Annotated in this window: 30 protein-coding genes and 2 pseudogenes; 5 read left to right on the forward strand and 27 right to left on the reverse strand. The window is 66.0% G+C overall.

Features of this window, described 5'->3' with window-relative positions; genetic code table 11:
- Nucleotides 1–96: 96 nt before the first annotated feature.
- The 7 genes and pseudogenes from H7I57_RS32595 to H7I57_RS32625 all read right to left on the reverse strand — a co-directional run.
- Nucleotides 97–429: pseudogene (locus tag H7I57_RS32595) on the reverse strand (ATP-binding protein); the annotation flags it as partial.
- 2 nt (nucleotides 430–431) lie between these two features.
- Nucleotides 432–1,673 (reverse strand): IS21 family transposase, encoded by a 1,242-nt coding sequence (gene istA, locus H7I57_RS32600; RefSeq protein ID WP_048472051.1) that lies wholly within the window; start codon nucleotides 1,671–1,673, stop codon nucleotides 432–434.
- Nucleotides 1,674–2,006: 333 nt separating this feature from the next.
- Nucleotides 2,007–2,150: an SHOCT domain-containing protein gene (locus H7I57_RS33935; RefSeq protein ID WP_082169029.1), complete on the reverse strand. Its 144-nt coding sequence runs from the start codon at nucleotides 2,148–2,150 to the stop codon at nucleotides 2,007–2,009.
- Between the two features lie 394 nt (nucleotides 2,151–2,544).
- Nucleotides 2,545–2,784 (reverse strand): hypothetical protein, encoded by a 240-nt coding sequence (locus H7I57_RS32610; protein WP_131722677.1) that lies wholly within the window; start codon nucleotides 2,782–2,784, stop codon nucleotides 2,545–2,547.
- Between the two features lie 543 nt (nucleotides 2,785–3,327).
- A complete protein-coding gene (locus tag H7I57_RS32615) occupies nucleotides 3,328–4,401 on the reverse strand; it encodes a type II glyceraldehyde-3-phosphate dehydrogenase (RefSeq protein WP_048472049.1) in 1,074 nt (357 codons plus the stop codon).
- Between the two features lie 204 nt (nucleotides 4,402–4,605).
- Complete coding sequence (locus tag H7I57_RS32620) at nucleotides 4,606–5,268, reverse strand: methyltransferase family protein (RefSeq protein ID WP_048472048.1); 663 nt, start codon at nucleotides 5,266–5,268, stop codon at nucleotides 4,606–4,608.
- Nucleotides 5,269–5,483: 215 nt separating this feature from the next.
- On the reverse strand, nucleotides 5,484–6,596 hold the full coding sequence (locus H7I57_RS32625) for a beta-propeller fold lactonase family protein (protein ID WP_048472047.1): 1,113 nt from the start codon (nucleotides 6,594–6,596) through the stop codon (nucleotides 5,484–5,486).
- A 547-nt stretch (nucleotides 6,597–7,143) separates the two neighbouring features.
- On the opposite strand from H7I57_RS32625, the gene H7I57_RS32630 reads away from it, so the two are divergent.
- Nucleotides 7,144–10,380, forward strand: a complete 3,237-nt coding sequence (locus H7I57_RS32630) for a beta-phosphoglucomutase family hydrolase (RefSeq protein ID WP_053083026.1) — start codon at nucleotides 7,144–7,146, stop codon at nucleotides 10,378–10,380.
- A 3-nt stretch (nucleotides 10,381–10,383) separates the two neighbouring features.
- Complete coding sequence (locus tag H7I57_RS32635) at nucleotides 10,384–12,024, forward strand: ABC1 kinase family protein (protein WP_048471398.1); 1,641 nt, start codon at nucleotides 10,384–10,386, stop codon at nucleotides 12,022–12,024.
- Nucleotides 12,025–12,148: 124 nt separating this feature from the next.
- On the opposite strand, the gene H7I57_RS32640 is transcribed toward H7I57_RS32635, so the two are convergent.
- The 3 genes from H7I57_RS32640 to H7I57_RS32650 all read right to left on the reverse strand — a co-directional run bounded on the left by H7I57_RS32640 (nucleotide 12,149) and on the right by H7I57_RS32650 (nucleotide 15,001).
- Entirely contained in the window at nucleotides 12,149–14,272 is a 2,124-nt protein-coding gene (locus H7I57_RS32640; protein ID WP_234714101.1) for an NUDIX domain-containing protein, read from the reverse strand.
- A gap of 66 nt (nucleotides 14,273–14,338) precedes the next feature.
- Entirely contained in the window at nucleotides 14,339–14,539 is a 201-nt protein-coding gene (locus H7I57_RS32645) for a hypothetical protein (RefSeq protein WP_041789281.1), read from the reverse strand.
- A 72-nt stretch (nucleotides 14,540–14,611) separates the two neighbouring features.
- Nucleotides 14,612–15,001: a hemophore-related protein gene (locus tag H7I57_RS32650; RefSeq protein ID WP_234714102.1), complete on the reverse strand. Its 390-nt coding sequence runs from the start codon at nucleotides 14,999–15,001 to the stop codon at nucleotides 14,612–14,614.
- 1,049 nt (nucleotides 15,002–16,050) lie between these two features.
- Between H7I57_RS32650 and H7I57_RS32655 the strand changes: the two genes are divergently transcribed.
- Nucleotides 16,051–16,284, forward strand: coding sequence for a VOC family protein (locus tag H7I57_RS32655; protein WP_234714103.1), 234 nt, complete (start codon nucleotides 16,051–16,053; stop codon nucleotides 16,282–16,284).
- 141 nt (nucleotides 16,285–16,425) lie between these two features.
- On the opposite strand, the gene H7I57_RS32660 is transcribed toward H7I57_RS32655, so the two are convergent.
- From H7I57_RS32660 to H7I57_RS32740, 17 genes and pseudogenes are all read right to left on the reverse strand, one after another.
- Nucleotides 16,426–17,832 (reverse strand): APC family permease, encoded by a 1,407-nt coding sequence (locus tag H7I57_RS32660; RefSeq protein WP_013470214.1) that lies wholly within the window; start codon nucleotides 17,830–17,832, stop codon nucleotides 16,426–16,428.
- A gap of 145 nt (nucleotides 17,833–17,977) precedes the next feature.
- Nucleotides 17,978–19,276, reverse strand: a complete 1,299-nt coding sequence (locus H7I57_RS32665; protein ID WP_013470213.1) for a class I SAM-dependent methyltransferase — start codon at nucleotides 19,274–19,276, stop codon at nucleotides 17,978–17,980.
- A 115-nt stretch (nucleotides 19,277–19,391) separates the two neighbouring features.
- Nucleotides 19,392–19,886 (reverse strand): YflT domain-containing protein, encoded by a 495-nt coding sequence (locus H7I57_RS32670; RefSeq protein ID WP_013470212.1) that lies wholly within the window; start codon nucleotides 19,884–19,886, stop codon nucleotides 19,392–19,394.
- Between the two features lie 85 nt (nucleotides 19,887–19,971).
- Complete coding sequence (locus tag H7I57_RS32675; RefSeq protein ID WP_013470211.1) at nucleotides 19,972–22,386, reverse strand: phosphoketolase family protein; 2,415 nt, start codon at nucleotides 22,384–22,386, stop codon at nucleotides 19,972–19,974.
- A 103-nt stretch (nucleotides 22,387–22,489) separates the two neighbouring features.
- The gene (locus H7I57_RS32680) at nucleotides 22,490–24,964 is read right to left on the reverse strand and encodes a heavy metal translocating P-type ATPase (RefSeq protein ID WP_013470210.1); all 2,475 of its coding nucleotides are present in this window, start codon (nucleotides 24,962–24,964) and stop codon (nucleotides 22,490–22,492) included.
- A 16-nt stretch (nucleotides 24,965–24,980) separates the two neighbouring features.
- Nucleotides 24,981–26,438, reverse strand: a complete 1,458-nt coding sequence (locus H7I57_RS32685) for an MFS transporter (protein WP_048471399.1) — start codon at nucleotides 26,436–26,438, stop codon at nucleotides 24,981–24,983.
- A 416-nt stretch (nucleotides 26,439–26,854) separates the two neighbouring features.
- Nucleotides 26,855–29,269, reverse strand: coding sequence for a lysylphosphatidylglycerol synthase domain-containing protein (locus H7I57_RS32690; protein WP_013470206.1), 2,415 nt, complete (start codon nucleotides 29,267–29,269; stop codon nucleotides 26,855–26,857).
- An 84-nt stretch (nucleotides 29,270–29,353) separates the two neighbouring features.
- Nucleotides 29,354–29,986 carry a phosphatase PAP2 family protein gene (locus H7I57_RS32695; RefSeq protein WP_013470205.1) on the reverse strand — a complete coding sequence of 211 codons (633 nt, stop codon included), beginning with the start codon at nucleotides 29,984–29,986 and terminating at the stop codon, nucleotides 29,354–29,356.
- Between the two features lie 225 nt (nucleotides 29,987–30,211).
- A complete protein-coding gene (locus H7I57_RS32700) occupies nucleotides 30,212–31,051 on the reverse strand; it encodes a sulfurtransferase (RefSeq protein ID WP_013470204.1) in 840 nt (279 codons plus the stop codon).
- A gap of 465 nt (nucleotides 31,052–31,516) precedes the next feature.
- The gene (locus H7I57_RS32705; protein ID WP_041789276.1) at nucleotides 31,517–31,780 is read right to left on the reverse strand and encodes an SHOCT domain-containing protein; all 264 of its coding nucleotides are present in this window, start codon (nucleotides 31,778–31,780) and stop codon (nucleotides 31,517–31,519) included.
- Between the two features lie 711 nt (nucleotides 31,781–32,491).
- Nucleotides 32,492–33,307: a DUF305 domain-containing protein gene (locus H7I57_RS32710; protein WP_013470202.1), complete on the reverse strand. Its 816-nt coding sequence runs from the start codon at nucleotides 33,305–33,307 to the stop codon at nucleotides 32,492–32,494.
- A 51-nt stretch (nucleotides 33,308–33,358) separates the two neighbouring features.
- Nucleotides 33,359–33,901 (reverse strand): annotated as a pseudogene (locus H7I57_RS32715) (ATPase P); the annotation flags it as partial.
- A gap of 508 nt (nucleotides 33,902–34,409) precedes the next feature.
- On the reverse strand, nucleotides 34,410–36,947 hold the full coding sequence (locus tag H7I57_RS32720) for a heavy metal translocating P-type ATPase (protein WP_264028497.1): 2,538 nt from the start codon (nucleotides 36,945–36,947) through the stop codon (nucleotides 34,410–34,412).
- A gap of 48 nt (nucleotides 36,948–36,995) precedes the next feature.
- On the reverse strand, nucleotides 36,996–37,322 hold the full coding sequence (locus tag H7I57_RS32725; protein ID WP_158023730.1) for a hypothetical protein: 327 nt from the start codon (nucleotides 37,320–37,322) through the stop codon (nucleotides 36,996–36,998).
- 235 nt (nucleotides 37,323–37,557) lie between these two features.
- Nucleotides 37,558–38,763 (reverse strand): IS4-like element ISMfl1 family transposase, encoded by a 1,206-nt coding sequence (locus tag H7I57_RS32730; RefSeq protein ID WP_011891513.1) that lies wholly within the window; start codon nucleotides 38,761–38,763, stop codon nucleotides 37,558–37,560.
- 527 nt (nucleotides 38,764–39,290) lie between these two features.
- Complete coding sequence (locus tag H7I57_RS32735; protein WP_048471405.1) at nucleotides 39,291–39,815, reverse strand: pyridoxamine 5'-phosphate oxidase family protein; 525 nt, start codon at nucleotides 39,813–39,815, stop codon at nucleotides 39,291–39,293.
- Between the two features lie 1,081 nt (nucleotides 39,816–40,896).
- A complete protein-coding gene (locus H7I57_RS32740; RefSeq protein ID WP_048471403.1) occupies nucleotides 40,897–41,460 on the reverse strand; it encodes a DUF1942 domain-containing protein in 564 nt (187 codons plus the stop codon).
- Between the two features lie 363 nt (nucleotides 41,461–41,823).
- On the opposite strand from H7I57_RS32740, the gene H7I57_RS32745 reads away from it, so the two are divergent.
- Both H7I57_RS32745 and H7I57_RS32750 read left to right on the forward strand, forming a co-directional pair.
- Nucleotides 41,824–42,033: a heavy-metal-associated domain-containing protein gene (locus H7I57_RS32745; protein WP_048471962.1), complete on the forward strand. Its 210-nt coding sequence runs from the start codon at nucleotides 41,824–41,826 to the stop codon at nucleotides 42,031–42,033.
- A gap of 98 nt (nucleotides 42,034–42,131) precedes the next feature.
- Nucleotides 42,132–42,386, forward strand: coding sequence for a hypothetical protein (locus H7I57_RS32750; protein WP_082169012.1), 255 nt, complete (start codon nucleotides 42,132–42,134; stop codon nucleotides 42,384–42,386).
- Nucleotides 42,387–42,434: the final 48 nt, after the last annotated feature.

A 42,434-nucleotide genomic window follows, 5' to 3' on the forward strand; every position in this document is an offset into this window, starting at 1 on the left:
AACACCCGCCGATAAACCGGCAACAACGATGACTTGCCCAGCATCAACCCCCTTGTTGCATACATAGATTCGAGCGTGTTGCTACCCGTTGATAACGGGTGGCCCGAGGAGGACGACGTTGGAGGCCTTGGCGAGGAACGCGCCGGTACCGAGGTGGGCGATCATGTCCCGGTTCAGCGTTGGTTGGTGATCGAAGTTGAAGTCCTCCAACGACTTCCGCGTCGGAAAGCCGGCGGATCGGATGCGGGTCGCCGCGCCGGAGGCTTCGCGGGCCGAGACCTCCCGGGACAAAACGGCCGCCAGATACTCTTCGTGAGTCCAGCCGGCGTCGCGGGCTTGCTCGGCCAGCCGGGCGGCGGAGTCGCGGATGCGGGGTGCCTTGAGTGCTTGGGCGTAGTGCAGGACGGCCTTCATGGGATCTTCGGCCATGCTCATGCCACCTCGCCGTCGGAAGTGACTGCAGCAGTGGTGAAGTCGACACCGAACGCTCGGTCGTAGTCGGCGAGGTCCCGCACCAGCTGATCCCCTGGCGCCGGCGGTGATCCGGTCTGGAACTGGTGTCGCAGCGCTGAGGCGGTCGCGACGTGGGTGGGGTCGGTGAGGGTTTGGCGCGTCGCCCAGCAGCGGTCGTGGGCCGCCAGTAGGCGCCCTGCCCGTCTCACGGTCACCGCGGTGAGGGTGGTGTGTACCTCGACGAGTTGGCCGATCGCAGTCGGGTCGACGGAGTAGTCGTTGCCGGCCACCCGGACGTAGTAGTCGCGTCCCAGTCGCACCGAGGTCACCGTCTCAACGGTCGGCGCCACCGGTGGCAGGGGCAGCATCTGGGCTCGATCGGCGTCCAGGAAGTCGATGGGACGACCGTCGAGGACCCGCACCCGTCGCGCGTTGGCGACTGGAAGCCACTGAGCTAGTTGATCATTGAAGTCAGCGGGTGAGGCGAAGCTCCGTCCGGACAGGAACGAGGTCTCCAGATAGCGGTTGGCTCGCTCCACCATGCCCTTCGATTCGGGGTCATAGGGTTTGAGTTGCACCAGTCGCGACCCCAGGGTGCCCATCAAGGCAGTGACCGGTTCGGTCAACCGGCCGCGGCGTCCGATCCCGGCTTCGTTGTCCCACCACAACTCGTGCGGAGCCGCGGTGAAATTCTGGGAGAGCAGCTGCCACATTCCGGCCACCAGATCCATGGTCTGGCGCGAGGGCAGCATCACCGCGGCGATGAACCGCGAGAACGCGGCCACCATCACCAACACCGGCAACATCGCTTCCTGACCGAACCCGACCGGAATCTTCGGGGCCGGGAACCACAGGTCGCACTGCATCGCCCGCCCCGGCGGATGCTCGAGACGATCCACCGGATCGGCGGGCAGGTACTCCGGGCGGATCGCCCGGACCCGCTCCCGGAACCAGGAGATCGAACCCGTCCACCCGACCCGCTCGGCGAGCACCGTCGCCGGCATCCGGGGGTACGCCGTCAACAGGGCCCGGATGCGCGGCTCCACCTCGCTGATCGCCGACGGCGGCGAAGCCCGCTCGTACTTCGGCGGACCATCATTGGCCAGCGCACTGGCCACCGTGTCTCGCGCGATGCTCAGCTTCCGTGCGATAGCCCGCTGCGACAACCCTTCGCTGAGGTGAAGATGCCGGATCAAGGCCCAGTCTTCCAAGGAGATCACCCATCCAATCTGATTGGGTGGCCTACTTTTCAACCGTCGCGACTGGCCGGATTTTCAACCGTCGTCAACAGATGCCCGGTTGTCTGCGCCGGGGGCTACGGCCAGTTTCTGACTTCCGCGCAGATCGATGCGGGACCTACGGCCCTGCATCGGAGTTCGTTGGACTCTGGTGTCTGCGGTCGGGTCACGACGATGCTCGGGAAGCGTCGCCACCACGCGTCGCTGTCATGCAACTGCCGCGGTGTCAACGGCTATGTCCTGAACCGGGTTACGGTCTGGAGCTCGGCCCCACGCGGGATCTGTTCATCGCCCCTGACCGCCGCGCACCGCGCCTCACGCAGACATCGGCGGCGTACCGGAGTTCAAGGTGTTCAGCCGCCGCGCATACTCCTCGTCGTCGATCTCACCACGGGCATACCGCTCGGCGAGTCCCTGCTGCGGGGTCGGCGGATGCTGTGGGCGCAGGGCCCGGTGCAGCCAAGGCCGCCTGCTGCTCCGGCGTCAACCCTTCGTACTGCGCTTTGACCGCGCCGATTTGCTCCTGCAATCGACTCTGTTTGGCTTGCAAGTCGGCCCGCACGGCGCCGGCATGCTCAGCGGGCCCCATGTCGACCCGTTGGGGCATGTCGGGCCGGGTGGGAGCGAAGAGAGCGGATGTCGCAATCCCGAACTGTCGTACAGCGCTTACCGCTGCCTCCGTAGCTCGGCCCGCTTCGAGGCGCACCTCGATCTCATCGCAGCGCCGCGCCCAGTTTGACCATCGCGAGCATTTCCATTGGGACCCGCCGGGGCCGGACGCAGCGGCCGGCAACAAAGTGAGCGGCGGGCCGGGCGAGTAACCGCTGTGTGGGCTCCGCGCTGGGCCGCGGGGTCAGTGGCCGGTCGTGCCGTCCTGCGAGTGCGACCGGTCTTCGGTGCTCGGGTGCTGGTGACCGGAAGGCGCCCCGCCATGACCGCCATGACCGCCATGACCGCCAGCGTGCATGAACACCATCGCGGCCACGGCGCCGATCCCCAGCAGTACCGACACCGAAACCCCGGCGAACACCAATCCGACCACGATCGCAATCACGGCCGCAGCGACAAGCAGCTGCTTTTGTTGACGAGTCATGGTTACCTTCTTCCGTGTGCCGCCATGCTGCACCCGGCGACAACGCCCGCGATAGATGTACTAAGCCACTTAGTATTAGGTCGAAAGTCCCCCTTGGGCCCTTAGAACGGTGGATGCACGGCGACAGCGCAGGGCACTGGGAGGCCAACACGAAGCCGAGTTCTGTCATCGGTGTCGAGACCGCACAACCTGCAACTACTACTATGATGCATAGTAGTAGTAAGGAAGGTTAGCAGGGCGGAATGTGAGTAAAGCAGCACGAAGCGGTCCTCGGTGTCCTCGAACGTCGTCGGGCCCGTACGCCCCCGCCCCGCAGCCGGCCGCCGAGCAGCAGGTCTCCAGCGCTCTCTTGAATCAATCAGCAACACAGCGCTCGGAAGACGGAGCGTCGGTCAATTGATTTGTCGCACACGAGCCGCTCTACTTGCAGCGCGGCAGATTAGCGTGACCGACTCGGAGCATTTGAGTCACCCAATGTGTCGTGGAACGACCAATCTGACCCGTCCCGGTGAGTCCGGAGGCTGCTTTTGAAGCCTCAGCGGCCTATGCCGGCGGCGTCTTTCCTTGCGCGTGACGCGGGTGTGCGAGGAAGTCTTGTCGGACACCCAGGGTTTCATCGGTACGGCGGATGGATACGGTGGCGTCGGTGACCATTCCGGACAGGGCGCGGATCGCGTCGATGTTTTCCGGGATGACGATCGCTTGGTTGTCGACGGTGTAGGTGTAGAAGAGTTCAGTGCCGTCGACGGTGAGGATGTCTTCCCACAAGCCGACCTCGTACATGTCACCGCGGGGCCGGCCGATATCCCTCATCAATTCGATGGTGCTGTTGGGCGCCACGATGCCATCCGCCTGGCGGATCAATGCGATCCGTGGCACCGCCCGCAGCGCGTCGAGTATTTCGTCCCGAGCGGCGCGGCGCGCCAACTGCACGGTCCAGAAGTGCAGGTGGTTCTGCGTGTGCGAGCCCTTGGCCGCCATGGTGACGACGTCCAGGTCGGGGTCCACCGTCTGAGCGTCCGGACCTTGATGGCTCGGGATGCGGCTCTCCGGGAGAATGGTGTTCATGATCCCGGAGTGATCGGATTCCCACGGGTCGGTGGCTCGGCGAATGAGAACGCCCCGGGCTTTCACCAGCAGGCCTGCGTCTTTCAACGCGGTCAGGGTCCGCACGGTCGCGGTGGTGTTGCACGACACCACTCGGGTGGTCTCGCGACCCACAGCGGTGGTGTAGTTGGCGTGGGCGACGAACGAATGACCGGTCATCGCGTGGTTTTCGCCGCCCTGGAAGACGGCCTTGACCCGGTGCTGGCGGTAGAGGTCGAGGTTGGCGGCACCGATCTTGGCCGGTGTGCAGTCCACGACCACGTCCACCGCCTCGAGGAGGTCGGGCAGCGCGCCCGCCACCGGTATCCCCGCCGCCCTCATCTGGCCTGCGTGTGCTGCCGTCGCAGCGTAGACGGGCATATCCAACCCGACGGCGGTCTTGATCCGGTAATCCGCGATCACGTCGCTGACCCCAACCATTTCCATGTCGGGCTGGGCCTGTACCGCATCGGCGACGCGTTTGCCAATGACTCCGTACCCGTTCACAGCGACGCGAACCTTCTTGGGCATATCGGCATCCTTTCTTTGATCATTTACATCTTTGATTTGCACCGGTTCCGCCGATCGGCGGTGTTTCACCGTGGGCGACCAGCCCGCACGAGATGGGCGCCGAATGAGCCGGCCGTCCGCCAGCCTGCCCGCAGCAGCGGGCAGCTCCAGGTTTTCGCCGGGCCCGGTCGGCCACCCCTACTGGCCAATCAATCGCGACGGTCATCACCGTCGAATAAGGGACGTGCGGGCCGGTTTACGCGTAAGCGAGCGGATATGGGGTACAAATGCGGGAGTTCGCGCCGCATAATCGCTCCACTGCTGGCCGAATCGTTCTGCCACCGCGTGTTCTTCGCCGCGAGCCAGTCGCGCGTAAACGTACACCAGCACGGGGAACATGATCAGGGTGGGGATCGTCGGCCACTGCAGCAAGAAGCCGATCATCACGAGCAGAAAGCCGTATTGCGGATGCCGTACCCAGGCATACGGTCCGGTGGTCGCGAGGCGATCGGCCTGGGACGCCTCGTGCAGACGCCGCCAGCCCGCTGCGATGAGCCAGAAGCCCGCGCCGATTGCCACATAGCTGGCGAGATGGAAGGGGCTTAGATGTGGGTCGCCGGTCCAACCGACGCGGTCATTCCACAGGTGCCCGCCGGCGTGGGTGTCGCGCAGCAGCGGGAACCGGGACCCAAGCCAGCTCCCAAGCAGATACACGGTTAACGGGATGCCATACATCTCGGTGAACAGCGCCACCAAGAAGGCGGTGTATGCACCCATCGCCCGCCAATCACGATTTGTTCGTGGGTGAAAGAAACTCAATCCAAATGCCGCGAATAGCAAGGTGTTCACGATTACTAACGGCCACAAGCCGTAGGCTGCATCTGCCATCACGCACCTTCTGTGATTGTTCTAGCTGTGACGTTTCAACCTTGCATCGGCCAGCTGCGCGAGCCGATGGGACAACGTCCGCGATGGGGTGTCCATTAGGCACAATCTCGGACTAACCAAAGACCTTCACGTGTCCAAAACCGTCAAAGGCGCTGCGTCCGCTCATGCCCTCATTGGTTACTCATGCCCTCCTTGGTTACTCATGCCCTCCTTGGTTAATGGTGCGCAGTGTGGTCTTGGACGCTCGGGGATTGTGCGGGGATGTCCAGCGTGGCGGTCGTTGTGCCGGATGCGGCCGGAGGGCGCGACGTGTAGCTGACCCCGCTGGGACCGGTGCCGACAGCGATTGTCGCCACAATCGACCGGCTGGGCAGGTCGATGACGGAGACCGTGTTGTCGTAGGTGTTTGTGACCCATGCCCGCGTTCCGGAAGTGTCGATGACTACTCCGTGTGGCCCCGAGCCGGTGCCGACAGTGCCGCGAATGGTCATTGCTGCGGTATCGATCACCGACAGCGCATGTCCGGGCTTTTCTGCAGTGCCCTGATCGGCCGACAACACAGTTGCCTCGTCCGGTGTCAGGTACACCTGGGCTGGAGCGGCTGACACCTGTGCGGTGCCAACTACCTTGCGGGCGGTCAGATCCACTTTCACCACTGCTGGAGGGTCGGTGATGCCGGCGTAGGCGTACCGTCCATCGGCGGTGACTGCCACCTGCGCCGGGCCGGGGCCCACCGGGACAGAGCCCAAGAACCGATCGTTGGCAGGGTCGATGAGATCGACCGTCCCAGCCATCGTGTTGGCCACCACGATCAGCGAGCCACCGGCGGCGGGCCGTAGTCCGTGAGGCATCCCGCCCAGGTCGATCCGGCCCGTCGCCTCGAGCCCCCGAGCCTGGTACACCGACACAGTGCCATCCCCGGAGTTGGAGACATAAACTTTGCCGTTCGGTGCCTCGATCACATGGGCCGGAGCTGATCCTGTGGCTGCGACCGCGGCGACCGTGTATGTGGCTGCGTCGATGGCCATCACCGTGTTGCCCTCGCTGACGGCGTACACGGTTGCCCCCGCGCGGCCGATTTGAACATTGTGCGGTCCTTTGATGCCGGTCACGGTCATCGCCACGGTGTTTGTGGCCGCATCCACGACGGTCAGGCTTTCACCGCCCTCGTCGGCCACCCACACCGACCCGGAGACGGCTCTGCTCGTCCCTACTGGCGCTGTCGTCGTCTGTGGCTGCTTCGGCGACACCGTCGTTGCGCCGGAACAGCCCGCCAGCGCTGCAGCGAGCGTGACAACTGCGGCAGCGGCAACAAGCCGAATGTTCATGGCATGTAGTCCTTTCGGCTCGATGTGCTCGATCTCCTGATGTTCGATGTCACTGTGCCACCAGCGAGACGACGTTCAAGTGCGTCGGACGTGTCCTCGGCGCCGAGCGCCGCGTCGATCTTGTCGGCGATAAGCTCCGTGTCGCTAAGGGCGTAGTGCATTACGTCGCCAACGTTGCACCCCTCGGGCGAGCAGCCCAATGGGACAACGTCGGCTGTCGGCCCACCTAAAGGCCCAAATCCGACTGACGAAAGTCCCTGAACTTGTCGGTCCGCCGCCAACCAGCAAATCGGGCACCTACGCTCATGCGCACCTGGCCAGTACTGTTGGCGCTAGTAGATGGCGCACGCCACGATCAAGGACCGATAACGACGATGGCTGTCTTTCCCGAGGACCGGCCTCAACCGGCTGCCGAGATCCTCCTCCAGCCGCATCCGGCAGGACCCCGATTGGGCCCTGCGTCGGCGCACGTTTGGCCCGGGGACCGCCGGTTCACCGCGACCCGCTGCGGGGTGGCCGGGTCCGGCAGTCCCGGTCGGTGTTGCTGATGCACCTCGACCACCTGCCGGTGCCTGCCGGGCGTACCCGCAACGGCTACGGCGCGGCGATCTTCGACATGGACGGGGTGATCACCGACACCGCAACCGTGCACGCGGCGGCGTGGAAGAAGCTGTTCGACACGGTCCTTCCCGCCATCGGGAGTGACCGCCAACCGCCCTTCGACGCGGATCGCGACTACCGCACCTACGTCGACGGGCGCACCCGCGAAGGCGGTGTAAGCGCATTGCTGGCCTCGCGCGGTCTCAAGGTGCCGGTCGGCAGCACCGATGATGGCCCGGAGCAACTGACCGTGTACGGACTCGGCGCACTCAAACAGCAGATCTTCGAGGACCTGCTTGCCCAGGCAGGGGTGTCGGTGTTTCCCGACGCGAGAAAACTGCTCGTCGAACTGCAGGCACGCAATGTGCCCGCCGCGCTGGTGACCTCCAGCCGCAACAGTCAGGCGGTTCTCGACGCGGGCGGGGTGACGCATTTCTTCTCGGTGCGTGTCGATGGCATCGACGCGATGCGGCTGTCGCTGCCCGGCAAACCCGACCCGGCGATGTTCATCGAGGCGGCCCGCCGGCTATCCGTGCCGCCGTGCGATGCGATCGTGTTCGAAGATGCCACCGCCGGTGTCAGCGCCGCCGCAGACGGAGGTTTTGGTCTGGTGGTGGGGGTCGACCGCACCGGAGCCGGATCAGCGCTGGCCGACGCGGGAGCGGACGTGGTGGTAACCGATCTCACCCAGATACCGCCGACCCGGCCCGGCCGAGGCCACACAAACCGGGCATGGTGCGGAGGCGCGACGGTCCCCACCCAGGCCGGGTGGCAGCTGGTCTACGACCACTTCGACCCAGCACAGGAAGGGACACGGGAGGCTCTGTGCACGCTCGGCAACGGCTATTGGGCTACCCGCGGCGCCGTTCCCGGCAGCACCGCCGACAACGTCCATTACCCCGGTACTTACCTCGCGGGGGTCTACAACCGGCTCACCACCGATCTGAAGGGAGCCACCGTCGAGACTGAACACCTCGTCAACGCCCCGGACTGGACGCATCTAACGGTACGGTTCGCGGGCGGGGGGCCGTTGCGTCCAGGATCGCCGGACATGGTCAGCCACGATCAGACACTCGACATCCACGCCGGCGTACTGACACGTACCAACCGCTACCGCGACGCGGCCGGCCGCACTGTGCGAATCACGTCACGACAGATACAGTCCCTGACCCATCCACACCTGGCCGCACTCGAAGTCATGCTCGAATCCGAAAACTGGTCCGGGGACATGATTGTCGAGTCCGGGATCAACGCCGCCGTCGCCAACCGCAATGTGCCCGCCGACCACGAGCTGGCCCACCACCATCTCATCCCCACAGCCACAACAGAAGTCGACCGCGAAACGGTGCTTGCCGACGTTGCGACAAGCCAGTCTCACATCAGCATCGCCACCGTCGCGCGCACCCGTGTCCGCGGCGTTGACGCAGTGATCAACCGCGAGCCTGTGCTTGCGCCCGCCTACGCAGGACACACCTTGACTGTGCGCCTCGAGCCGGGCACACACGTGGCGATAGAGAAAGTCGCGGCGGTGGCGACCTCTCGGGACCGGGCCATCTCGACCGCCGCCGCAGACGCATGCAACCGCATCGGCTGGGCTCCCGAATTCGGCGAACTGTTCGAGGTCCACGCGCAGGCGTGGGAGCAGATGTGGCAGCGATTCGGGATCGATATGGCCGCGAGCCCGCAGCAGTCACTGGCATTGAATCTGCACATTTTCCATGTGCTGCAAACCATTTCGGCCGCAGAACCAGACCTCGATGCCGGCCTGCCGGCCCGAGGCCTGCACGGCGAGGGCTACCGGGGCCACATCTTCTGGGACGAACTATTCGTCTATCCGATGCTGACCCTGCGCCAACCCGAACTGACCCGGTCCTTGTTGCTGTACCGCCATCGCCGCCTGGACGCCGCCCGCGCCGCGGCCCGCGCCGCAGGCCTGGCCGGGGCGATGTTCCCATGGCAGTCCGGCAGCGAGGGCCGCGAAGAAACACCCACACAGCTGCTCAATGTCCGCAACGGACAATGGGTACCGGACAACTCGCACCGTCAGCGTCACGTCGGGCTGGCCGTCGCCTACTGCGTGTGGCAGTACCATCAGGCCGCCGGCGATATCGGATTTCTCGCCGACTACGGGGCGGAGATCCTGGTCGAGGTGGCGCGGCTGTTTGCCAGCTTGGCGGCACACGACCCGGCCGATGACCGCTTCGACATCGTCGGGGTGATGGGACCCGACGAATATCACGACGGCTACCCCGACACACCCGGGCAGGGACTGCGCAACAACGCCTACACCAATGTCCTGGCCGCCTGGGTGCTTGCCCGCGCGCAGGAGACGGTGGCGCTGTTGGCACACCGTGACTGTGAGCAACTCTGGCGTCGCCTCCAGCTACAGCCCGAGGAGCCGGCCCATTGGCGCCGAGTCAGCAGCAGGCTGCGCGTTCCCTTCCACGACGGCGTCATCAGCCAGTTCGAAGGCTACGGCGAGCTGTCCGAATTCGACTGGGGTCGCTACCGCAGCCGCTACGGCAACATCGGACGCTTGGATCTGATCCTGCAAGCCGAGGGCGACACCACCAACCGCTACAAGCTCTCCAAGCAGGCCGATGTGCTGATGTTGTTCTACCTGTTTTCGGCCGAGGAACTGCGCGCCGTATTCGCCGAACTCGGCTACGAGCTGCCGCCGGAGCTGATCGTTCGCACGGTTCGCTACTACCTGGCCCGCACCAGCCACGGGTCCACGTTGAGCAGGCTGACCCACGGGTGGGTGTCGGCGCGCACCGACCGGCGACAATCGTGGTCGCTGTTCACCGAGGCGCTGCAGGCCGATCTGGCCGACACCCAAGGAGGCACCACCCGCGAAGGCGTCCACACCGGCGCCATGGCCGGCACCGCCGACATGGTGATCCGCTGCTATGGCGGCGTGGAGACCCGAGGCGATGTGCTCTGGCTACACCCGGTGTTGCCCGCCGAACTCACCGCGGCGTCGTTTCGGCTGCGCTACCGCGGTCAGCCGATCAGCGTCGATCTGACTCAGCAGCGGGCACGACTGCATCTGCCGCCGTGTTCGGCCGCCCCGGTCCAACTCTGCGTCGAGGGCATCGAAAAAACGCTGAACGCGGGCGACGTCTGGGAAGTGCCGTTATCGTCTGCGGCGTCGGAGCCCTCCCCCACTGAGCTGAAGATGTAGGCCATGGCCCACGGTGAGCGGTACCGACAGATCGCAGAAACCCTGGCGCGCCATGGTTTTGGATTCTTCATCGGCGTGACGGGTCTGCAACGATGGGTGCCGCTGCACCACGGACTGCTGGGTCATGAACGCCGCGAACAGCCGTATTCCAACCCCGACCACCTGAGGCTGGCTCTTGAGCAGCTCGGCCCCAGCTTCGTCAAGCTGGGCCAAATCCTGTCCACCCGCCCCGATCTGCTGCCCGAGCCCTACCGGCAGGAATTGGCCAAGCTGCAGGACTCGGCCCCACCGGTGCCTGCTCCGGTGATCGCCGAGCTTATCGAGCGTGAGCTTGCAGGTCCCCCGTCGCAGATCTTCGCGACCTTCGACCTGCAACCGTTGGCCAGCGCCTCACTGGGGCAGGCGCACGCCGCCACCCTGCACGACGGGACCGAAGTCGTGGTCAAGGTGCGCCGCCCGCATGTAGTCGAACAGGTCGAGCAGGATTTGGAGATTCTGCGCAATCTCGCGGCACGCGCGAGTCGGCGCTGGGAGGCCGCCGCCGACTACGACCTGGTGGGCATCGCCGAAGAGTTCGCCGATACCTTGCGGGCCGAGCTCGACTACCTGCACGAAGCCCGCAACGCCGAGCGATTCGCCGCCAACTTCGCCGCCAGCCCCACGATCCGGATCCCCCGAATCTATTGGGACACCACCACCTCGCGCGTGTTGACCATCGAGCGCATCAGGGGAATCAAGATCAATGACGTGCACGCGCTGGACGCCGCCGGTATAGATCGGCGAGTCTTGGCGGACAACGCGGCGCGGGCGGTCGCGAAAATGATCTTCGAGGACGGGTTCTTTCACGCCGATCCCCACCCGGGCAATCTCTTCGTCGAACCTGACGGCCGCATTGGCCTGATTGATTTCGGCATGGCGGGCGAGATCGATGAACGCCTTCGCGAGCAACTCGCCGCGCTGCTTGTCGCGCTGGCCGGGCAGAATCCTCGCCGCGTGGCTTCGGCTGTCGCCGAACTGAGTTCAACCAAGGGCACGATCAACGTGTCCGCACTTACCGCGGACCTGGCGCCCATCCTGCAGCGTTACACCGGACGGGCGCTGGGGAACATCCCGGTCGCAGCGTTGATCCACGATGTACTCGCAGTGGTCCGCCAGCACCACCTGAAACTGCAGCGCGAACTGGCGTTGCAGTTGAAGATGCTTGTCATGGCCGAAGGCCTAGGGGCAGAGCTCGATCCGGCATTTCAGCTGGCCGCGATCATCGGTCCCTACGCCCGTCGCCTTGTCGCCGGCCGGTATTCGCTGGACGCATTGGCCCGTCGATTCAGGCAAGCCGGCGTCGACGTGCTCGACGTTACCGCGGAACTCCCTGACCAGTTACGCCGGTTGCGGGACGTGCTCGATGCGGGTGGACCCGAAGTTCACCTTCGTGCAGCCGAGTTGGAGCCATTCGTCGGCAGACTCGAGGCGACCGGTCTCCGGTTAGGTGCCGCGCTGATAATCGCCGCTCTGGTGCGCTCTATCGGGGACGTCATGGCCGCCGATCCGCGCCACCGACGGTCCCAGGCCCTCTCTGTCTTGGGTGCCGGCCTGGGATCATTGGGCGCCTACCTCGCGTTGACGTCGCGCCCACGCCGAAGTTAGCGCTCGTGGCTGGCCGCGCATGCGGAAAGACCAAAAGTGTTCTGCCTTCGAGGAAAAGGATGTACTGACCGGTCCGCGTGCCGGCCCGATGACCGTTCACGCCTGCGTGCTGTGCGGATCGAGTTCATGTCGTTGCAGGATCCGGGGCGGGTTTATCTAGTGTTGTGTCCGCCCCAAGCAAGCCGCTCAGTATGTCGATCACCGTAGCGGTCAGCGCACCGAGGCGGTTCAGCGCTGGCTCCGTGCCGCTATTCGAATGCTGTTGTTGTGGGCCCGGATTGGCGTCGCACAATCGAGTACCGATTGCGCGCACGTCCAGCTCGAGAATCGAGGCGACTTCAGCGAGGTTGACTGGCCCGCTGTATTCCGGGTGAGCACACCAGGTGAGTACCGGGGTCACCAAGAACTTCGATTCCGGGTCGGTCATCGCGGGCAGGGCGCCGAGGAGGTGCACGCTGTGCGGGTTGAGCCCGATCTCCTCGGCCGCCTCGCGCAGGGCGGTGTCGATCGGGCCGGTGTCGCCCGAATCCTGGGCGCCGCCGGGAAACGTCAGTCGCCCCGGGTAGTCGCGCAGATCCGTGGCGCGTTCGGTGAGAAGCACCCGTGGCCCCGCCGGCCCACTGGTGAGCACTACCAATACTGCCGCCGGCCGCAGCGTGACGACCTGCCGGGGTTCTTGCGTGAGCTGCGGGTAACGCCGGGCCATTGCCGCGGCCAATGACTGCGCCCACGGCGGAATCACCGCCGGTGACGCTGAACCCGAATGCGATGCCCGGTCAGGCCCGGCCTGGGCGTCGATGCTGGTCCAGCCGATCAGTGCTGACCGCACGTGCATGGTTGTGAAACCGGCCGCGGCGTCCGCGGACGCGACCAGGCGGGTCTGCTGCCCCAGACCGGGGTGTCCAAACAGCGCGCGCGCCGGACGATGCACGGCATGGTTGTCGGGATCGGCCCAGTCCGCAGGGTTGTTGGCCACCGCGACCAGCGCCTGAGAAGAACCGACGAGGTGGGCGATCTGGCCGGTGAATGGGGTCAGACGTTCGCTCATCGCGGGAACCAGCACCAGGTTGGCACCGGCCTCCGTTAAGGCGTGTACTGCCTGCGGGTTGAGAAGATCGCGGCAGATGGCCACCACAATATGCCAGCCCGCGGCTGTGACGTACACCCGCAACTCTGGCCAACCCTGCGGTTGGATGTCTTCGAGGATCGGATGCTGTGCGGGAGAGTGTTTTTCGTGGATCAGCGGGTCTGGATGCCCGCGCACCCAGGCGGCCGCGGTGTTGCGCCGCCGGCGCGGTGAACCTTCGCTGTGGTGGTAGCTGCCCGCGACCAGTAGTCGAGGTCCGTCCGGGCGGCGCACCCACGCCTGCAGTCGTCGCGACAGCGACTCGGTGACACACAGCTCGGGGAGCACCACGATCGAGGCGCCGGCGTCGGCGGCGGCACCGATGAGCTCATCGAGGATGCGGCGTTGTTGACGTACATTTGTTGGCCGGACGGGGAACGCGGGTTGTGCCGGATCCGCAGGCAGCGTGAACTCCGTTAAGGCCGTGTTCGGGTGGCACGTGGCGATAATGGTGTCGATGGTGACTAGATCCGCCAAAGCGTCAAACAGGCTGTAGTCGAACACGATTCGAAATTGGGTGGCCCACCCGCCAGCCAGCCGAACTCGGCGGATTTCGTCTAGGCGGTTGGCCAACCGCCACGGCGGCGCGGTGGGCCGCATGTCCATCACAGCGCGAATGTCGGGCACTCCCAAGGGAATCGGGTCACCAACTGCTGGCTGATACGGACTGCGCCGTCGGAACGAGTCGGCAAGAAAATCCCCGTAGTGTTGGTCCACGAACCGCGCCAGCGCGTGGGCGATCATCACCGGCGCGACGCCCTCGACAGGAATCAGCGCCTCAGCCAGCGCACTGCGCATAGGCGTGTCTAGGGTTGACTCAGCTGGCCGGGACACGGCGATCGCCTCAATCGGACGAAGAATCGTGGTGAGAATCGCCCGTATCCGCGGATCGGTGACTTGGGCCCACAACACCTGGTGTTCGTCACGGCACAGATGCAGCAGGTGCGTCAGTGTGACCAAGGGGTCCGTCTGTTCGAGGATCCTCTCCCGCAGCCTTTCCAGCCGTTCGGCAGGCGACTGTAGCCGAGCCACGCACGGCGAGCACGGCCCCACGTTCGGATCAAATCCGGTGGGCATGTCGTCACCAACGATCTTGACGGGATGGATCATGGTGCGCCTCATGGCTGGATCGTGTGTGCCGCATGCGTGTGCTCACCCGGGCCAGGGCCAATCCGCGACTTTCGGGGATCAATGTGACGGTGTCCATCGATCCACTGCGTCATCGAGCGGAGTGCAGTCCAGCACCCGCTTGCGGCCCAGCAGACCCGGCAGCCTGGCCGCCTCCACAGTGACCTCGAGGATCCGGTTCGGCCGCCTCGACCGGGCCAGCCGGGCGCGCATGTCTATGAACACCGTGTGGTCTCCCTCGAGGTCCTGACTGTCGAGCACGAACAGAATCTGCTCATCGCCCGCGATGCTCTTCTGGGGTGCCTCGCTGCTCAGACGACTATCGCGCAGCGCTTACTGCCCGGGCGACATACCGCCAGGCGCCATTTCCCCGGGCGCCATAGCTCCAGGCGCCATACCCCCAGGCGCCATACCCCCGGGCATCATGCCTTGGTGCATGGGCAGGCCGCACCTGGCGCTCAGATCCCTGACCGGTTGACGGATGTTCTGGAACGTGGCCGCCACGTCTGGGTGGGTGTCGGTGTAGGCCTTGATCGCGGCCCGCCGCTCCTCGGGTGTGCCTTGGCTCCTGGCATCAATGAACACCTGCTGGACGTCTGGACGGGAGTCCAGATAGTCGGCCATCTGGGTCATCGCGGCGGCGTGTGCCCGCATCACCGCTGCCGGAGAACACGGATCTTGCGGTGGCTGCGCAGCCGCCGCACCCGCTGCTGCGAATGCCACGATTCCCACCGCCACGCCGGCTGCTGCCGCGCGAACCACACGCCGTGGAACCCGCCCGCCATGCATGCGCTTATTCACTGTCATCACTCCTTCCGAACGGCTGCTTCTGATGACCGCCCATGATTACCGCTGAACGCATCGCCTGAAGTCCGCGTTGACCCGGCGTCGGGCGCCGACACCCTCGTGGTGTCGGTTGCCCACGTAGTCGCTTCCCCTGAGGTCTAAGCCGGGGCCCAGCCGACACGGCTTCGCTCCGGGAAGATGCCCGGCGCGCAGTCTTGCGATAGTGCCGCCGCCCACGCAAACCGTCCACTGCAGCAGCGCCACGGGTGTTCGGAGGCTTATTTGATCGACGCTCAGGAATATCTCCCATCGGGCCCCTCTATGTCGGCGCCAAACCCCAACATTCCCTGCAGCCGTATGTCAGGGAACATCTGGATTCACGTCCACCATGCACGATCGTGATGCCGCTTTCGTAACCTATCTGGGATCTACGCAGTTGGTCCATACTTCGCGAAAGTCGACCGCGGCGAGCCGTACCGATCACCGCGGTCGCCGACGATGATGGAGGACCTCACTGCGGCGCAGGCCCGTGCTTACAATGCCTGGTTCCAAACGTGCTGGGGCGCTCATCGGTGGGCAGTGGAACTGGGTGCGGTTGATGATGCCCTCTCGGATATATCGCTGATCTCGTCGTGGTGGAAATCGGGTGCGGCACCGAACGTTCGCGCCATTTCGCGAGATCGGCCGGCCCGAAACGGTTTCGGGCTCCGCGTCGATCGCGTCGTGCCGCAAAGGCGCGGCAGACGACGACCTTGGCCTCCTTGTTCTCATGAGCGAGGGCATGATTGTCGCGAGTCCACCTCGAAGGGGACTCCCCTGTTGCTCGATGGCGTCAATCACATCGCCTGGATCTCGAAAAACGTCGCCCGACTGGGCTTCTACGCCGACGTGTTCGACGCCGAAGTCGGACCTACCCGACCCCACGGAGAGAATCCCGGCGAGACAATGACTGTGCTTCGGATCGGGCCCACACCTTGCTCAACATTGTGGCGATCGAGGGAAACACCGAACCCGACCGGCAATCGCCTTTGTGGGGCCGTGGCCGCATCGAGCACTTCGGCCTCCAGGCCGCCTCACCGGACGCTTTCGAAACGATTCGGCGGCGACTCATCGACCAAGGCGCCAGCGACGGCACCATTAACGACTTCGGCACGGTGCACAGCATATTTTTCCGCGACCCCGATGGACTCGAAGGCGAGGTCCTTGTTCCCAACGTCTAGCTTCCGCCCTGGCTGCATCATGGCCAGGCGTCCGCGAGCCAGGTCGGGCATGCGCGACCGGCGGTGCGGGCATCGATGTGGCCGGCGAGTCGGTCTCGGACGCCGAGCGGTGGCGCCGCGGCACCCCAACCAATCTCGATGTCACCCCTTGCCCTTTGCACGCCGAGCCAGGCCGGGTGCGGTGCGAGTCACCTGGCATTGACAGCTGGCTTGCTGTATGCCGCTGGGACGGCCGGATCGGACCCACAGCCGGTGCAGGATGAGCGCGATGAGCCCGGTGGCCGCCATGGACGCCAGGGGTGCGCCCCGAGTGAGGTTGACCGCGAGGGTGAAGCCGACCACGAGCGCTCCGGCGGCGTTCACGGCCAGCGTTGCGGGTTGTCGGGCGCGGTAGGACAAGCGAGTCATCGCGAGCATGCCAGCGAGAAAGCTGAGGAACACCGCTACGGCGTAGAAGAGAACCAGGCGTTGATCGTTGCCACCGGCGGCGGTGACCAGCGCCGCGGAGCCGACGACGAAGATCAGCACTCCCCAGTAGGGGGTGTAGTGGCTGTTGGTGCGGCCTAAGCCGGCAGGCAGGATCCCCAGCGACGGCTCTGCCGAGTCGTGTCCGGCCGCGAGCGCCTTGAGCAGGCCCGGCCCGGCTTGGAATGACGAACTCGCCGCCGACAACAGCAACAGCGTTGTGGCGAGCTGGAAGGCGGCGAACACTGGCCCGGGGGCGGCGATGCGGGCCAGTTCGGCGATCTGCGTGCTGTCCGGACCAGGGACACCTATGCGCAGGTGAACGGCTTGGGCGGTCAGCCCCAACGTGATTATCCCGACGATCGCCAGGGTGAGCCACAGCGTGATGCGCCCGAACCTGCGCCGGCCCGTGCCATCGAGTTGGTCCAGTTGGGCGATGGCCGATGCGGGCGCCTCGACCCCGGTTGCCAGCGCCATGGCCACCGGGAATGCCAACACCACCGCTGCCGCAGGCGAACTGGTAGCTGGGACGCTGGTTGCCTGCGGTTGTGGGTGGGCAGCGAGCCCATACACCAGTACCACAACGGCGAGCGCGAGGAAGGTGAGGGTCATCGTGGCGAACACCGCACGGCCGAGATGGCCGAACCAGGTCAGACCAGCCACCCCGACGATCAGTGCCAATGCCAGTGGGAGGCGCCATCCGCCGAGCGCGGGTAGGTACGCGATGATCGCTGAGGCGCCTGCGGCGGCGCTGATCGCGATGGTGAGGGTGAAATCCACCACCAGGGCTGCGATCGGCACGAAGGCCCACCGCTCCCCGAATGCGTCTCCCACGGCCGCTGCGGCACCACCACCTGCGGGGTAGCGCGCCACGATCTGGTGATAGTTGAGGGTCACCACCGCTATGACGGCGATGACCATAGTCATCGTGGGCAACAGCAGCCCGAGATCGCCGTCCAGCGCCCGCAACGCAGCCTCGATCGCATAGGCCACCGAGGACACCGGGTCTGCCATCACCGCAAAGGCGAACGCCACCAACAACAGCACCCGCTGGGGCTGCAGACCACTCTGTCGCGGTCGCATGACGAAAGCCAGCCTCCGACTTCCTCTTAATCAGAGGGTGAGCATCGCATCGAAACGGCCTGCGCGACTGCGGGAACCATCTGCCGGGTGACACTCGCAGTCACAACTACGGACGCGCCGGCGCGATGTCACCCCGCCCCGCCGCTCACGGTTTCGACGCCCGGGACCGCAGAAGGTCGGTGCGGGTGGCAGGCATGCCACTGTGACCGCGTGCATCGCATTTGACTGCCAGAATCTGGTTGACCCCGAGCCGGTTCGCCATGAACCCCAGCGCCGAGCCCGCCATGAACAGGCGCCAGACCCGTGCCCGGCCGGCGCTGCTCAGCGCGACCGCCTCCTCCCAGTTGCCTTCCAGATTCGCCACCCAGGCCCGCAGCGTCAGCGCGTAGTGTTCGCGAAGCGCCTCGACGTCGCGGATCTCGAAGCCGGCCCCTTCGAGCGCTTCGATCATCGTGGCCATCGGTTCGAGTTCCCCGTCGGGGAAAACGTAGCGATCGATGAAGGACGTTTTGGAGAAGCCCGCCCGTTTGCCTGGTCTCCGCGAGATCGCGTGGTTGAGCAACCGGCCCTGTGGGCGCAGCAGCGCGTAGAGTTGCGCGGCATATGTCGGCAGCAGCGCGACGCCGACATGCTCGGCCATGCCGATACTGGAGATCGCGTCGAACGGCCCGTCGTCGACGTCTCGGTAGTCCTGCACTCGGATCTGCACCCGCTCGGCGATGCCCTCGGCGACCATCCGTTTACTCGCATACCCCGCCTGCTGGTGCGACAACGTCACGCCCACGAGATGTACACCGTAGTTGCGCGCCGCGTGCAGGGCGAAGGTCCCCCATCCGCAGCCGACGTCGAGCACCCGCATGCCCGCAGTCAGGCCGAGCTTGCGCGCCACGAGATCGCACTTGGCGTACTGAGCCGCGGCCAGATCCTCGCCGGGTTGCGCCCAGTACCCGCACGAGTAGGTCATCGACTCACCCAGCACGAGCCGGTAGAAGTCGTTGCCGACGTCGTAATGGTGGCTGATCGCGGCAGCGTCGCGCCGCCTGTCGTGCCGGTGACCGCGCGCCAGTTTCACCTCCTCTGCCGGTGGCTTGGGTGGCGGACCGATAATCCCCAGCCGCAGCGCCGCTTTCGCCAGTGCCTTCTTCATCTCGGCGTCGGTACGCACACCGGGACCGCGGCTCGGGTCTGACATCTGCTCCAAAACATCCAGCCCGGCGAGCAGGTCTCCCTCGATGTCGATGTCGCCGGATACATAGGCTCGTGCGAAGCCGAGTTCGTTCGGAGCCCACAGCAGTCGCCGCAGACCCCGGCGGTTGACGAGGTTCAACTGCCATTGCGCGGACGCGGGTCCCGACCGGCTGCCGTCCCAGCATCTGATCTTGACCGGAACGTCCCGGCCCACGGCCGCGCGAACCAGTGGCGCCACCGTTTCAGCGATCGTCATGGGCAGAAACCTTCCGTGCAGAACCTGACACTTATCTGTCGGGGCTAATCAGTATTGGTTTAGCGGCGAGGTGCTGGTCTCACCGGCCGCGATGACGCAACTCCCCCACCGCCGGTTAGCGCCTGGCGGTGAGGAGATCGGCGGCCTTGGCGGCCAGGGCCGGCGTGCACACGATGTCGTAGCGCTCGGCGGCCAGGGTGGAGACGGACGTGAAGTCCCGGCGGCCGTGGGTGGCCCAATGTTCGACGAACCCGAAGATGGCGCCCCACACGGCGCCGATGAGCAGGCCGGCGAGCATGACGCCTAACCATGCGGCGCCGGCGGCGAACATTCCCAACAGCAGGCCGATGAACAAGCCCCACCATGCGCCGCCGGCCGCACCGGTGAGGGCGGCGCGTGCAGGGGTCATGCGGCCGGTGATGGCCTCCACGGTGCTCACGCCGTGGCCCACGATGCGTAGATTCTCCACGGGGAAATCCGCATCGGAGAGATAGTCGACGGTGCCCTGCGCCTGGGTGTAGTCGCGGTAGCTGGCTATTACCCGATACTCGGCGCTGGCAGCGGCTTGGCTGGCCGGGTCGTCGAAAGATTGATCGCGATGGCTGTCCATGGTTTCTCCTCCTTGGTGGTTGGGTTTGGGTTCGGATGCCGACGTTCCGGGCGGCTCGACCCGGCGGCGACAGTCGGGATCTGGCCTAAGAGGGCCAGGTCCAGCCGCTGATGGCGGGGTCGTCCTCGCCGTGGGCTCGGGTGTAGGCGCGGGCGCGCAGCCGCGCGTCAACCATCCGCTGGCGCAGCGCCGCCGCGGCGGCGCCCAGGCCCGGTACCCGGTCGATGACGTCGATGACCAGGTGGAAGCGGTCCAGGTCGTTGAGCATGACGAGGTCGAACGGAGTGGTCGTGGTTCCTTCCTCCTTATAGCCGCGGACGTGGATGTTGACGTGGTTGGCCCGCCGGTAAGTGAGCCGGTGGATCAGCCACGGGTAGCCGTGGTAGGCGAAGATGACCGGCCGGTCCGGGGTGAACAGTGCATCGAACTGGGCGTCGGGCAGCCCGTGCGGGTGTTCGGTATCGGGCTGCAGCCGCATCAGATCGACCACGTTGACGACCCGCACCCGCAGGGCGGGCAGGTGTTGTCGCAGCAGCGCCGCGGCCGCGAGCGTTTCCAGGGTCGGGACGTCGCCCGCGCAGGCCAGCACCACGTCCGGCAGCCCGTCGGCGCCGTCGCCGCCGTCGTTGCCGGCCCATTCCCAGATTCCCAGCCCGCGGGTGCAGTGCGCGACCGCCTCCTCGATGTCCAGATAGGACAGCGCCGGCTGCTTGCCGGCCACGATCAAGTTGATGTACTGGCGGCTGCGCAGACAGTGATCGGCCACCGACAGCAACGTGTTGGCGTCCGGCGGCAGATAGACCCGCACGATCGCCGCCTTCTTGTTCACCACATGGTCGATGAACCCGGGGTCCTGGTGGGAGAACCCGTTGTGGTCCTGGCGCCACACGTGCGAGGTCAGCAGGTAGTTCAGCGACGCGATCGGCGCCCGCCACGGTATGTCGTTGGTGACTTTGAGCCATTTCGCGTGTTGGTTGACCATCGAATCCACGATGTGGATGAACGCCTCGTAGCAGGAGAACAGGCCGTGCCGGCCGGTGAGTAGATAGCCCTCCAGCCAGCCCTGGCACAGGTGCTCGGAGAGCACCTCCATGACACGTCCCGCCCGCGCGAGGTGCTCATCGGTGGGCAGCGATTCGCCTTGCCACACCCGGTCGGTTTGCTCAAACACCGCGCCGAGCCGGTTGCTGGCGGTCTCGTCGGGGCCCATCAGCCGGAAATTGTGGGGGTTGTCCCGGATGACGTCACGCAGGAACGCCCCGAGCACCCGCGTCGCCTCGTGCAGCGCCGTGGCCGGCGCGGGGACCGCGACGGCGTAGTCGCCGAAGTCGGGCAGCCGCAGCGGCTTTAGCAGCTGCCCGCCGTTGGCGTGCGGGCTGGCGCTCATCCGCGCACACCCGGTCGGCGGCAGCGCCGCCAGCTCCGCGATCAGCGCGCCGGCCTCGTCGAACAATTCCTCGGGCCGGTAGCTGCGCAGCCACTCCTCGAGCTGGCGCAGATGCTCGGGATTGTCGGCCAGATTGGCCAGCGGCACCTGATGCGAGCGCCAGGTCCCCTCCGTGGGGAGGCCGTCGACCTCCTTCGGACCGGTCCATCCCTTGGGGGTCGCTAAGACGATCAGCGGCCAGCGCGGCCGCTGCGTGTCTCCATCTTCTCGAGCGGCTTGCTGAATCCTGGCGATCTCGGTGACCGCGTCGTCCATCGCCGCGGCGAGGTCCTGGTGAACCTGTGCCGGGTCGTGGCCTGACACCACATACGGCCGGTGTCCGTAGCCCTGCAGCAGGTCGATCAGCTCGTCGTCGGGGATGCGTGCCAGGACCGTCGGGTTGGCGATCTTGTAGCCGTTGAGGTGCAGGATCGGCAGGACGGCGCCATCGTGGACCGGGTCGAGGAACTTGTTGGACTGCCAACTCGCCGCCAGCGGCCCGGTCTCAGCCTCGCCGTCGCCGACGACGCAGGCCACCAGCAGGTCGGGGTTGTCGAACGCGGCACCGTAGGCGTGCGCCAACGCATAGCCCAGCTCGCCGCCCTCATGGATGGAGCCCGGGGTTTCCGGGGCGACGTGGCTGGGGATGCCGCCGGGGAAGGAGAACTGCCGGAACAGTCGGCGCAGGCCGTCGGCATCGCGGCTGATGCCGGGGTAGACCTCGCTGTAGGTGCCCTCCAGGTAGGCGTTGGCTACGAGTCCCGGGCCACCGTGGCCCGGACCGATCACATACATCGCGTTCAGCTCGCGCCCCCGGATGACCCGGTTGAGGTGGGCGTAGATCAGGTTGAGTCCGGGCGTGGTCCCCCAATGCCCGAGCAGCCGCGGCTTGACATGATCGAGCTGCAGAGGCTCCCGCAGCAGCGGATTATCCAGCAGATAGATCTGCCCGACCGACAAGAAATTGGCCGCCCGCCAGTACGCATCCAACAGACGCAGATCGTCGGGTGACAGCGGGCCGGATGCGCCTGGCCGGGCGGTGCTGAGGTCGGAAGTCGGGGTGGTGACGCTCATGAGTTGCTCCTTGAGTATTGGCGGTAGACACGAAACGGGTGTGACGCATCCGCGGTGTCGGCAATGGGTCAGCCTCGGCGCGCGTCCAGCCGCGCCGTCGCGGCTACTGAACGCCGACCGGTGATGGCTCTCCGGATGGCTTCACCGCGGCGGCATCGGGTTGTGGTGGTTGCGGTAGTCGCAGCCGTTTGAGCATCAGGGCGTTGACCGCGACGATCAGGCTGGACCCCGACATCGACAGGGCGGCGATCTCTGGGCGAAGCACCAGGCCCAGTGAGGGTTCGAAGACGCCGGCGCCGATGGGCAGGGCGATGACGTTGTAGCCGACCGCCCATCCCAGGTTTTGCCGCATCTTGCGCAGCGTGCCCCGCCCGATCCGCAGCGCGATGGGCACGTCGAGCGGATCCGAACGCATCAGAACCAGGTCGGCGGTTTCGATCGCCACATCGGTGCCGGCACCGATCGCGATGCCCAGATCCGCCTGCGCCAGCGCGGGGGCGTCGTTGACGCCATCACCGACCATCGCGACCTTCTTCCCTGAACGCTGCAGCTCGGCGATTTTGGTGGCCTTGTCGCCGGGCAGCACTTCGGCGATGACGGTGTCGATGCCCAGCTGCCCGGCGATGCGCTGGGCGGTGGCCTCGTTGTCACCGCTGAGCATGACCACCTCGACGCCCAATTCATGCAGCGCGGAGACAGCGTCTGCGGAGGTTTCTCGGGCGGCGTCGGCCAGGGCGATCACCCCGATCCCGCGCCCGTCGACGGCCACCAGCACCGCGGTCCGACCGGTCGAGGCCAGCTCGTCGCGCCGATCGATCACCGAACTGAGGTCGACGTTGTCGGTGGCCATGAGTTTGCGGTTGCCGACCGCGACGCGGCGGCCTGCCACGTCGGCGGTGGCGCCGTGCCCGGGCACGTTGCGGAACCCGTCCAGCGACAGCCGCGGCACCCCACGGTTGGCGGCGTAGCGCACGATCGCGCCGGCCAGCGGATGTTCGGATTCGCGTTCGACGGCCGCGACGAGGGCGAGCAGCTCGTCCTCGCCGATGCCGTCGGTGACCACGTCGGTGACTTCGGGTTCGCCCTTGGTCAGGGTGCCGGTCTTGTCCATCACCACGGTGTCGATGCGCGCCGAGGTTTCCAGCGCGGTGGCGTTCTTGAACAGCACTCCGCGTTTGGCGCCCAGTCCGGTGCCGACCATGATCGCGGTGGGAGTGGCCAAACCGAGCGCGTCGGGGCAGGTGATGACGACCACGGTGATCGCGAACAGGAGTGCCATCTGCACGCTTTCACCCGCCAGTAGCCACACCAGGAAGGTGCCGGTGCCGCCGATCAGCGCGACAAATACCAGCCAGAACGCGGCCCGGTCGGCCAGCCGCTGTCCGGGGGCCTTCGAATTCTGGGCCTCCTGCACCAAGGCCACGATCTGGGCGAGCACGGTGTCGGAGCCCACCTTGGTGGCACGCACCCGCAGGGTGCCGGTGGTGTTGATCGAGGCGCCGATCACGGCCGAGCCGGGCGATTTGGTTACGGGCAGGCTTTCCCCGGTGACCATGGACTCATCGATTTCGGAGTTGCCGTCCTCGACGGTGCCGTCGACCGGGATCTTTCCGCCCGGCCGGATCAGCAGCAGGTCTCCGACCACGACCTCGGCGGTGGGGATCTCGATCGGTTCGCCGTCGCGCACGACCACCGCCATTGGCGGCGCCAGCTCCAGCAGGGTGCGGATGGCGTCGTTGGCGCCGCCGCGGGCGCGCATCTCGAACCAGTGCCCGAGCAGCACGAACGCGGTCAGCACGGTGGCGGCCTCGTAGAACACCTCGCCGCCGCCGGTGACGGTGATGGCGAGGCTGTAAAGCCAGCCGGTGCCGACGGCCACCGCGACCAGCACCATCATGTCCAGGGTCCGCGCCCGCAGTGCCCGGTAGGCGCCGTCGAAGAAGATCCAGGCCGAGTAAAAGATCACCGGCAAGCTCAACAGCAACGTGAACACGTCGTCGCGCAGCCCGAACGGTGCCGGCACTGCGAATCCGAGGACGTCACGTCCGATCGGGGACCACAACAGGATCGGGATCGACAACACCGCGGCCACCAGGAAACGGTTGCGCATATCGCGCACCATGTCCTGCATCGACGCCCCCGCATGTCCGCCGTGCCCCATCGCCTCCTGCGGGGTTCGCACCGCCGCCGCCCCCGCCTGGGCTTCATGTCCGGTGTGGCCGTCGGCGACTGCCACCGCTTCGTCGTGGGCCTGCTCGGTGGGGTGGGCGTGTGCGGTGGGGTGGGCGTGTGCGGTGGGGGGTGGATCCGGTTCCTCCATCGGGTCGCACACGTGGTGGGGCACCGACTGCCCGGCGCAGTGGAAGCCGCAGTCGCGCACCCAATCGCGCAGCTGCGCCAGCGACGTCGCCCGCGGGTCGAACACGACCGTCGCGGTCTGCGCCACCGGGTTGGCATCCACCTGCAGGACGCCGGGGCGGCGGCCCAGCACCGCGGTGATCCGGCTTTGTTGCGACGCCCACTGCATTCCCCGCACGTCGAGCACGGCGGTGCTACGGTCTTTCGGCTGTTCGGTCATCGCAAAGCCCTTCATGTCATTGGGGATTCGGCAGCTGGGTGGAGGTGGCTCGGCTCGGCGCGCGGATCGCGACGATGGCGAGCCCGGCGGCGGCGACCGCCAGGACGGCGTTGACCCAGAAACCCATGGCGATGCCGGTCGTGAACGCGGTGGCGTCGACGGCCGATCGCGCGAGGTCTCCGGGCCAGTGGGCGGCCACCACCGCCCCCATCACCGCCACACCCAACGAGAGCCCCACCATCCGGGAGACGTTCAGCGTCGCGCTGGCGATGCCGGAGCGCTCGTCGGGCACCTGCTGCATCGCGGCGGTGGTGATCGGGGTCGTGGCCAGCCCGAGGCCCAGACCTTCGATGAGCAGCCCGGGCAGCAGCCGCCACATTCCCCACCCGGGATCGACGCCGGCCAGCAGCACCAACCCCGTCGCCGCCAGCACCATGCCCGCACCGATCAGGACGCGCGCGCCGACGTGCGACACCAGCCATCCGGCCAGCGGCGCGAGGACGGCGATCAACACCGTCATGGGCAACAAGACAAGGCCGGCACGCGTCGGGGAGAACCCGGTGACCAGTTGCAGGTACAGCGAAAGAAAGAAGAACACGCTGCACATGACGGCGAGGTTCAGCAACGCCAGCACATTGGCCGCCGCGACGTTCGGGATGCGAAACAGCGACAGATCCACCAACGGCGCCGCCGACCGCCGCTCCGCCACCACGAAGATCGCAGCGCTAGCCGCGGCGATCGCCAGCATCGCCCACAGCCGGATCGAGGTCCACCCAAGGCTGTTGGTTTGCGTCAGCGCGAGCACCAGCGCGAACAGGCCGATCGCGGACGCGATGAGACCAACCACATCCACCGGCGCACGCAGCGGCCGCCGAGCCGGCCGCGGCCTGGGCAGCGCGGCGTAGGCAAGAATCAACATCGCCACCCCGGTCGGGAGATTGAGGAAGAAGATCGACTGCCAGCCAAACGCGTCGGTCAGCAGCGCCCCCAACAGCGGGCCGACCGCCAGTGCCGCGGCACCGACGCCGGACCACACGCCCAAAGCGAAGCCGCGCCGCGCCCCGGAGAACGACGTGATGAGCAAAGTCAACGCGGACGGCGCGATCAGCGCCGCCGCAGCACCCTGGGCCGCGCGCATCCCGAGCAGCATCGCGCCCGTCGAGGAGAATCCGGCCAGCACCGAAACGACGGTGAAGGCCGCCACTCCTCCCAGGAATACCGGTCGTGCACCGAACCGGTCGGTCAGCAGGCCACCGGCCAGAGTGAGCACGGCGAAGGGCACCGTGTAGATGTTGATCACCCACTCCAGCCCCGACAGGCCCAGACCGAGCTCACGGCCTATCGACGGCAGCGCGATCGCCACGGCGGTGTCATCGAGCAGAACCAGAAACGATGCGACCGCCACCACTGAGAGCACCCACCACTGCCGACTCACCACAGCGGTGGGCCCTATCCCGTGGGTCGCTATGTTCATCGGATCCCCGTCTATCGCCTCGCCGGCCGGCGTGTGGTCTCTGGCAAGACTGCCAGCGGATCATCGGGTACCCAAGGGACTTTAGACCTAAGTACTAAATAACTTAGTAGAGATTTCGGCAGGCGGCGCGGGGAGACGATGGGAAACCTCAATAAGACCAAGTGGCCCAGCTCCGAGGATCGCCCGGATACGCGTGGCATCCCCCGCGTTCTCCCTTCAGTATCCACGTCCTACGTACGTAGATAGTAGCTTTCAGCGTTCGACTGTGCGCAATCGCGGATTCGGGACCCGCGTCACCGGCCGTACGAACAAGTGCCGCCAATACACGTGCGATCGCGGGATACCCGAACCTGTTGCCTCCGCGCGTCCGCCGCCGCGACGTCGGTGGCTAACGAGCCGATGCATACGTGGCCCGCTCATAGCATCTGGTGGCGTTGGAGTGATTTGAAGGAGAAGAAGCCGGCCGCCGCCGGGAGCCAGAAGGTTGCCAGCCGGTAGGCCAGGACGCCCGCGACGGCGGGTGCGCTGGCGACGCCGCCCGCGATGAGGCCGGCGACGAGAGCGGCTTCGACCACGCCGAGGCCCGCAGGCGTCGGGCTGGCGGCCCCGAGTGCCGAACCGCCAAGGAATACCGCGGCGACCAAGGCGGCCGGCGCGTGACCGCCAAATGCGTGCACCGCGAAGCCCAGCGCCGCAATATAGGCCACGTTGGTGCCTAGTTGCCCGCCGAAAACCAGAACTGCCCGTCGCGGGTGGCGGACGATGTCGGCCATCGAAGCGGCGGCTTTGCGCACGTCGGCCAGCCAGTCCCGGCGCCGGATCAACACCGCGATTGCCACGCCGAGCACCGTCATGACGGCGACGAATCCGATCAGCAGGCCCCAGCCGCTCGGCAGTGCCGAGGCGAGCAACACGCGCGACTGGCCGAGCCACAATCCGACGCCGAGCAATTCGAGGATGTGCAGGACCGCGCCCACGGTCACCGTCACAGCGACGGCGGCAACGGCAGTGGCGCGCGACAGCCCTGCTCGCTCCAGGTACCGCTCGTTGACGGCCGCCCCTCCCAGCCCGTAGGGCATCAACCGGTTCGCGAACGAGGTCGCCAGCTGCACATTCAGCGTGCGGCCAAACGCGAGTGGACGCGGACTGGCCCCCATCAGGACAAGGGCCGCCGCGACATACGTCGCAGCCGACATCGCGAATGTGCCTGCGAGCCATTGCCATTGCGCCTCGTCGAGGGCAGCGATCGTATGGCCTAGATGACCGACCTGGGGCAGCAGCACATACGTCGCGAAAATCGTCGCCGCGATCCACCCGAGCGTGCGCCAGCGGAACCGCAGCAGGACCTCGCGCTGCGCCAGTTCCGCGCCGGCGGCATCGGCGACGGCGGAGCGCAGCTCGTCGAGCAGGCCCGGGCGATGTCGGATTGCCTTGCGCGTCGCCGAAGCAAGTGCCAGTGGCTGCAGCAGCGGCGCCGCGCCGCGCAACGGATCGGGGCCGATGATCTGAAGTGCGGTTGCCACAGCGCGTTTCACGCCGACGTTCAGGCTCATCGAAACCAGCAGCTCGGCCACATCGGCGTCGAGCCGATGGTCGGAGGCGCCGGACTCGCCGAACCCGAAGTCGACGATCCACGGTTTTCCGTGCTCATCGATGAGCACGTTGGCAAGGCGAAGGTCGCGGTGCGCGATCCGGGCGGCCCGCAACAGCGGGACCTGGCACCACACGTCGCACAGCACCTCATCGGACACCGGCACGGACATCGAGCGAGCGAGGTTACGGCCCGGAATCCGCTCCTCGGCCAGCCAGGCGTCGCCGTTCTCGGCGACTCCGACCGAGACGATGATCGGGGTCCGCACACCTGCCTGCCGTGCGAGCAACGCGATGAAGGCTTCGTGTTCGGCCTGCTGTTTAGGTGTGGCGAACGGGGATTCGTCCTCGACGTTCCGGAAGACGATGTGGCGGAACAGTTTGAATAGCAGGTCTGCGTTGCGTTCGTGGTAGCCGATGACTTTCACGAACAGGTCGGTGCAGTCGCCGCAATTCTCGGTGGTGACGAGAAACGGTCGCGAGCCTCGCGCATCCAGGGAGACGGGTGCGACCCGGATCGGGCACAACCCGGCGGCGGCCAGGGCCCGCTTGATCGCGGGCGCCTCAGCACGGTGCACCGGGGCACCCCACAGCAGGTGCAGGCCGGCGGCGACCGTCCAGCCCAGCGCGGCGCCACCGAAGACGTCCAGAACGAAATGTGCCCCGGCGAAAACGCGCGCCACGGCGACCATGGCCGCGGCCGCCCATGCGACCCGGCGCCACGGACGTGGCAACCATGGTCCCGCCGCGGCGGCCATCGCGGCCGCAACCGCCGCGTGCCCCGAGACGAACCCCAACCCGCCCTGAAGAGTACGCAGCGTCATCTCATCGAGCAGGACGTCGGGCCGTGCCCGTCCGACCAACGTCTTCACCACACGCGCGAGGAGATAGGCGAGCACGCCCGCAGCGGCCAGGTCACGGGCAAGACCGATCCGCCGCGCGGCCAGCGCCGCCCCGGCCGCGACGCCGACCGCGCCGATCGAGCCCAACTGCATTACCGCCAGCAGGACGGGCGACACCCACGAGGGCAGGTCGTTGATCAACCGGAACACGTCCACCTCAAGGCGAGGCACGTGCACGTCGGTGGAGCGCGCCACCAACGCTGAAATCACCAGTGCCACAACGCCGAGTACAACCCGGACGGAATCACCCGCATGCCGCTGGATGACGGTGGCATACGGTGGCTCGCCGCCCGCGATCATTGCGGGCGACGCCGAGTCCTGTGTTGCCTCCGACGTCATCGCCTGAACGGTCCCAGGGGCATCTGCGTGCGGACTAGGGGATTTCGGCTCCGGTGACAAGGACGATGTGCCCCCTTTGGATTCTCACTCCGCCCGGCCTACCCGATCCGCGCGGCACCGGACACCGACAAGGAGATTCAGCAGGGCACCCACGGCGAGACCGGCCGCGGCCCCGCCGATCACATCGAGCGGCGAATGCGCCCCCAGGTAGATGCGCACCGCGGCCGCCACCACCGCGATGACGAGGATGACGGCCCGCCAACGACGGCTCAGATATGGACTCAGTAACGCCACCATGCCGAAGAGGATGACGGCGTGGCCCGAAGGGAACGACAACCCCGCGGCGGGCGCGTCACGCAGGACCGCCCCAGGTATGGATGCCCCGGGCCGCTCGCGGTTCACGAGAGCTTTCAGGATGCCCCGCTCGACGATCAGCTTCGCCGGAACCAGCAGCACCAGGGCGGTGGCGAGCCGAAACTTTCGTGCGCCCAACGCGACAACCGCGACGACGACCGGTGCGCCGAGCACGCCCGTCAGCTGAGATACCCAGAGTGGCCGATACAGCATGTCGGGCAGCGAGTTGATGCGAGTAAACACCTCGCGGTCGACGCGGCCCGCCACTGAAGAACCGGAAAGCCAGACCGACACCGCGGTCAGCGCGAGGCCACCGGCAACAAGCCAGAGGTCGGCGGTCCGCCGATGCGCGGGCTCGCCCACCGATGTCGTCGTCTCCGAACTACTAACTGAAATAGTATGTTGCCGGCCGGGCCGACGGTCAACACCGGCACTAGCCTAAGAATAGGATCTAGGTCCCCGCTCGATCTGGTGCATCCGCCTACGCGCTGGGCTGCACGGTCGAGCGGGAGACCGGCGGTGAGCCGTCGCGAGCACCCAATCTCCACGCTCGTCATCGACACACCCCCGCGCCCGCGGGCGCCCCGGTCAGGTCGCGTCACCCAGCTCGATCGGAACACCCACGAGCGAACCGTATTCGGTCCAACTTCCGTCATAGTTCTTCACGTCGGAGTGACCGAGCAGCTCCCGCAACACGAACCAGGTATGCGAGGACCGTTCACCGATGCGGCAGTAGGCGATCGTCGGCTTGGATCCATCCAGCCCCACGTGGGTATAGATGGCCGTCAGGTCGTCGTCGGACTTGAAGGTGCCGTCCTCGTTGGCGGCCCTGCTCCACGGCACGTTCATCGCGGTGGGGATGTGGCCGGCGCGCTGCGCCTGTTCCTGCGGCAGATGGGCGGGGGCGAGGATCTTGCCGGAGAACTCATCCGGCGAGCGGACGTCGACCAGGTTCTTGTTGCCGATCGCGGCGAGGACCTCGTCGCGGAACGCACGGATTGTGTTGTCGGGCGCCTTGGCCTTGTATTCGGTGATCGGGAGGTTCACCGTCTCGGTGGTCAGCGGGCGGCCATCGAGTTCCCACTTCTTGCGGCCGCCGTCGAGCAGCTTGACCTTGTCGTGGCCGTACAGCTTGAAATACCAGTACGCATACGCGGCGAACCAATTGTTGTTGCCGCCGTAGAGGATCACGGTGTCGTCATTGGAGATGCCGCGATCGGACAGCAGCTCGGAGAACTGGTCCTGGTTGATGAAGTCGCGGCGCACGGGATCCTGCAGGTCGGCCTTCCAGTCGAGCTTGACCGCGCCTTCGATATGACCGCCGTCGTATGCCGTGGTGTCCTCGTCGACCTCGACGAACACGATGTTTGGATTGTCGAGGTTCAGCTCGGCCCACTCGGCGGTGACCAGAACGTCCTTGCGGCTCACTGCGGTGACTCCTCACATCTGGTTGGAATGGCTCTTGCCCGTCACACCATCTACGTACGTCACTAGTAGATATGCTACTGGCGTGATTGGGCCGGACGGTTTCCGGCCAGGCACGCACCCGTCCCAAGACCCGCCTTCGGCGATAAACCTGCTCCTCGCGCCACCGCACCCAGCTGCGGTATCTGGGCGGTGTTCCACGAGCGTTCTGATCTGGTCGGTCATCGCCGGCGATGGGCCACCAAAGCGGGTGCCTAGTCGGGTTTGAGACTTCATAATGCAAGAACCGCAACGTGATTGAACACTCGTTCGACACCGTCAAGATCTGGCGAGGCGGGCGCCGCGCTACGACAGATTCGCCATCATCCACCCATGCGGCCCGTTCGAGACCGGCCACCCTATCGACCCCTGCGCTGTTTTCAACGCTGTTCGGCGTTGGAGCGGGCCACAACGGATGGTCTAGCTTTGCTACGGTCGTGCGTGATCACGCAATACTGCCAGTCGATCACGGAACTCCGATTCACTGATCTCTCCGCGCGCGAACCGGGCGGCCAGAGCCTGCTCTGGCGACGGCGCATCGGGCGGAAGCGGCGGACGATTCCGCTGATTGCCGATGGCGTATCGGATCAGCGCGACGATTCCGACGATGAGCAGGGCCCAAAACAGCACCATCCCCACGCCCATTCCCGCATAACCCCACCAACCCATATCAGGGCCATACCAAAACATCATGGCGCCTCCTCCAACTCGCTGTTGTACCGCATGACTGAAGGACAGTCTGGTCGCTGAGCCCGCATGTACCGCAGGGTCATTAGCACTACGTTGAAAGGACCTTCGCCACTCCTACGGTCGCGGCTGCCGAAGGTGACACCGGATCAGGTCTGTCGTGGGTGGCCAGGATCGGCAGCATCCCCCCACACAGCACGCGGCCCGGGGCATCGTCGCGGTGATCGCCGGTCTGACTGCTGCGACGACCATGGCATCATGTTTCGTCTGATGATGTGTCGTAAGCGATAAGCGCGGGGATACGCAGTGCCACAATAGGTGTGACGGTTGACATGGGCCTGTACCTCGTTGTCGGTATTCTGATCTCTGCGGGGAAATTAGGACCAGACATGTCGTGTTTCAGTTGACTGCCGCGTGGTGATGCGTTTCGCGTCTGTGACGGCATGCCGCCGTATTGCTCGGTTTATCAACGTATCTGGGAGTCCGTCTTTGTCGCGGGCACGGATAACGCAATACGTACGACCGCCAAGGCATGCAGGAATACCTGTTCGACCAGGGCGGTAAGGGCCGGGTACACGGTGGCCAAATCAGGCGGCTGGGCCCCAACAGTGACGGACTCAACCAGACGCCGGTGGGATCTCGGCGACGCTCAGAACCCCGTCAACCGGTTCCAGCGTTGCCAGCACCGCGGGATAACCTGGTCGGCCCAGCGGTGTACTACAGCGTCGCCAGGACGCCCTGCATGGTGTTGATCTCCTTCTGCTGGGTGTCGATGATCGAGCGGGCCAACGTGACCGCGGGATGAGACTGACCGGAGTCAATTTCGGTCTGCGCCATGGTGATTGCGCCCTGATGGTGCTGGATCATCTGGGCGAGAAAGAGCCTGCTGGCCTCCACGCCTTGGGCGTTCTGCAGGGCCGCCATATCCTCGGGCGACATCATGCCGGCCATCCCCGGCATGTCGGGCATTCCCGGCATCTGGGGCCCAGGCATTCCGGTCGGACTTGGCTGACTTGGCGTCGTGGTCGGCGTTGCTCCCGGACTCTCCCTGTCTGGCATCCCCGGCATACCTGTTTGTCTGGGCATCCCCGGCATACCCGTCTGTCCGGGCGTACCCGGCATGCCGGTCTGTCCGGGCATACCGGTTTGTCCGGGCATCTCCATGCCCGGCATCATCGGCATCGTCGGCTGTCCCCACTGCGTCAGCCAGCCCTGCATCTGCTCGATCTCCGGTCCCTGTGCCGCCTTGATCTGATTGGCCAGCTCCACCACCCGGGGATCGATGCCCTGCTTGGCGAGCACGACGTCGCTCATCTCGATCGCCTGTTGGTGATGCGGAATCATGTGCTGCGCGAACGTCACATCCGCCTGGTTGTGCGCCTCGGCCGCCGCCGAGGTGGTCGTCGAGGTGGTCGTCGGGCTCGCCGATGTGGTTTCTTGACCAGCCTGCTCGCTGCCCGAGCCGCCACAGGCCGCCAACGCGAGGAGGGCGGCGAATGCCACCGCACCGATCATCAGGGATCGCTTCTTCATCACGGGATGAGTTCCTTTCTTCGGATCACCGACGGGAGTCGAGATCGCTTGTCATGCGGGAGTCAATGCCAGCGTTGCGGTTTCGTGCGCCGCGGGAGCGGACAGTGTGGGCAGGCGTCGCCGCTTGAGCATCAGCGTGTTGACCGCCACGATCAGACTGGAACCAGACATGGACAGCGCGGCGACCTGCGGCGCAGCATCAGACCGAAAGCGGGCTCGAACACGCCGGCGGCGATCGGCAAGGCGATGACGTTGTAGCCAGACAACCCAGCCAAGATCTTGTCGCAAATTGCCTAGGGTGCCGCGGCCGATCCGTAGCGCGATCGGCACATCGAGCGGATCTGACCGCATCAACACGAAATCGGCCGTTTCGATCGCGACGTCGGTACCGGCACCGATCGCAGCCCCGAGGTCGGCCTGCGCCGGGGCATCGTTCACTCCGTCGCCCACCATCGCCACCTTCTTGCCACCGCGTTGCAGTTCGGCGACCTTGCCACCGCGTTGCAGTTCGGCGACCTTGCCGCCGTGTCGCCGGGCAACACCTCTGCGATGACGGGTGTCGATGTCCAGCTGCTCGGCGATGCGTTTCGCGGTGGGCCGCATTCGCCTCCACCGATTCGACGCCCGGGCGGCGCAACAATGTGGCTTCACCGATGCGGTCGAAGTCGCCCACTGCAGCCCGCCCACGTGCAGAACGGTGGTGCCATTCATTGACTGCGACACCTGGACAGCCTTTCGCGCGCCGATATGGTGCCGCTAGTCATTCCATAAAGATTTCGTGAAGAACTCGTCGCGACTGTTCGCGGTCTGTTCCCCTCCCGCTGCGCGATGACGCGTCCGACGAGCCCGAACCTGAACCGGTGCCGCAGAATGTGTTCGCCAGCCGCTGCACGCCACGCGCCATTCGAGACGAGCTGACGGGCCTGATCAACCAAGGTCGGCTTCCGCCTGGGCGCAACACGGGGGGTATCTCGTCCAGCGCGGCGGCGGCACCATCTCCCTAAGTCGCCACCTAACGCACGCAGGGCGGCGATCCGCAGGCGTGTTTGGGTTTCGTTTCCTGCAAGCTGGGCGCCCGAGGGCTGCTTGCGGTCATCGTGGGTCATCGCGCGGCGGGCTCGAATTTGTCGGCCCCGGTTTCCACCTCGGGTTCGATCATCGCGAGTTCGGCCGGCGGTGGGGGTTCGACGCGGTGACGGCGCAGGCGGTTGGCGTTGCTGACCACCGAAAGCGAGGACAGGGCCATCGCGGCGGCGGCGATCATCGGCGAGAGCCGCAGCCCCAGCAACGGGTAGAGCACTCCGGCGGCGACCGGGATACCGATGGCGTTGTAGATCAACGCGAAGAACAGGTTCTGGCGGATATTGCGCATGGTGGCGCGGGAGAGCCGAATCGCGGTGACTACGCCGGCCAACGAGCCCGAGATGAGTGTGATGTCGGCGGCCTCGATGGCGACGTCGGTTCCGGTGCCGATAGCCAGCCCGACGTCGGCCTGGGCCAGGGCGGGCGCGTCGTTGATGCCGTCGCCGACCATGCCGACCCGCCGGCCTTCCGCCTGCAGCCGCCGGATCTCACCGGCCTTGTGCTCGGGCAGTACCTCGGCGAGCACTCGCGGGACGCCGACCTGGCGGGCGATCGCCGCAGCGGTGCGGGCGTTGTCCCCGGTGATCATGACCACTTGCAGGCCAAGCTTGCGCAGCGCGGCGATCGCGGCCACCGAGTCATCCTTGACGGTGTCGGCGACCGCAAGCACCCCTGCTGGTTCACCGTCGACCGCCGCGAGGATCGGGGTCTTGCCCTCGGCGGACAGCCGCACGCTAAATGGATCGAGTTCGTCTGCGTTGATGCCGCAATCCGTCAGCAGTTTGGTGGTGCCGACGAGCACGGTGCGCCCCGTGACGGTGGCGCGCACCCCCTTGCCGGTGATCGACATGAAATCGTCGGCCGGGGGAATTGTGAGACCGCGGTCGCGTGCTCCCGCCACGATGGCGGTGCTCAAGGGATGCTCACTATCCGCCTCGGCTGCGGCTACCAAGCTGAGAAGATCGTCCGCCCGCATCGTCGCGAGCACGTGGACATCGGTGAGCGCCGGTTTGCCGGCGGTGATGGTGCCCGTCTTGTCCAACACGATCGTGTCCAGCTTGTGCGCGGTCTCCAGGGCCTCGGCCGAGCGGATGAGAATGCCTGCGCGGGCGCCCTTCCCGGTCCCGACCATGATCGACAGCGGGGTGGCCAGCCCGAGCGCGCAGGGGCAGGCGATGATCAGCACCGCCACCGCCGACACCAGCGCCAGCGTCAATGCGGGAGCCGGGCCGGCCACGAACCAGACCGCGAAGGTGGCAATCGCGATCGCGATCACTACCGGCACGAAGTACGCAGACGTTGCATCGGCCAGCCGCTGGATCGGAGCCTTGGACGCCTGTGCCTGCTGCACCATGCGGATGATCTGCGCCAGCATCGTGTCCGCGCCGACCTTGACCGCCCGCACCCGCAGCGAGCCGGTAGTGTTCATCGTCGCGCCGATGACGGTGTCCCCCCCGTGTTTGGTCACCGGCATCGATTCCCCGGTCACCATCGACTCGTCCACCGCGGACTGCCCGGCCAGGACCGCGGCATCGACCGGGATCTTCTCGCCGGGGCGGATGAGGATCTCGTCGCCGACCACGACCTCATCGATCGGGATTTCAGCCTCCTGACCCGCGCGCCAGACGCGGGCGGTACGGGCCTGCAACCCGAGTAGCGCGCGGATCGCTTCGCCGGTGCCGGCCTTGGCTCGCGCTTCCAGCAACCGGCCCAGCATGATCAGGGTGAGGATCACGCCGACGGCTTCGAAGTACACCTCCCGCACTTCCATCGGCAGGACCGCGGGGGCGATAGTGACGACCAGGCTGTAGCCGTAGGCGGCGACGGTGCCAAGGGTGATCAGGCTGTTCATGTCGGCGCTGCGATGAGCCAGGGCCAGCCAGCCGATGCGGTGGATCGGCCATCCTGTGTAGAACATCACCGGGGTTATCAACGCGAGCTGCAGCCAGTGGTTAAGGAGCACGGCGGGCACCCAGTCCGCGCCCAGCAGCGACTGGGCCATCACGGCGAACAGCACCGGGCCGGTCAGCGCTGCGCCGGCCACCACCCGGCGGCGCAGATCGGCGAGCTCGGCACGCTGTTCCTCGGATTGGGCGGCTTCGACCTGCGCGGCCGACTCCCGCGCCGCATCCGTCGGCGTTTGCGAAGCGGCTTGGCGGTGATCTGGTGCGGCGCTGTGGCCATTGGGGGTAACGACGAGGGTGCCGTGGATCATGTTCATGCCGCAGGCGAACCCAAAGGATCCCGCCCGCTGGGGAGTGAACCGGACAGTCGTGTGCTGGTGCGCGGGCAGCACGGCGGACAGCTGCAGGTCGGGGAAGACCACCCGTGAGGTGCAGTCCCCGCTTTCCTGCCGATCGAAATCGATCTCGACCGGAACACCCTGACTGACCTGCACCACGTTGGGGCTGTAGCCACCTCGCACCGTGACCTGCACACGCTGTACCCCGCCGCTCACCTCGGCGGTGCGGGCGCGACGCGGTGCAAAGAAATACCACCCCAACCCGCCGATCGCCACCACCGCGACCACCACAACGACAACGTCAACACTCGACATGAGTACCTCCGTGACAGCAGGGACGGGGCAACGCGGCTTGCACGGGGGTCACCGACGGCCGCCAGCGACGAGGTCGTTCATCCGTGCCTGATACGTGGCGGCATCGATCTGACCGGACACACGCTGCCGAACGACGAGCGCCTCCGCGATCAACCCCCAGCATCGCGCGACAGCCGTCGCGTCATGACGCCGGCGGCGCGCACGCAGCGCCGCGGCAACAATCGCCACCAGCAGGACCAGCAGCAACGCAGCCCCGATCACAACGGCTAGCCAGCCCTCCCCATATGCCGCCATCACCGTACTCACCTCTTTCCCGGATTCACTCCCGGCCCGGCGCGGCTTCTTTCGGTGTCGTAAGCCATTCTGCGCGCCCATACCCGACCGGGGTAGGGGCCTAGGCCCAATACCGTTCAGTTAGTGGCTGATGACGGTGACGCTGGGTGGGTGTTCGGGTTGTGGCCAGTGTTGGTGCGCTGATCTTTTGACATGCCACTTGGGCATTTTGCGTTTGATCACGCGGGGAGCTGACCGTGTGCGGCGTGCCGGGTTGATGCGGTCGAGGAGGCGACGGAGGAACGCCTGCCAGTGAGGGTCGGCGGATCGGCGCCGGTTAGGGGGAAAAAGCGCCCTGATGGGCGACGGATTGGCGCACGACGCGCAACGCGGCGGTGAAGCTGAGTCGGTCCGGGTCGTGTCCGCTGTGGTGTGCGGCTTGGCTCATCAACGAGCGAATCGCGTAGTGGCAGCACAGGTATCCCCAGATCTCCTGCAGGACGAGGTCGGGCGACTTCGACCGCAGCACCACCTTCGACCCACGCTGGTGGGTCTTGAGTTCGTCGAAGACGCTCTCGATCTCCCAGCGCTGGGCGTACGCGGCCGCCAACTCGACCGCGGGTGCGGTGTCCGGGTCGGTCAGCGTGGTGAGCAACCGGTAGGCCACGGGGTTGTCGCGGCCGTCGTCGACGGTGTAGTCGATGACGCGAGCCAGCATTGGCTCGCCGTGTCGGTCCTTGGCCGCGCGCAGGTGGGCCAGCCACGAACCGTCGGCGAGATCCTCGACGTGAGTGGGGGTCGGGCCGTTGCGTCCGGTGCTCACGCGCCACAGCAGATCGGCTCCGGTATCGGAAGCGTTACGCCACAACGCGTATGAGAAGAATCCACGATCAGCCAGCACGAGCATTTCCGGTGTCAGTGCATCGAGCACGTGCTCGACCATCGTGGACTCCGCGTCGCGGTAGGCGCCGATCGTGGCGGCGAAGATCGCATGAGTGCCGCACTCGGCGACCGCCAACAACCGCGCCTGCGGAAACGCCGACTTCTCACCCTTGTTCACCCCCGGACGCCCGAAGAACTCCTCATTGACCGGGCTATCCGCCACATCCAGGCACGTCCCGTCGATCGCGACCACCCTGCGTCCGGCCACCCACGTCCCCGGCGTATCCGCCGCGCCCAACGGACGAGCGACCCTCGCGAACAACGCAGCCAACGGCTGGGACCCCAATCGCTCCCGCGCCTGGAAAATGGCCGACTTCCCCGGCAACTGATACTGCTCACGCCACCCGGAAGCCCACGCTAAACCATCCGTGAGCTGGGATAACACATCCTCGTAGGAGCCATCGGAGTACAGGCCCATGCCGATGGCGAAATACGCCATCACCCGTGCCGGCAGTGCACGATGACGCACCTGAGTACGCCCCGTCGCCTCGATCACCTCATCAACCATCGCCGGCGGGAACACCCTCGTCAGGACACCCACAGACACCAGATCCGACAACCGACGATCCGATTCAGGCTTCCGCCAACCCGCGCGAGGCATACCAACAAACTACACCCATGTAGTCTTAACTAAACGGTATTGGGCCTAGGCCACCTTTCGCAGGGGCAAAAGTCTCTTCTCGCAGCGGCCCCGACGGTGAATGTGATCATCCCTCTGTATAGCCAAAGGGCTTGGTGGTCAACACCCTTGGCACCGCCACATCGAGTGAAGCCAGCACCGGCTATCACCGTTTCTCTTGACCAGCCGAGCCACCGGCATCCAGGACGGACCCCGGTCGAGCGCGTCAATCCATTAAGCAATTCCGGCCGCCGCGTGGGCGCCATCCGCCTCGGTGATGGCCGCGAAAACCGTGAGGTCCGCGAAAAGTTGGCCGAAGCCTGCCGGTCCGAGGATCAGTTCACGGAGAACGGCGCCGCTCTTGCGGGTCGGGCACGACGACATGGTCGGGGCAGCTTTCCATGGCGGTGCGGAGCTCCACACTCGGGTTCGCCGATGCTGATTTTGCGCTTCCGGTAGTCGATATTGCCGGGCTGGGCAGCGTGACCGTCGGCGCCGGGCGTTGCCGGTCATCGCCTCCCGCGCGGTTTAACCACCTGAGCCGCCCCTGACTCCATCCGATTCCTGAGTTGCCAGATGCTGGAGCCGACCATATACGTGTTGATCACGGGATCCGGCGTGATCTTCAGAAAACAGATCCGTGTTTCCCCGCGGCGGTGAGACTCTTGATACGCCTTCAGGATTCGGCGACCCATCCAGAAGCCCTCGAAGACATCGGTCCCGTCTTCATCAGTCCAGTCCACAATCTCGGCCTGCCCGTGCAGTTGGATAGTGGGTGGTGGCAGAGACCATAGAAGCCGTCTCGTCAACGGGATCACCAGTGAGACGGCGGGATTCTGCGCGATGTTGCGCGCCTTCCGTAGATGTCGTCGTGTCATCACATACAGCACAACCTCACGACCCGCGCCCGACACGCCGTAGTTCACCCCCGCCGAGTGCGGCGTGCCCGCTTCGTCACTCGTGGAGAGCACAGCGAAGTTCCGCTTGCGTAGGTAGCTCAGCACCACGTCCCAGGTCACCTGCTGGGCCGTCATGATTTCGACGCCAAGCATGAAGCGAGTAGCGACGCGGTCGGGCGCCGGCGCATCGGGTAGTCGGCTCGGACGCTGAGCCTGAACACGGCGACACCCACTGTGATACATGGTCGCGCCGCGCCATACATGAGGAAACCTTCCAGGCCTGTGTTGGTGGCGTTAGTCGGACACGAAAAAGGTATGCCACGTTGAGCAATCGCGAGGTCGGATGGGGCGGGAATTCTCTCGGAGCGAGAGGTGGCGCGCAGAACCAGCGCGACGATAAGGAGGATGCCCGGCTCTAGTGAGTCGTCACCGGCCCCAATAGCGGACATGCGATTGGCTTCGCCGACCTGCGCCTGAAACCGATCCGCTGTCAACACTTCTCGTGCTTGCCATGGCCATCGGTCTTGCGCCCAAGACGCCGCTGGACGTGATCGAACCCGCCGCCGCCACGCTCGTCGCGCTCGTCGGGAGATATGCTGTGACCCCCGACGCGCGGCACTGCGGCCACTGCTCATGGCTCCGGAAATGATGCTGTCCGGCGCCGGCCTAGTGGTGCTTGTCACCAATTCCCTCCTGCACCACCAGCGGCAACAGTGGATCGGCTGCATGGCGTACGCGGCGCCGATCGGCCTCATCGGCGCAGCCGTAATCCAGATGGTCGAGCCGGGCGCGTTGACCGTAGCCCGCCTCGGTCTGGTGGGCCCCCGCCGACCGCGGTGTTCATGGGAAAGTGACTAGCGCCCTCGCGGCGTCGGACGGCCGTACGCGTGGGCTGGCCGTCGTCGTGTTCGTCAACCCGCTGGTCAGCCTGTTCTAATACCTGCGCTGGATCATCCCTGCCTTCTGGAGCCCCGAGGAAATCGGGTATGCCGACGAACCGGCGGCCAGCATTCGCCCGCCCGCGCCGTAGTACAAGCCGGCGCGATCAGCCCCATCCTGGGCATCATCGCCGGCCCAGTTTGGCAACTGCTCGCCTGAGGCGCATCCATGTCAGCGGAGGTCCTTGCGCTGCAGCGCGTGAGCAATCCGTTGACAGTTGAACGCCCCATCACACCATCCGGCGACGGATCGCGTGGCACCTAATGTGCGCGAGCCACTACATGTTTCCCGCGCAGCAGGGACAATCGGCCATCGACATCGGCATCGGCATCTCCATTGGCATCGGCATCATCATGTCGCCGTTGCAGCACCACATCATCGCCGGAGTCGACCCGCCATTGGTATAGATGACCGCCATCGGATCGGCACCCGTCACATCGAAGTACACCTTGCCCGTCGAAGTCTGGCCCTGGCTGATGGTTGCACCCGAAAAGGAGCTGGGACTCGCCACCTGCCACAACACCTGATAGCGCTCACCGGAAGCCGACACCGCATACACGTTGGGAATGATCGGTGTCACAGCGCCCGTCAACGCCTCCACCGACGCTGTGGCCTCCCACAGTCGGCCGACGAGTGGGTAGCCGGGCACTGGGTCGGTACTGGCGCGCAGGTCACTGACCGACCACTGCTGGACCACCGCACCACCGGCATCACTCAGCTGTTGAGGTGAGCCGAACCGATGAGGGCAGCTTTCAGGCGCCGCGGTCGCCGTCGGCATACCGACGCCTATCGCCACCAGCATCGCCGCCCCGGCGACAAAGATCCTTGCCGATCTGCGCACGAATGTCGTCCTTTCAGCATGTGGAACCGCGGTCAGTCCGCGCCGCCCGCCATCCTATCTACGTACTCACACCGTAGAACAACGGGCCCGGAGATGGCCGGTCTCGCGGTGCGAGCCTCCACATGGCGTCGCCAACCCGATTCCAGCGGACATCCGTTCCTGGCTGTGGCGAAGACGCGAATGACCGACACTGGCGGAATACCCACGGGGGGTATATTGTCTCCTTGTGTAGATACCCCACCGGGGTATGAAGGAGCTGTGTCATGTGCGCAAGCAGGTGACCGTCGGTTGGCGCCTTCGCGATGCGGCGAAAGGCGCTGCCTACATAGTCATTGCCCACAGCTAGCGAGGAAGGAATACATCATGGCCACCAGCGAATACCAGGTGACAGGCATGACCTGCGGGCACTGCGAGATGTCGGTGCGCGAGGAAGTCGGTGGGATCGACGGTGTCGAGGACGTCGACGTCAGCACGGCGACCGGCAGGCTGGTCGTCACCAGCACCGAGCCGATCGACGATGCGGCTGTACTCGCCGCTGTCGACGAAGCTGGCTATACCGCGGTGCGCGTCTGATGACTTGTTCGCCGCTCAAGAGTCTTGAACAGCCAAACCGCCACGTTGGCAGCGATTGGCCGACGTCTGAGCCTGGACCCGAAAGGACACCCTCAACCATGACAGATCACGGCGCTGCCACCGGCACCAGCCATCACCACCACGAGCACGAGCACGATCACGACTCGGTGGACCCGGGCGTCGACGCAGCCGAGTGCCCGGTCATGCCCGGACGGTTCGTGGCCAAGGCCAAAGCTGAAGCCAAGGGCTGGGTCCGCCAGTACGCCGGGCGCACCTACTGGTTGTGCTGTGCTGGATGCGTCCCTAAGCCTCGATCCACCGATAAATTGGTTGGTCGTGGGGTGTCGGAATGAGGAAAGTGCCCCTTGAGCTGGGAGGATTGGTGTTCTCTACGCATCAAT

Origin of the sequence: Mycolicibacterium pyrenivorans (genome assembly GCF_025821625.1) — a bacterium.
Taxonomy (GTDB): Bacteria; Actinomycetota; Actinomycetes; order Mycobacteriales; family Mycobacteriaceae; genus Mycobacterium; species Mycobacterium pyrenivorans.

Bases quoted from the DNA above. Each gene is read 5' to 3' on its own strand.
- H7I57_RS32610 (WP_131722677.1), bottom strand. From the start codon at position 2,784: ATGACTCGTCAACAAAAGCAGCTGCTTGTCGCTGCGGCCGTGATTGCG.
- H7I57_RS32615 (WP_048472049.1), bottom strand. From the start codon at position 4,401: ATGCCCAAGAAGGTTCGCGTCGCTGTGAACGGGTACGGAGTCATTGGC.
- H7I57_RS32620 (WP_048472048.1), bottom strand. From the start codon at position 5,268: ATGGCAGATGCAGCCTACGGCTTGTGGCCGTTAGTAATCGTGAACACC.
- H7I57_RS32625 (WP_048472047.1), bottom strand. From the start codon at position 6,596: ATGAACATTCGGCTTGTTGCCGCTGCCGCAGTTGTCACGCTCGCTGCA.
- H7I57_RS32630 (WP_053083026.1), top strand. From the start codon at position 7,144: ATGCACCTCGACCACCTGCCGGTGCCTGCCGGGCGTACCCGCAACGGC.
- H7I57_RS32635 (WP_048471398.1), top strand. From the start codon at position 10,384: ATGGCCCACGGTGAGCGGTACCGACAGATCGCAGAAACCCTGGCGCGC.
- H7I57_RS32640 (WP_234714101.1), bottom strand. From the start codon at position 14,272: ATGAGGCGCACCATGATCCATCCCGTCAAGATCGTTGGTGACGACATG.
- H7I57_RS32660 (WP_013470214.1), bottom strand. From the start codon at position 17,832: ATGCGACCGCGACAGAGTGGTCTGCAGCCCCAGCGGGTGCTGTTGTTG.
- H7I57_RS32665 (WP_013470213.1), bottom strand. From the start codon at position 19,276: ATGACGATCGCTGAAACGGTGGCGCCACTGGTTCGCGCGGCCGTGGGC.
- H7I57_RS32670 (WP_013470212.1), bottom strand. From the start codon at position 19,886: ATGGACAGCCATCGCGATCAATCTTTCGACGACCCGGCCAGCCAAGCC.
- H7I57_RS32675 (WP_013470211.1), bottom strand. From the start codon at position 22,386: ATGAGCGTCACCACCCCGACTTCCGACCTCAGCACCGCCCGGCCAGGC.
- H7I57_RS32680 (WP_013470210.1), bottom strand. From the start codon at position 24,964: ATGACCGAACAGCCGAAAGACCGTAGCACCGCCGTGCTCGACGTGCGG.
- H7I57_RS32685 (WP_048471399.1), bottom strand. From the start codon at position 26,438: ATGAACATAGCGACCCACGGGATAGGGCCCACCGCTGTGGTGAGTCGG.
- H7I57_RS32690 (WP_013470206.1), bottom strand. From the start codon at position 29,269: ATGACGTCGGAGGCAACACAGGACTCGGCGTCGCCCGCAATGATCGCG.
- H7I57_RS32705 (WP_041789276.1), bottom strand. From the start codon at position 31,780: ATGATGTTTTGGTATGGCCCTGATATGGGTTGGTGGGGTTATGCGGGA.
- H7I57_RS32710 (WP_013470202.1), bottom strand. From the start codon at position 33,307: ATGAAGAAGCGATCCCTGATGATCGGTGCGGTGGCATTCGCCGCCCTC.
- H7I57_RS32720 (WP_264028497.1), bottom strand. From the start codon at position 36,947: ATGTCGAGTGTTGACGTTGTCGTTGTGGTGGTCGCGGTGGTGGCGATC.
- H7I57_RS32725 (WP_158023730.1), bottom strand. From the start codon at position 37,322: ATGGGCGCGCAGAATGGCTTACGACACCGAAAGAAGCCGCGCCGGGCC.
- H7I57_RS32730 (WP_011891513.1), bottom strand. From the start codon at position 38,763: ATGCCTCGCGCGGGTTGGCGGAAGCCTGAATCGGATCGTCGGTTGTCG.
- H7I57_RS32735 (WP_048471405.1), bottom strand. From the start codon at position 39,815: ATGACGGCCCAGCAGGTGACCTGGGACGTGGTGCTGAGCTACCTACGC.
- H7I57_RS32745 (WP_048471962.1), top strand. From the start codon at position 41,824: ATGGCCACCAGCGAATACCAGGTGACAGGCATGACCTGCGGGCACTGC.
- H7I57_RS32750 (WP_082169012.1), top strand. From the start codon at position 42,132: ATGACAGATCACGGCGCTGCCACCGGCACCAGCCATCACCACCACGAG.